Source organism: Streptomyces sp. 5-10 (assembly GCF_014712245.1).
Taxonomy (GTDB): domain Bacteria; phylum Actinomycetota; class Actinomycetes; order Streptomycetales; family Streptomycetaceae; genus Streptomyces; species Streptomyces violaceusniger.
The window spans coordinates 1-55,456 of record NZ_JACVYG010000027.1 but is presented as its reverse complement, the minus strand read 5'-3'; the positions used below and the strand labels follow the sequence as shown (position 1 = coordinate 55,456).

The window sequence follows — 55,456 nt, the reverse complement described above, 5'->3', positions numbered from 1 at the left end:
CCTGGCTGAGGACGTTGACGCCGAAGCGTCCAGTCGCGGTGATGCGAGACAGGACTCCGGACCTGCGGTCGAGTGACACGGTGACCATGGGAGGACGCAGTGACAGCGACGCGAACGAGCTGACCGTCGTGCCGTGCGGAAGTCCCTCCGCCGTGGCGGTGACGATCGTGACCGGGGCGCAGACGCCGGCCATGAGCTCTCGGAATACCTGCTCACCACAGACGGGGACCATGGGGATCTCCATTCGTTATGATGATTATGGTGATATTGCGCCTGCGTTTCGATCGGCGTCAAGAGATGCGAAAATATTCATCATGATGATTTGGCGAGTCGGGTCGTGGAGGAGCTGTGGCGGTGCGGCGTGAGGACGGATGGCATGGCGGATTCGCCGAGCGAGGCGCGGACCCTCCGGCGCTGCGCCGCTCCGACTGGGGCCAGGTCGGTGGCAGGTCGCGAGCGGAGGAGGCGGTCGACGTCGTTGCGGCACTCGCCGCCCGCGTGGCGCCGGGCACGCGGCTGGGGACCAAGGACGAGTTGCGGGCCCGGTGCGGGGTGTCGGTGGGCACCTTCAACGAGACGCTCCGGCTGCTCCAGGCGAGGGGAGTGGTCACCGTGCAGCGAGGTCCAGGCGGCGGCCTGTTCGCGGCGGAGCAGACGCCGATGACGCGGCTCGCCCACTCGGTCCTGGCGCTCGACGCGGCCCAGGCGGACGTTGCCGAGGCACTGCGGATTCGGGACGCCCTGGAGCCCCTGCTGTGGCAGGACGCGCTGTGGCATGCGTCGCCGGCCGACGTCAAGGACTTGCGCGACCTCCTCACGGCCATGGAGAGCGCCGCGGAGTCGGCCGATGCCGACGCGTTCGTGCGGGCCAACTGGCGCTTGCACGCCAGAGTCGCGGACATCACCCCGAGCATGCTTCTGCGGTCGCTGTACGTGAGTCTGCTCGACCTGGTCGAGCGGCACGCCCTCGGGGTCGGCTCCGAGGGCGCCGTCCCCCTCGCCGAGCACATCCGAGACCGGTGCGAGCTGCATGCCGCGCTCATCGATGCCCTCGACAGGCGTGATCAGGAGGCCGTCGCGCGACTCGTGGCGGAGCACGGCACGGCAGGCACATGAACGTGGAGTGGGCTGAGGAGCATCGCTTTTGGTCAAGAGAACTCCTTAAGGTGTCTTGCATGCGAGGACTATGGTCCTGTTATATCGGTCAGGTGGCCAGAGGGAGTGGCCGTTCCCGTCGTTTGGAGGCGTTGTGGCCCGCAAGGAACCGAGGCTTGAGCAGGTCGAGGACTCTCTCGTGGACCTGCTGCGTACCGAGGAGATCGCGACCCTGGCCGTGCTCGATGAGCACGGGTGGCCGTCCGCATCGACGATGCACATCGCTGCGGACGGGCTGCGGGTCTACATGCACACGTTCGCGCGCACCCGTAAGCGTTTGGAGATGGTGAAGGACGAGCGGGTGAGCTACGCCGTCAGCTACCTGCCGCCGGGCGGGTACGACGAGCGCTTCGAGACTCGTTCGCTGCAGGTCAAGGGCCGCGCCGCGCTCGTCGTAGAGCCGGACGAGATCGCTCTGGCCGCCAGGCTCAGCCGGGATCAGTTCCCCTGGGCGGCGTCCTCAGGGATGTTCGAGCACGTCAAGGGCCCCGACGAGGGTCAGCAGGCCTTCTTCCGCATCGATCCCACGGAGGCGCTGTGGGCGGATCACCGAGTGGGACTGATGTGGCGCACGGTGCTCGATTTCACCCCCGATGGGACGCACGTGGCCCGTATGAGGGCGTACCGAGATCTCTTCACTCGCGATTGAGACGGTCTCGCGCCACTTACTGGCTCCAAGACGAAGAAGACAAGGAGACGCGCGCGGCCCCATCCCCTGCGGCTCATCCACGCCGACGCCGATACCAGCAAGCAGCACGACGCCTCTATACGGGCGGAAAGTGTGACGCCGGCCGCCGGGGGCTTCGCCTTCAGGAGGGCCGGTCCACCTCGGGCGGAACCGGTGAAGGAAAGCTTGCGGACCTGCCGGTCGCGGAGCATCGTCGAATCGCTGCTTGATCACAGTCTGCAGGTCGAACGTCGCGCAGGCGTCGTGTCGCACGCTCCATGTGCGCACGCATCGCCTCCTGGGCTGCCTCCGCGTCCCGGTTCTCCACCGCCTTGAGGATCGGCTCGTGCATCGCCAGCGACGTGTGTGTCTCGCCGACGTGTATGTCTCGCCTGCGGTACGGATCACCCTGGTCGCCCACGCCTGGAGCAAGGACTGGATATTGGTCAGCACACTGGTCAGGACGGTGTTCCCGCTCGCCTCCGCGAGTTGGTGGTGGAACGCGATGTCGGCGGCCACGTAAGCGTCGAAATCATCGCCGGCATCCCGCATCCGTCCCGCCAGCTCCCGCAGCCGCTCCAACTGCTCGTTGCTGCGGCGCTCCGCGGCCCATCCGGCCAACTGCACTTCAAGGTGATGGCGCTGCCCTTGCCGAGAATTCGCCACCCATGAAGAGGTTGGGTGCGCGGTGGCGCCCAGGACCCGGATCCGTCGGCCGGCGTGCTCGATGACGGCAAGCACGTACATCCGAGCCCCTGACAGGGTGACCGTTTCGTAGAAGTCACAGGCCGGCATGGCGTCGGCCTGGGAGCGCAGGAAGTTCGCCCAGGTGCTGGCGGACCGCTCGGGTGCTGGATCGATGCCAGCCTCTTGCAGGATCTCCCAGACGGTTGAAGCGGCCACTTTGATCGATGAGCTGGTGGGCCGGGCCCAGGCCGAGGGTCTGCAACTGACCGGCGAGGGCGAGCTGCTGCAGCAGCTGACCAAGCCGCTGCTTGAGTCCGCGCTGGAGGGCGAGATCACCGACCACCTCGGCTATGACAAGCACGATCCGGCCGGCAAGAACGGTGGCAACTCCCGCAACGGCAAACGCTCCAAGACCGTCCGCCACGACCGCCTTGGCGGCATCCTCCACGAATACAGACATGCCGCGTGACCCGCACGGATGAGGTATTCGGCAAGCGCAGGGCCGCCGACGAGCCGCGGGTTGTGCTGGCGTTGCAGCGTCTCGGGCCCACCGAGTTTTGGCTTCGCAACGTCGGAGACCTCCGGCAGTGGCCGTGGACGTCCTGGACCAGCGGCTCGGTCGCGCGGCCGCGGCACGTTAGCCACACGGCAGCGAACGTTAGGTGCCGGTTAGTCAGTCATTACTGCCATCAGTCAAGGTGGGAATTGAGTTCACCAGGTCAGCAGCCGTTCTGGCCAGTGCCGCGGCGGCTACCGCCATCGGCATGGGTCGGCGCAGGCGGGTGCGGCTTCGGTGGCTGCCCACAACGGATACATCCGCTTTCCGACATGATGGAGATGCTGTGAGTAACCACTTCGCTCGGCGTATCGCTTTCGGTGCGATGAGTCTGGCCGGTATTGCCAGCGCGGTCGCCCTGACCGCTCCAGCCGCCTCGGCCGCGCCGGCGGCCGACGGTAAGGTGCGTGTCTGCAACCACGCGAGTGGCTACCGTTCGTTCGTCGCCTTCACCACAAGGAAGCACACGACCGCAGTCGCTCCTGGCCACTGCTCTGCTTGGCGGCCTTCGATCAAGGTCGGCGAATTGGCGTATGTCCAGGGCCTGAAGAAGGGCGACGTTTTCCAGATGGGATCGTACAAGGTGCCCACGGGTAGCTATCAGGTGGACACCCGCGGAACCCGCGGAACCGCGACGTTCCGCATCGTCCACAAGTAATCCACTGCTCGACAGTCGGAACACCGTCCTGCCGGGTACGTACCCGGCAGGACGTGGTGCTGCGTCTGGCGAAGGAGAATCCCGGTTGGGCTACCGGAGGGTGCACGGGGAACTTCTCGTCCTGGGCGTGAAGGTCGCTGCGTCCACCGTCTGGCAGATACGACGGCCGGGAGCGCCGGTGTCCGTGCGCATCCCCTCCGTCGGCACCCGGGACAGCAGCGGCCGGAACCACAGGCCTGGCCGGGCGCCACGGTCGGCGATGCCCGCGGCCAGGCCCGCCATGTCGTCGAACAGCCCGGGCAGGCCGGTGTCCCACGGCCCTCCCGGGGCGCTTCCCCCGCCCTCCGTCCAGCCGTCGTCGACGACACAGAACGGCCGCACTGGATGGTCCCCGGCGAACTCGGCGATGGTGGCCGCGTCGCGCAGTACGGCGTCCGGGCCGAAGTCCTGGCCGTAGGCGTAGTACCAGTTGTTGCAGCCGACCACCGGCTGCGCGGGCACCAGCGGATCGGGGGACATGGCGGCGCACAGCTCCTGGAGCGCCGCGTACGGGGTGGTGTCCGCACCCGTCGCCACCCCGACCACCGTGGCGGCGGCGATCTCCCGGTCGCCCGGCAGCACAGGCAGGCCGCCGGAGCGTACGTCCAGCCACAGCGTGGTGCCGTCCTCGTCCACCGTCCAGCAGCACAGCGCCCCGGCGCGGGTCCGTACGCCTAGCCCGGCGCAGCCACCGGTCGCCGGGTCGGTGCTCAGCCAGTACCAGGGCAGGGGGCGTTCCGGCTGGACGCTGCGCCACTGCAACTCACCGTACGAGCGCTCCCACGCATCGCCGAGTACCAGGACGGGGCGGTGACCGCCGGGGTGGTGGCGCCAGCGCAGCGCCACCGTCGACAGGCCCTCCGGACCCGGCGCGGCGAGCACCAGCCGCAGGGCGCCGTATGGATCGTGTCGCGCCGTCACCTCGGCGCCGGGCACGGTCCAGCGGCCCGCCCCCGCCGGTGCGGCGGTGCGCGGGTCCCCGGACGGACCGGTGATCACATGGACGGAGTCGGGCAGCGGAACGTCGATCGCGGCCATCGGCCTCACCCCTTCACGGCGCCGGAGGTGAGCCCCTGCACGATGTGGCGGCTCGCGAAGGCGAAGAGCACCATGGTTGGCAGGATCGTGAACACGGCCGCTGCGGACATCGAGCCCCAGTCGATGTTGAAGCTGGAGATGAATCCGTTGAGGGCCGTGGGGGTCGTCTTGTTGGCGTCGCTGTTCATCAGGGTCACCGACAGGAACAGCTCGTTCCAGCAGTTGACGAAGTTGAAGATGAACGCCGCCACGATCCCCGGACGCATCACCGGGAGCAGCACCCGGAACAGCGCCGCGAACCGGGAGAGGCCGTCGATCATCGCGGCCTCCTCCAGTGCGTCGGGGATGTTCTCGAAGAAGCCGCGGAGCATCACCGTGCAGAAGGGGATACACACGGCGATGTAGACGAGGATGAGCCCGAGCCGGTTGTCGACCAGTTTCAGGTCGGTCATCAGCAGATACAGCGGGCCCAGCGCGATGAAGGCCGGGATCATCTGGGTGACCAGGGCGGCCGTCAGCAACGCGGACTTGGTGCGGAACTCGAAGCGCGCCAGCACATACGCCGACAGCATCGAGATGGCGGTGGCGACCGCGCCCGCGACGGTCGCGACGATGAGGCTGTTGGTGAGATAGGTCCCGAAGTCGGCCTTGTTGAACAGCTCACTGTAGTTCTCCAGCGAGAAGTGCTCGGGCCAGTAGGCGAGGGGGAAGGAGAAGATGTCGCCCGGCGCCTTTAGCGAGGTGATGGCGATCCAGTACAGCGGGAACACGGTGAAGGCCAGCCACAGCACCAGGAAGACGATTCGGACGGCCCGGCCGACCGCGGTCTCTTTGCCGATCACGACCTCACCTCTCGCTTCTCACGCGTGGCCAGCAGGAAGAACACCGTGAAAAGCAGCAGCCCCGCGACCACGAGGAGACCGAGCGCCGAGGCCTTGCCGTAGTCGCCCTGCTGAGTGATCTTGATCATCCAGGTGGTCACGATGTGTGTCTGGTTGTTCGGCCCGCCACCGGTCATCCCGAAGATCAGATCGGGGAAGTTGAAGATCCAGATGACCCGCAGCAGCACCGTGAGCACCAGCGTGACCCGGATATAGGGGATGGTGATCTGGAAGAGCGTGCGTGCCTTCCCGGCCCCGTCCAGCGCCGCGGCCTCGTACAGCTCGTCGGGGACCGACTGGAGCGCGGCCAGGATCATGATGGCGAAGAAGGTGACGCCGTACCAGATGTTGGCGATCAGTACGGCGATCATCGCCTTGTGCGGATCGGCCAGCCACGCCACGGGCTCGTCGATCAGCCCCGCCTTCTGGAGCAGATCGTTCACGACGCCGAACTCGCTGTTGAACATCCAGCGGAACAGGATGCCGATGAGGAACCCGGAGATCGCCCAGGGGAAGAAGATCAGCGCCTGGTAGACGCCGCGGAAGCGGAACCGGCGGCGCAGCCACAGGGCGAGCGCGAAACCGATCACGAGCTGGGGCACGATCGATCCGATGACCCAGACACCCGTATTGCCCAGCACGGTGCCCCAGTTGGGGTCGGAGAAGACACGGTGGAAGTTGTCCAGGCCCACCCAGGAGGTGTCGGTGAGATCGTTCAGATCCCAGTGGCGGAAGGCCATCTGGCTGCCCGCGATCATGGGGTAGTACGTGAACACCGCCACGAAGATCGCGGCGGGCGCCATGAAGGCGGCGATGAGCAGGCCCCGGCGGGTCGTGAACTCCCGCTTCCGGCCGCCCCGCGGCCCGTTCCGGGCCCGCGGGGCGGCTTGCTTCCGGACGGGGCGCGACGTCTTCGGCCCGGTCGTCGTTGCGGACGTGGCGGGCATCCCTACTTCTCCTGCTCCCACTTCTTGGTCCAGTACGCGTCCCAGCCCGTCAGCAGCTCCTTGGGCGACATCTTGCCGGTCACCATCTTCTGCACGTCGGCGTCGGACTTCTGCTCCCACTCGCTCCACCAGGTCACGCCGCGCGGCTGGCTGACGTTGAGATAGGTGTCGGGGTGTTGGGTCATGGTGACGTAGGACGACCATGGGCCGGTCTTGTAGAACGGGTCCTCGGTCGCCGACTTGAGGATCGGCACCAGGCTGTTCTTCTTGGTGAAGTCCGTCGACGCCTTGCCCTGGGACAGGAACTTGATCAGCTTGACGGTCTCGGCCTTGTGTTTGCTGCCCTTCGCGATGCCCCACCCGGCGGTGGCCAGCGGCTGGACGGTCTTCCCGCTGGGTCCGGCCACCAGTGGAGCGGTGTCCCACTGCTCCTTCGAGATCGACTTGGACTCGGAGACCGTGGCGATGACTTCCGGATCCTGGAGCAGGAAGGCCGTGGAGCCGTTGGAGAACGCCTCGACCATCTCCGGATAGCCCCAGGACACGGATGACTTGGGCGACGCCTTCTTGAAGAGTGTGAGGTAGGTCTTGAGGGCGTCCAGGGCCTCGGGCGCGGAGAAGATCGTGCGCCCGTTCTTCAGCTTGTAGCCGTTGGCGAGGTCGACCTTGTCGGCCACGTACGCCTCGATGATGGCGGTGGCGTTGCTGTTGGCGTTGGCCCCGCCGCGGAACGCGTAGCCGTAACGGCGCTTCGCCGGGTCGTTGATGGCGGATGCCTGCTTCAGCAGCTGGTCCCAGGAGGCCGGGGGCTTGCTGAACCCGGCGTCCTTGATCAGGTCCTTGCGGTAGAAGAGGCTCAGCCCGTAGAAGCCGTAGGGGACGAAGAAGGTACGGCCCTTGGCGTCCTCGGACGCCTTGACGGCGTTCTCCGTCATGGCATTCCAGCCCTGCCAGCCCTTGAGGTGCTTCGCCATGTCGTACAGCCAGCCGTTGTTCGACCACGGGCCGACCGTGATGTCCCGTACCTCGAGCGCGTCCACGCCGCTGCCGGACTGGAGCATCTGCTGGATCTTCTGATCGGCCTGTTCGGTGGGCGGCGAGATCAGGTTGACCTTGATCTTGGGGTTCTGCTTCTCGAAGTCGGCTATGAGCCCCTTGAGCAGATCGGTGCGGGAGGGGTTGGTCAGGCTCTCGACCATGTTGAGCGTGACCGTGCCGTTCGCGTTCGGACTCATGGCGGAACAGCCGGTCAGGACCATCGCTGCGGCGGTACCGAGGGCGAGGGCTGCCGTCCTTCTCCTCATCGTGCTGACCTCTTTCTTGGGTGCGGGCCGCGCTCGGAGCGGCTTGGGGAGTCGGGGGTGGGGAGGGGAGTACGGTGTCGCGCCGCTATGGCGCGCCGTGCCGCCCGCGAGCCGCGCGGGCCCACTCGGCGAGGACGGGGACGCAGGTCTCGGCGAAGTACTCGTAGTCGGCGGCGGTGTTGTAGACGTGGGCGGACACCCGCAAATAGCCGATGCCGCCGAAGCTGGTGAAGGCCGCCTCGACACCCAGCTCCCCGGCGACCCGGTCGCGCAGCGCGTCGGCCTCGACGCGGGTGGTGCCGAGCCCCTCGGGCAGCCGCACCAGACGCATCCCGGGGACCGGCATGCCGACGTCGACGCTGCTGTCGGCGCCGGTCAGCTCGGTGAACGCGGCACCGATGACCTGCGCGGCGTAACCGGCCAGGTGGTCCATATAGCGGCGGGCGTGCCTCCAGCCCCAGGTGTGCTCGATGAAGCCGAGCGCCGTCGGTGCCGCGAGATAGCAGGTGGCATCCACCGTGCCCTGCTGGTCGAAGCGGTCGGGGTACGGGTCCTCTGCACCCCATGAGTCGATCGGTGGGTAGAGCCGCTCACGCAGCGGACCACGGGCGACGAGCGCTGCGGTGCCCCGGGGCGCGCATCCCCACTTGTGCAGGTTTCCGACCCAGAAATCACAGGTCAGCCCCGAGAGCGGGGCGGGGAGCAGACCAGGTGCGTGCGCACCGTCCACGAGCAGCGGGATCCCGCGCCGCCGAGCCTCCGCGCCGATCCGCTCCACCGGCAGCCGGCGGGCGGTCGCCGAGGTGATCTGGTCCACCACGATGAGGTCCGTCGCCTCGGACAGTTCGGCGAACACGGCCTCGCACGCTTGCTCCTCATCTGCGTCGAGGGGTATCCGCGCGGTGCGGACCCCGCCATCCCAGCGGTCGCGCGCCAGCCGCTCGGCGCCCATGGTCACGGCGCCGTAACCGTGGTCGGTGACGACGATCTCCCCGCCGCGGCGGCGGTCGAGGGCGGCGTACACGGTGCTGATGCCCGCGCTCGCGTTCGGCACCAGGGCCAGGTCGTCGGCGGCCACCGTCAAGAAGTCGGCGATCTCGACCCTGGTGTCGGCGATCCGCTGAGGCAGCGCCGGGAACCACACCACCGGGGAGCACTCCATCTCCACCCGCAGCTGCTTCTGCCGCTCCTGTGCCACCAGGGGAACCGCGCCGAAGGAACCGTGGTTCAGGTGTCTCATGGCGGGGTCCAGCGTCCACGCCCGGTGGGCGGGACGGCCGTCGGCCAGCAACAGGGGGCGTGGCGCCGCGATGACATCGGTCTCGCTCACATGAGTCCCGATCTGCCGGGGTCCGGGTGTTCCGAGGGGCGCCAGAAACGAGAGAGATCTGATCGCAACCGGAACACGTATGATGACTCGGCATCCTGCATGACGGATTCCCTGCAATCAAGGGGGATGGCAGCGTGGATCATCAGATGACTTCCGATCGATACCTCTGAGATATCTGATGAATCGGTACAGTGCGACGAAGGGCGCGGGACCGCGCCCCGCCCGTTCGGGAGGAATCGGATGTCCGCAGTCGACAAGGCGTTCCACGGCCTACGCCACATGATCGCCACTGGGCGCCTCAGCGCCGGAGGGCGCATTCCGCCCGAGGGCGAGCTGTGCGAGGAACTCGGCGTGTCCCGGGGGTCGTTGCGCGAGGCCGTACGGATGCTCGCGGCCCTGGGGGTGGTCGAGCCGCGGCACGGCTCCGGTACTTATGTCTCCCAGCTCAGGCCGGAGGACATCATAGGTAGCCTGTCGCTCACCCTGGAACTGCTGCCGCTCTCCGGTCTGCTGGAGGTGTACGAGATCCGGCGTGTCCTGGAGTCCCACGTCGCGGCGCAGGCTGCGGCCCGCAGCACCCCGGAGACGGTGCGGGAACTCTTCGCGCTCATCGAGGCCATGGACGCCACCGACGACCCCACCGAGGCATCGGACCTCGACCACCGCTTCCATGCCGAGATCGCCACCGCGGCCGGAAACCCCGCCCTCGGCTCCCTGCTCTCGGTCTTCCGCGCCCGCTCCCGCAAGTACCAGATTTTCACCCTCCCCGAGGGCGAGCAGATGCGGCGCAAGAGCGACGAGGATCACCGCGTGCTGGCCACCGCGATCGCCGACCGCGATCCGCGCGCCGCCGCCGGAGCGGCCGAGGCCCATGTCGCCCAGACGGAGCGATGGCTGCGCGCCTTCATGCCGCCCATGGAGGAGGACTCCCCGGCCTGACGCGTTGCGTTGCGTTGTCTAGGAATCGATGCGGTCGGTGTCTGTTGTAGTGCTCCGCGTGCTCGCTGACGACAAGGCGCGGGTGGCGCCCTCCGGTGATCAGGACGCGGCCGGTTGCCTCGCGTCGGCATGACGCGATCCAGCGTTCCGCGATGGCGTTCATTCGGGGCACCTGGGGTGGTGTCGGAATGACGTGCACGCCGATCGCCTGGAAGACGGCGTCGAAGCTGTCGGTGAAGTAGGCGCCGCGGTCCCGGATGAGGAGGCTGATCGACTCTGCGCGGTCACCGAGGTCCATGAGGTAGTTCCGTGCTTGCTGGGTGATCCCGGGGCCGGTCGGGTGCCGGGTGATGCCGGCGATGTGCACGCGGCGGGTGCCGTGGTCGATGAAGAACAGCACGAACCAGCGCCGCAGGAAGACCGTGTCGATGTGGAAGAGGTCGGTGGCCACGATGGCGGAGGCCTGGGCTTTGAGGAAGGCGGGCCAGGACTGGTTGGTGCGCTGGAGTGCGGGGTCGATCCCGGCCTTCTGCAAGATCTCCCAGACGGTCGAGGCGCCGAGTTTGCGTCCCAGGCCGAGCAGTTCGCCGTGGATCCGTTGATATCCCCACCCCCGGGTTCTCCCGCGCGAGGCGCAGGACCAGCTGCCGCAGTGCTTCCGGCGTCGGTGGTCGGCCCGGACGGCGGTGTGCATAGGCCCACTTCCGGGCCACGAGGCGTGGGTGCCGGCGCGGGACAGACCGTGGAGTGACCAGCAACGCCAGCCGTGCACGCTGCTGCTTGTTCACCATCCGGAGCAGCGCTGCCATGACAGCCCGATCGATCCAGGAAAGTTGAGGTCGTGGCTGGGTGCGTTGGGCGACACCGAGCTGGTGCCGGAGCATCAAGATCTCGACGTCTTTGCCGCACTCGACCGGGCCGGCAGCGCAAGCCGTCGGAAGAGCTGACACGCGAGCTGACAGATCAGGCGTATCGCCACGACCTCGTTGACGACCGGGGCGCACATCTCGTCGTCGAGGGTGTCCTCAGCGTCGATGGGCGGCATGCCGGCCATCATGCCGACACCCTCACGCGGCCACGACCTGGATCGGGCGTCCTGACGTTGGCCGTTCGCCCCCCTATCAGGTCTTGCTCCGCGCCCGCCGGCGCCGGCCTGGCGGCTGTCCAGACCGGCGGACGGGGCGAGGTCACGCGGGGACGCCGAGCGGCGGGTGCTCGAGCACGCGGGGCTTGTACTCGACCAGCTGGATGCGGCCGTCGAAGGTGCGGTGCTCGATCATCTCGAGGGCAACGTCCGGATAGCCGTCGTAGATGCGTTCTTCGCCCGTGGCCCCGGTGATCACCGGGAACATCACGACCCGGAAGCGGTCGACGAGTCCGGCTCGTAGCAGGGACCGGCACAGACTGAGGCTGCCGATCGTGCTGAGGAGTCCCGAGCCACTCGACTTCATGGCGCGGACCGCCTCGACGGCGTCGTCGCGGACGAGCGTGGAGTTGGCCCACTTCAGTGGCTCCTCGAGTGAGGAGGAGAACACCACCTTGGACGCTTGCGTGAGCTCGTCGACGGACGCCTCTTCCTCGGGCCTGAACTCGTCTTGGCCATTGGGGACCTCGCCTGCGGCGAAGCCGGACATCAGGCGGTAGGTGTTCGCTCCCATCAGGTAGGTGGCCCCGGGCTGCTCGCCGAGCCATGCGAGGTACTCCGGGCCCTCGAGGCCCCAGAACCCGGGCCATCCCTCTCCCGATGCGTGGCCGTCGAGGGAGGTGATGAAGTCGACGAGAAGCTCCGACATGGCGGTGTCCTTCACGGCCACCGCTCGATGTCGATCGTCGGATCGCATGCGATCCAGCCCTGGCGCTGCCACCAGCCAATTGCCTTGCGCGCGATGGGCAGCTCCCGGTAGATGGTGTGGGCGTCCATCTCGTCCGCGCGGGCTGCCGCGAGTTCGGCCAGCGCCTCCGGCAGTGCCGGATCGTCGATGACCGTGATGGGGACGGGAGGCGACTTCGTGCTGCGGCGGTCCGGTCCGGTCGGTGCTCGCTCGCCGGCGAACATCCATCCCACGTCGTCAGCGAGATCCGGTGGATCCGGGCGGAGGACTTCGCGATGCCCGCGCCGGTCGGATACCGCTCGACCGCCGCAGTGTATGTGGGCCGGAGGGGCGGAGGGCCTGTGTGTGGTTCTGATCAGCGGGTTGATTGCCTAGATGATCGATGCCAAGGGGTGGTGGTCGTAGCGATTCCGGACCGGAGGGGTGGCGCGGCCCCATAGGCTGAGCCCCCGTCCGCACTGTCTGGGGGAGTAATGACCAGTAGGTTCACCGAGTTGGTTGTCGACTGCCACGATCCGGAGCGGCTCGCGGCCTTCTGGTGCGCGGTCCTGGGCTTCAAGGTGATCGACCGGAGCGAGGGCAAGGTCGAGATCGGTTCCTGGGAGCCGACCGTCGAGGAGGTCCGGGCCCGCCAGATGCCGCCTACCCTGCTCTTTACCCAGGTGCCCGAGGGCAAGACCGTGAAGAACCGGCTCCACCTGGACGTCAGCCCGATCGACGGCAGTACGGACGACGAGGTGGCCAGGCTGGTTGGCCTTGGCGCGGCCAAGGTGGACGTGGGCCAGGGCCCTGGCCGGAGCTGGGTGGTCATGGCCGATCCCGAGGGCAACGAGTTCGACGTCGTGCGCTCCCTGGCACCGTCCAATGAGATGATCACTTCCAAGGGTTAGTGGTCGGAGGCGGTCAGTGAGCGCAGGACGGGCTGTCCGTTCTGGTCCGTTGTGCCAGATGGCGGTGGTCAGGGTGAGGATGTGCTGCATGATGCGGTGGTGCTCGAAGTCGCGGCGGAAGTAGTTCTTGTCGCCGATCAAGGTCTGTCCGGGCCGGGTGACAAGGAGTTCCGGTTCGGCGTCGAGCAGGTCCAGCAGCGTCTCGCGCTCGTCGGTTTTCGCTCCGGTCAGGGCGAAGGCGACGGGCAGTCCCTGGAGGGTGCACACCAGGTGCAGGCGCAGGCCCCCAAAGAAGCGGCTGTGGCTGGCGCAGTAGCCGTACTGGGCCCATCCGGCCAGCTCGGAGCGTTTGACGGTCTCGCGGGAGCGGCCGCATTCCACGGGCGTGGAGTCCACGATCCATACGTCGTCGCTCCGCACGGTTGTGTCGGTGGCCGGCAGCCGGGTGATTCGGCGGAGTAGATCGGTGGCCTTGCGCAGGCGCTTGTTGTAGCCGGGCTGCTGGGGCAGGTACAGGAACAGATGCCGCAGGTGAGCGCGGGCGTGGCGGAGCCACTTGGCCTCGGAGGTGAACCCGAGCATGGCCTGCATCACCGCGAGGGTGACCAGCTCGGCGTCGGTGAGTTCGGGGGTGATCCCGACCGCCGGTCGCCATGGCGCGAGATGCGGCGATGCCTTCAGCAGGTCGTCGGTTTTCACGTACAGTGCGGTGGCGAGGGAGCCCAGGTCTGGCGTCACAACCGCACTTTGGGCTCGCTCACCTCATGCGCGCAGCCGATCCCTTGGAATCGATCATCTAGTTCTCCGGGATGACCGCCCTGATCTTGCGTTTCCGTTCGACACAAGCTGCGCGGGAGCTCCTGCGGAGGGGTGGGAACCGCGCCGGTCCGGTGAGTGATGACCCGTAGGGAAGCCCACGAAACGCCGCGATCCGGCCCTGGCGGAGGCCACGCACCAGACCGCAGCGGGTGGCCGTGAAAGGCGCGTGTCCGGCGCGCTCGGTCATGCCCGTGCTTCGAAGACAAGGTTGGCGCCGCGGGTGTCGTCCAAGCGCGGCCTCGGAGTGCTGCGGCGCAGCACGGCTACCTCATGGCGGAGCACGAGTTGCTCGACGTCCTTGGATGCGGAGGAACGGCCGAGTAGCACGAACCAGCTGAGTAGCCGAGTGGCGAGCAGGTAGAGCAGGCGCGAGAACACGGACTACGATCCTGCCCGATCAATGACGCTCCATCGATCTTTGCTGGTCAAGAGGCTTGGCCCTCATTATGGAACCCCACACGCCATTCCCGGCATCGAGCGCACGACGACGGCCCTGGCCATGCGCGAACTGGTGCCGCACCGCCTCACCCCGCTGCTCCTTCGCCGAGCCGAGCGCAGGTAGAGCCGCGTCGCCGCCGGGGATCGTCTACCTGGGCAGGTCATCACCGATCTGTTCGATCAGGTGCGCGAGGAAGGCCCGCACCGCCGCGGGCAGCGCGCGCCGCGCCATCGACTGGATCTGCATGCTCCGGCGGCTCAGCTCCGGATTGCGGATGGGAACGATCGCCAGATGGTCGGCGCCGAGCCGCCGCACCGTCAGCGGACCGACCAGGGTGACCCCACCGCGTAGCTGCGCGAAACTCTGCAGCGCACCGGAGTAGTTGCTGACGAGCGCGGGTTCGAAGTTCAGCCCTTCCAGCGCGACGCAGACGTCGAACAGCTGCCGGATCGTGGTCCCCTCGTCCATCAGCGCGAGCGGGTACTCCAGCAGGTCCGCGAGCTCGACGTGCTCCCGGTGCGCCAGCGGGTGATCGTCGGGCATCAGCGCGTAGATCGGCTGCTGCTGCGAATACTCGACCTTGATTCCCCCTTCCGGCCCGAGGCTATACGTGACAGCCAGGTCCGCCGTGCCGTCTATCACCTGTCGCGTGGCCGCCGCCGGACCCGTGACATTCATCCGGAACCGCACCCCCGGATACTCTTCCCGAAATGCGGTGATAGCCGCCGGCAGGAAATCGCGCGCGAAACCCTCGCAGCTCGCGAGTTTGACGGTACTGCGGTGCAGGGCTTCGATGCCGTGCACATCGGCGAGCACCTGATCGGCCTCGAGCGCACTGCGCCGGACGTAGGCGGCGAGAATCTCGCCCGCCTCCGACAGCACCATCCCCCGGGGCCGTCGCTCGAACAGCGGCGCCCCGACGTCCTGCTCCAGCTTCGCGATCTGCCGGCTGATCGCCGACGTGGCCACGTGCAGGCGCTCCGAGGCCTCGCTGATCGAACCGGTGCGCGCGACCTCGAGGAAGTAGCGCAGCGACGTGGGCAGGAGAGGCATTCTGAGAATGTACTGCAGCGCGGAGCGGGGCCGTCGAGGGCGGTGACGGGGATGCGACCGACCGTTGCCGTTGCCGCCAGGGCAATACACCTTTCGAAAACGTGCAATTGCTCCCTCTATCGCCGCCCTCTCGTCGCTCCGTAAACTCTGCGCACCGGCCGGATGCATTGTAAATTGCACGTTTCCGATGTTAAGGGTAATGATGACCCGTGCTGTCGTGATCGATCGTGCCACCGAATACTACGATTCCGGAGAATTCCTCGCCGACCTCGGCCGCCGGGTCGCGTTCGCGACCGAAAGCCGGGACCGGGCGCGGGCGCGGGACTTGCGTTCCTACCTCACCGACGAGCTGGCCCCGGCGCTCACCGGACGACTGGGCTGCGAGGCGCGCGTCGTCGACAACCCCGCCGGTGACCACCCGCTGCTCGTGGCGACCCGGCACGAGGACGATGCGCTGCCCACGGTGCTGGTCTACGGCCACGGCGACGTCGTGCCCGGCGAGCCGGAGCGGTGGCGGACCGGCCTCGATCCGTGGCAGGTCGTGGTCGAGGGCGACCGCTGGTACGGCCGCGGCACCGCCGACAACAAGGGCCAGCACACCATCAACTTCGCGGCACTCGAGCAGGTGCTCCGCGTGCGCGGCCGGCTCGGCTTCAACCTCAAGGTGCTGGTCGAGACCGGGGAGGAGTCCGGCTCGCCGGGCCTGCGCGCGGTCTGCGCCCAGTTGCGGGACGAGCTCGCCGCCGACGTGCTGATCGCGTCCGACGGGCCGCGCGTGGCCGCGGAGCGTCCGACGCTGTTCCTCGGTTCACGCGGCTCCACCCCGTTCACACTGCGGGTCGACCTGCGCGAGGCCTCGTACCACTCCGGCAACTGGGGCGGTCTGCTGCGCAATCCGGCGACCGTGCTGGCGGGCGCGCTCGCCACCCTCGTCGACGGGCGGGGCCGCATCCTCGTGCCCGGTCTGCGGCCGCGGGAGATCCCCGGGAACGTCCGGGAAGCCCTGCGCGACATCGCGGTCGGCAGCGGACCGGACGATCCGCCCGTCGACGAGGGCTGGGGCGAACCCGGTCTCACCCCGGCCGAGCGCCTCGTCGGCTGGAACAGCGTCGAGGTGCTGTCGCTCGCCGCCGGCAACCCGGACAACCCGGTCAATGCCATTCCCGGCAGCGCACACGCGCACTGCCAGCTCCGGTCCGTGGTCGGCACCGAAGTCGACAAGCTCGGCGTCATCCTCCGCAAGCACCTGGACGAGCAGGGATTTCCCATGGTCGACGTCGAGGTCGGCCCGACCATGCCGCCGACCCGGACGGATCCGGACGACCCCTGGGTGCGCTGGGCACTCGGCTCGATCAGCCGGACCACCGGCACGGAACCCGCGCTGCTGCCGAACCTCGGCGGCAGCCTTCCCAACGACGCGTTCGCCAACGAGCTCGGGTTGTGCACACTCTGGATCCCGCACTCCTACCCCGCCTGCGCCCAGCACGCCCCGGACGAGCACCTGTTGGCCCCCGTGGCGCGGGAGAGCCTGCGCATCATGGCCGGCGTGTTCTGGGACCTCGGCGAGGACTCTCCCGTGAGGAGTCACCCATGACCGCACCCACACAGACAGTCGCCCCCGAAGCACCGGTGAAGGTGCACCGCGTCATCATCGCCGCGTCCATCGGGAACGCGCTGGAATGGTTCGACATCCTCGTCTACGGCTTCTTCGCCGCGACGATCTCGAAACAGTTCTTCCCCACCGCCGACGAGACCGTGTCGCTGCTGCTGACGCTCGGCACGTTCGCGGTGGCCTATGTGGTCCGTCCGCTGGGGGCACTCGTGCTCGGCGGGTATGCCGACCGTGCCGGGCGCAAGCGTGCGCTCATGGTGTCGATCCGGCTCATGATGGTCGCGACGCTGCTCATCGCGATCATGCCGCCGTACGCGAAGATCGGGCTCGTCGCGCCGATCGCGATCCTGCTCGCCCGGCTAGTCCAGGGCTTCTCCGCGGGCGGGGAGTTCGGCAGCGCCACCGCGTTCCTCGTCGAGCACATGCCCGAGAAGCGCGGCTTCATGGCCAGCTGGCAGTTCGCGAGCCAGGGCTTCGCGACGCTGCTCGCGTCGGCGTTCGGCACGGTGCTCACGGCCACGCTGTCCGACGCGCAGCTGGAGTCGTGGGGGTGGCGCATCCCCTTCTTCTTCGGTCTGCTGATCGGCCCGGTCGGCTACTACATCCGGCGTTACGTCGGCGAGGCCGGTGAGTTCGTCGAGACCGCGGACCAGGAGCGCGCGCCGGTGAAGGAGACGTTCCGTACTCAGAAGGACCGCATGTTCGTGGCCATGGGCGCGCTCGCCGTGTCCACCGCGATCAGCTACTTCATCACCTACATGCCCACCTTCGCGGTGAAGGAGCTGGACCTGCCGGCGTCGACCGGATTCGCGTCCACCCTGGTCACCGGGATCGTGCTGACCGGCCTGACGCCCGTGGTGGGTCACCTGTCGGACCGGTTCGGCCGCACCCGTACCATGCTGATCTTCGCGACGCTGATCCTCGCGCTGGTGTACCCGAGCCTCGCGTTCCTGGTCGCCGCCCCGGGCTTCGGGGTGATACTCGGCGTGATGTTCCTGATCGGCGTGTTGAAGGCCGGTTACTTCGCGCCACTGCCCGCGATGATGGCGGAGCTGTTCCCGGTTACCAACCGGGCCACCGGCCTGGCGGTGAGCTACAACATCGCCGTGATGCTGTTCGGCGGCACGACGCCGCTGATCATCGTCTGGCTCGTCGACGTGACCGGCAGCAAGCTCGCGCCGACCTTCTACCTGATGTTCCTGGCCGTACTCAGCCTGTCCTGCGTGGCGTTCGCGCGGCGCAGGCTCGACATCCACTGATCGGAGAGATCCCTTGTCCCTCAACGACTTCGACCGCTACCCGCTGCTGTTCGGCCCGTCGCCGGTGCACCGCCTGGAGCGCCTGACCACGCACCTGGGCGGCGCGGAGATCTGGGCCAAGCGCGAGGACTGCAACTCCGGCATCGCCTACGGCGGCAACAAGACCCGCAAGCTGGAATACCTCGTGGCCGATGCCCTGGCGCAGGGCTGCGACACGCTCGTGTCGATCGGCGGCGTGCAGTCCAACCACACCCGCCAGGTCGCGGCGGTCGCGGCCCGGGCGGGGCTCAAGTGCGTGCTGATCCAGGAGAGCTGGGTCGACTGGCCGGACGCGGTGTACGACAAGGTCGGCAACATCCTGCTGTCCCGGCTCGCCGGAGCGGACGTGCGGCTGGTGAAGGCCGGGTTCGGCATCGGGTTCAAGGAGAGCTGGGAGCAGGCGATCGCGGAGATCGAGGCGGCGGGCGGCAAGCCGTACGCGATCCCCGCCGGCGCCTCGGACCACCGGCTCGGCGGGCTGGGCTTCGCGAACTGGGCGTTCGAGGTGGCGGAGCAGGAAAAGCAGCTCGGGGTCTTCTTCGACACCATCGTGGTGTGCGCGGTCACCGGCAGCACCCAGGCCGGCATGATCGCCGGATTCGCCGCGCTGGGCGGGCGGCCGCGGCGGATCCTCGGCATCGACGCCTCGGCCAAGCCGAAGGAGACCTGGGACCAGGTGGCGCGGATCGCGCGCGGGACCGCGTCGCTCATCGGCCTGGACCGGGAGCTCACGCACGACGAGATCCTGCTCGACGAGCGCTACCACGCGGGCACCTACGGCATCCCGGACGAGTCCACCATGGACGCGATGCGGCTGGCCGCGCGGACCGAGGGCATGGTCACCGACCCGGTGTACGAGGGCAAGTCCATGGCGGCCCTCATCGACCTCGTCGCCCGGGGCGAGATCGCCAAGGACGCCAAGGTGCTCTACGCCCACCTCGGCGGGCAGCCGGCGCTGAACGGCTACAGCGCCCTGTTCGGGTAGAACCGGCGGCGCCGGGGCGGGCACCCCGCGCCCGGGCCGCCCGCCCTCGATCACGCGCTTCAGTCGGTGATATACCACTTGCCCTTGATGTACTGCTCGTACCGCCGGATCGCCCCCTCCTTCGGCCCGGGCGCGGTCTGGCCCACGTGTTCCTGCGAACCCCACCACCCGGCGTACCCCCACCAGGGCTCGCGGTCGGTGGGGCGGGCACGGTTCCACGTGTGCCACTAGACCGGCGCGTCGGAGCCTTCCCCCCTCCGCACCTCCTTCGGCGGGTCGAGGTAGAACCCGGCACCGACATCGGTCGTGGCGTGCTCCTGCCCTCCGTGTCCGGGGCAGGACACCGGCTTTGAGAGTGCGGGATGTGGCGTTCTACCGGTCTTGTCATCGCTCGATGGTGTGACGTTGGGGCATCGTCGCCGGTCAAGCGTTTCGGGGTTCGCTTGAGTTGTGGCATGAGCATGCATCAAGCCGTACCCGAGCGATCTCACCAACGAGCAGTGGGAGCTCCTCGACCCCGTGATCACGGCATGGAAGGCCCGGCATCCGTTCCATGACCTGCTGCGCTGGCAGCTGCGGGAGAAGCGGAAGCGATTAGCCGACCCGAGCCTGGTGGTCCTGGACACGCAGAGCATCCACGCCTCCGTCGGAGTCCCGGCCACGACGACGGGCCGGGACGCCGCGAAGAAGGTGCCGGGCAGGAAGAGATGCCTGGCCGTGGACGTGTTGGGCCTCGTCATCGACTGCGTCGTCCTGCCCGCCTCGGCGCACGAGAACACCTGAAGGGTGTCTTTATTGGCGTACGGTGGTTGACTTGGGGCTTTGCGATCGGCCAAGTATGGGCATGATCGGTGATCGTGGGCCTGCGACTGCTCTACTTGATCTTCTGCCGACTCTTGGGCTGCCTCCTCTTGCTGGGCCGTTCGACCGCCGCGAACAACGCCGAGATCCTCGCGCCTCGCCATGAGGTCGCCGTGCTTCGTCGGCAGATCGAGCGCCCGCGGCTGTCATGGGCTGATCGTGCCGTGCTCTCCGCTCTCGCCCGCCAGCTGCCACCCGTCTTACGCCGTCATCGGCTGGTCACCCCGGGGACGCTGCTGGCCTGGCACCGCCGTCTGGTGTGCTGGAAGTGGCGTCAGACAGCGGTCGGACCGGGTCGGCCACCGCTGGCAGAAGAGATTGCGGCGCTCATCCAGCGCCTGGCGCGAGAGAACCCGATCCGGTCGCGTTGCTGGTGGCGTCCCAGACCCCCTCGCCCTCGAGTTCCCGGCTGCTGGGAGTGAGGAAGCGGTCGTCGAGCACGGGCACATGAGTACCTGCCCCAGCAGCCGGGGCCGCCACGGTCGCGTGCCAGCAGGGCCACGCCGGCCGCGAGCCCGTTGCCGGCGCTCGCCCCGGCGACGACGATGCGCTCCGGCGACGACGATGCGCTCCGGGTCGCCGCCGATCTCGGCGGCATGCTCGTGAATCCACAGGAGCCCCGGGTAGCAGTCCCCGACCGGGCCTGGGTCGGGGTGTTCCGGTGCCAGGCGGTAGTTCACCGACACCACCACCGCCCCGGTGTCGACGGCCCAGTCCAGCACGCCCGCCACCCCGGTACGGTGATCACCGATGATCATGCCGCCACCGTGCATGTAAGAGAAGACGGGCGCGCCTGGCGCCTAGCCCACCGGCTTGAGGACGAGCAGCGAGATGTCGGGAGCACCCGGTGGGCCGGGTACGGACAGGTTCTGCAAGTGGACGGTTCCGTTGCGCGTGAGGGCCTCGTCCGGGACCGCGAACATGGGGTTGGCCCGCAGGTCCTCGATGTCCTCGGCGGTGATGGTCGGTGACAGGTGGTCGTGGACGACCGCCAGCACTGCGGCGAGCTCCGGGTCGAGCGGTGGGTGCGTCCTCGGCATCGGCGGTTCCTCGGTCTCAGGGGGAGCGATCTTGGCCATCGCGGCCGGACCGGGTCGGCGGGCCGGGGCGAGGTGACCGGTCACTTCGAGTCGATCTTCCCCAGCGGTTCGCCGGCCTCGGCCAGTGACCGTCGGGCGGTGGGCCAGGCGTCGTCGTCGAGGCCGAGCGCGGTGCGCAGGTACGCGAGGGTCGTCTGCTGGACGACCGCGACACGCTCGGGGCTTTCGTCGGTGGTCCGCGTGTCGTGGGATCCCTGGATGCCGCCGAGTCCGTGTTCCGCGCCGAACAGGGTCAGCAGATTGGTGACACCCGGGCCCAGACGGTAGCCGTCGGTGAACCAGTCCGGACCACGCACCGTCAGCGGGGACTGGTCCGCGTCGCCCGCGACCACGAGGCTCGGAGTCTTCAGCTCGGCGAAATCAGGGCTCATGAACGGGAAGTACTGGACGGCCAGCGGGCTCAGGTCGGCGCCGCCGGTACCGGGCAGGCACAGCAGCACCGCCGCCCTCACCCGCGAATCGGCCATGCTCTCACCGGGCGTGCCGTCAGCGTCGACCACCCGTGCGCCCGCAAGGGTGCTGGCGGTCTGTGCACCCCAGGAGTGTCCGGCGACCGCGATGCGGTCCGGGTCGATACGGCCGGCCAGTCCGGGTACGCCGGCTTCGACGGCGTCGAGCTGGTCCAGGATGCCGGTCAGATCGTCGGTGCGGATGCGCCAGATGAGCGGGGCGCGGGGGTCGTCGGGGGGCAGGCCCAGCGAGTCGAGGTGAGTGGGCTGGATGACGACGAACCCATGGGCGGCCCAGAAGTCGACCAGCGGTGCGTAGTCGTCCATGCCCAGGGTCATGCCGTGCGAGAAGATCACGACGGGCAGGTGGTGACCGGTTGTCGGCGCGGTGACCCGTACCCGCAGGTCCTCGCCACGGTCCGGGGCGGACAGCGTGATCGGCCGGACGGAGACGACCGGGACGGTGGAATCGCTGCCGCCGGCAGGTGTGGTGCTGGTCATGGGATGGCGCCTTTCAGGGGACATCGAGTGGCTCGAAGCGCGCGACATCTGCGAAGATGACAAATATGGAGCGCTGCTCCGATTCACAGTACGGAGCGTTGCTCCGTTTTACAAGCGGAGGCCCTCCCCGATGCCCACACCCCCGACCGACCCGTCCCCCGCCGGCCGCAAGCGAGCCGACGTCCGCCGCAACGAACAGGCCCTGCTGGACGCCGCGGCCGCCGTGTTCGTACGCGCCGGCGTCCACGCCCCCGTGCGGGAGATCGCCGCCGAGTCAGGACTCGGCATGGGCACCATCTACCGCCACTTCCCCACCCGGGCGGATCTGGTGGTCGCCGTCTTCAAACACCAGGTCGACGCCCTCGACACCACACCCACGGACCCCGCCACCGACTCGCCGTACCAGGCCCTGCGCACGTGGGTGCATCGATTCGCCGACTTCCTGGTCACCAAGCACGGCCTCGCCGAAGCCATGCGCTCCGACCAGGCCGGCTTCGAGACCCTGCACAACGAGTTCGTCGAACGCCTCCTGCCCGTCCTCGACCGGCTGCTGACGGCATCCGCCGCGGCGGGCTCGACACGCCCCGACGTCCGCGCGTACGACCTCATGCTCGCCATCGGCAACCTGTGCATCGGAGTCGAAGCGTTCCCCGACTACCACGCCCGCCAGATGATCGACCTACTGCTCGCCGGCCTCACCCGCACCGACCCGACCACGCAAGAACACGAAGAACACGAAGAACACGAAGAACGCTGAGCACACCCGCTCCGTTTTCACTCCCAGCACAAGCAGCTCGCCGTGCAGGCGTCGGTATCCCCAGCTGGGGTTCTCCTTTGCCAGGCGCAGTACCAGGGTGCGGATGGCGCGCACGGTGCGTGGCCGTCCCGGGCGTTCGGGTCGGCAGGAGGCGGCGTGGCGGCGCGCGATGAGGGTGCGGTGCCAACGCAGCACCGTGTCGTGGGCGGACGAGCAGCCGTAATCTTCAGGGTCAGCAACACCTACGAGTGGGGCACCCAGCGTCTGGCCACTGCCCGTGTGGACCGGCAGGACGTCGCGGGCGTCGCACGTACCGCTATGACGAGTCGGGCAACGTGCTGTCAGTGTCGGACTTCTCCCGCTCCGGCACGGACAACCAGTGCTTCACCTACGACTACCTGCGGCGCCTGACCGAGGCATGGACCCAGGACCAGAAAAGCTGCGCCACCACCCGCACGCTCGGCGGTGACACCCAGACCCTGTGCTGGGACGCCGAAGGTCGAGGAAGACGACGGCACCGTGTCCTTCACGATGGCCGACCACCACGGGACCGCCCAACTCGCCATCGATGCCACGACCCAGAAGCTCACACAGCGCCGCACTCTGCCCTTCGGCGGCGTGCGCGGCCAGCAGCCCACCACCTGGCCCGGCACCAAAGGCTTCGTAGGCGGCACCGACGACACCAAAACCACCGGCCTCACCCACCTCGGGGCCCGCGAATACGTGCGTTGGTTGGGCCGACGCGGCGCTGTACCGCCGGGATGCTGGTGAGGGTCCCGTCGATCTTCGCCTTCGTGATCGGGGTGGTCGGATGGTCGGCGAAGTACTGCTGGACTCCGTCGAACGAGGTGGTGCCGCCCAGGTCCGTGATCCGGCGCAGCACCGCGCGGGCCCCGGGTATCGGGGAGGCGATCACCCGGAAGAGCGCCTGCTCACTCCAGCCGTCCCCGATGTCATCGTCGCCCAGGTGTTGCGGGCCGGGAGTTCCCCTTCAGCAGTTCGGGATCCGCCGTCTAAGCTCTTCACGGCAGAGTCCCGCTCTCGACCCGAGGATCTTCTTGCCCACCCCTCACTCACCTCAGGACAATCCGTTCTCCGTGGCCCTGCGCCGGATCGCGGCGCGGGCCGCCGCTCCCGAGAGAGGACTGTCGGTCCGCCAGCTCGAGGCGGTCTCCGGACTCGGCCGGTCCACGATCAACGACTGGCTGACCGGGAGGAGCCTGCCGCGCAACTGGCACGACGGGGCGGCCCCGGTCGTCGAGGCCGTGATCCGCCTCGCCGAGCAGTACGGCAACGCGTTCGCCGACGCCGACGAGGTCCGCGCTCACTGCCGGGCGGCGTACGGCCGGGCGAAGGGCGAGGGACCCCCGGCACCTCGCACGCCCGGCGACGAACCCGCCGTACCACGCTCGGTGGTCGCACCCCCCGTCGGCCGCCTGCCCGTGGTCCATGGACGCGATGAACTTCTGGACGGGCTCGGCGAGCTCGCGTTCGCGGGGCCGGGCGAGGCGGTGGTGGTACTCGCCGGTATGGGAGGCGTCGGGAAGAGCACGGTCGCGCTGGAGCTGTCCCGCCGAGCCACCGAACACGGCCTCCGGGTGTGGTGGGTGGACGCCGCGACCCAGTCCGCCCTCCACAGCGGGATGATCTCGGTGGCCGCCGAACTCGGCGCGAGCGAACGGGAACAGCGCGGCGCCGCGGCTTCGGCGGCAGCCGCCCTGGAGCTCGTCTGGGGCCAGCTGCACGCCGCCACCAGGAAGTGGCTGCTCATCCTCGACAACGCGGACGATCCCGCGGTCCTGGCGCCGGCTGGCGACCTCACCGGCGGCACCGGCTGGGTGCGCCCGAGCGGCGCGGGCGTCACCGTGGTGACCAGCCGGATCATCGACTGGGCCAGGTGGGGGAACCACGCACACCTGCGGATACTCGACCCGCTTCCCGCCGCAGCCGGTGCCACGTTGCTGCTGGACCGCATGGGCCTACCGGGCGGCGGCGCCGAGCGGGCTCCGGCAGAGGACCTCTCCCGTGAGCTCGGCGGGCTTCCGCTCGCCCTGCACCTCGCCGGCAGCTACCTCGGCTCCGGCCTTGCGACGTTCGACCTTCCCGGCCTCGCGCGGCGCGTCTCCGCGGACGGCGGTCTCGACGTGCTCAGTCTCGGCGCCACACGCCACGGTGGGAGCGTACGGTCCGACATCACCCGGACCTGGGGCCTGTCTCTGCGTACGCTCGCGGACCAGGGCGTGCCGCAGGCCAGGGGAATCCTCGAGGTGCTGGCCCAATACGCCCCGAACAACCCCATCCGTACCGCCTGGCTGAACCCTCGGGTGCTGGCGGAGCACAAGCTGATCACGGGGCCCCCGGAGACCGCCCTGTTCGCAGGGCTCGACGGCCTCGCGGCGTTCGGCCTGATCATGATCGACGGCGCGGACGCCGGCGGCGACTCGGCCATCTTGCTGCACCCGCTCGTGGCGGAGGCGGCACGGGCCGACACGCAGGACAAACGGCGCGCCCAACGCGCGGCGGCGGCGCTCCTCGAGGCGGTGACCGCCGCGTACCCCGAGCGGGACTGGCACGCCTGGCCGACCTGGCTGGCGATCACCCCGCACCTTCGGCAACTGCTGCGTACCTCGTCGTACGCCATCACCGAGATCTGCGCCCTCGCGAACCGTATGGTCGACGAGCTCTCGGTCGCCAACACCGCGGACACGGCCGAGGACCTCATCGATGCCGTTCTCGCTCAGCGGTCGACGCTGGGCGAGGACCACCCGGAACTGCTGTCGGCCCGCGCGAACCGCGGGTATCTGCTGTGGCGCGGTGGCCGGGTGCGCGAGGCCGAGCGGCTGTTCGCCGAGCTCGCCGCCGCGCGGCGGCGCGTGCTGGGCCCCGAACACCCCGACACGCTGGTGGCCCTGAGCGATCAGGGTCTGATGGCGCTCGACTGCGGCCGTCCCGAGGAGTCGGCGCGGCTGCTCGGTGAGGTTCTCGCGGTGATGGAGCGGGTGCGTGAGCCCGAGCATCCGAGCACGCTGATCACCAAGCACAACCTGGCCAGTGCCCATCGGTGGTCGGGGTCGCTGGAGGAAGCCTGCCGGCTGGAGCGGGAGGTGCTGGAGACCCGCCGCCGTACGGACGGGCTCGAGCACATCGACACCCTTCAGTCCCAGCTCGCGCTCGGGCAGTTGCTCGCACTCGCGGGAGAGACGGACGAGGCCGAGACGCTCGCCACCGAGGCGCTGGCCGCCGTCGAACGGAACCTCGGTGAGGGCCACGCCGTACTGCTCAACAGCCGCGCCAAATGCGGGAGCATCCTGCTCCGCTGCGGCAGGACCGAACCGGCCTTGGACCACCTCGAAGCGGCCTTTGCCGGCCTCGTGAAGTCGCTGGGCCCCGAGCGTCCGCACACGCTGTTCGCGCGGCAATGGCTCGGCGCCGCGCTGGCGGCGGCGGGGCGGCCGGGCGAGGGCCGGCGTCACCTCGACGCCGCGCTCCTCGCCCGGGAGACCGTCCTCGGTCCCGATCATTTCCACACCCGGGAGATCCGCTCCCTCCTGAGCGGCCTTCCCGGGCCTGCCGGCTAGTAGGTGTTCCAGACCGCGATCGAGCTGACGCGATCGTTGAGGTCGCCGAGGTCGGACCGGTAGCCGTCGACCCGTGTCACCAGGCCGCCCCAGTTGGCGTGTTCGTGGAGGTTGGCCGTGTCGCAGGCCCCGTGCAGCCGGATCGACCGCGCGAAGTCGTTGTACGACCAGCCCAGCGTGGGGTACCGGTAGCCGGAGCCGTCGCAGTCACCCTCGTTGCCGTAGATGGTGTACGAGCTGCCACGGAAGTCGCTGTCGTCGTACAGGGTGAACAACGCTGCAGGGGCGAGCGCGGTGCCGGACCCCTTGACGTTGAGGGCCTCCGCGCTGCCGGCACACTGCTTCGAGACGACCTTCGACTCCGCCTGCCCCGGCTCGACCTTCTTGATGACGACGGCGCAGTGCTCCGGGCCGCTCACGGCACTGGCGGACGGTGCGGTGTACACGCCGCCGGCGATGAGCGCTCCCGCCAGCGCAGCGCCCCACATTGGCTTCTTCGACATGGTCGTTCTCCCTCGTTCATGGTCCGGCAGTTGCTGGATTGCAGGAGAGAATGCCGTCCACCGGCGTACCCGAGAAGGGCTTCCGGACGGCGCCGGACATAGCCGGACGGCCCTGCCCACGGGATACGGGATGAACCCCCGGACGCGCCACCGAGACCTGCGCCCCGCAGCCGGACCCGATCGATACTGAGAGCTGACGAGACGATCCCCAGGGCGACACGTGCCGCGCGACCTGGGCACTGGGTCTTGCCGTACGACGGCGTGACGGTCGGTGGCTCTGGTTCCGGTTGCGCCCGAGCTGCACGATCCAGTCCGCGGTGGGGTGTGCGGTGGCGCCGAGGATCCGGATGCGCCTGGTGGCATGCTCGGTGGTGCTCTGCCGTTCGGGTGCGGGTGGGATGCCGTGCTGGCGGAGGATTTCCCAGACGGTGGAGGCGGCGATCTTGATACCCAGGGCTGCGAGTTCGTCGTGGATCCGGCGATGGCCCCACGAGGCGTTCTCACTGGCCAGGCGCAGGACCAGGGCGCGGCACCCGCGGAGTTCGCCGTGGATGCGTCGGTAGCCCCAGCTGGAATTTTCTCGTGCCAGACGTAATACGAGGGCGCGGATGGATCGTACGGTGCGGGGTCTTCCCGGTCGTTTGGGGCGGGATGCCTTGGCGTGGCGGCGGCGCAGCAGGTCACGGTGCCAGCGCAGCACCGTGTCAGGTGTGACGAGCAGCACCGTGTCAGGTGTGACGAGCAGCACCGTGTCAGGTTTGACGATCAGTGGTAGTTGGCAAAGACGTACCCGGGGGAGGCGATGTAGGAAGGCGGCCAGCAGTGCACGGTCTGGCCAGGTCACCTTCGGTTTGTCGGTCTGTCGCTGCAGCATGGCGAGTTGGTGGCGTAGCGCCAGAATCCCGGCCTCTTTGTCGTGCCGCGTTGGCGCACGTGTCCCGGGCTGGGACGCGGTGGGTGAGGTGAGGGCCGAAGTGGGGGAGCGGGGGCCTTGAGTGAGCCGCGGTGCTGGTCGTAACTCCGCGCCCTTGACGGTCTGTCGGCGCAGAAGCACAGCCGGGATCGACAGGAGCTTCCGCGTACCCGACAAGTCAGTGGTCCGCTGTGCCCGCCTCCACGACCCACTTCATGGGCTGGCCTGTGATCGAGGCAATCATGTCGTAGTCCTGGTCGTAATGCAGCACCGTTGCCGCATGCCGTTCGGCCGCTGCGGCGATCAACAGGTCCGGCATGGACAGCGCGCGGTGGTTGCCCTTGGCGAGGGCCTGTCGCTGGACGTCTTTGGCACGGTCCCACACCTCGTCGGTCATCGGCAGGTAGTCGAAGCCGACCAGGAACCAATGCAGGCGCTTCGCGTCGTTCTCGTTGCGCGCGGAGTACATCACCTCCATCTCGACCGGTCCGCACACAGCCAGTACGCCACCCTCGTGGAGCGGGTCGAGGGCCTCCGCCACCTTTGGCTTACGCCATCGCTGGAGGGCGGAGTTGTCGATCAGGAAGCGCTCACTCACGCCACGTTCCTGCCGTCGGGCTCTGTCCGGCTGTCGTAGGTCAGGTCCAGGTCACCGGACTTGATCGCGTCGATGCCCTCCTGCCGCAGTCGACGCTTGACGGCCTCTTCCATGGCCATGCGCACGGCCTTGGCCTTCGTTTTCACGCCGTACAGGCGCATGGCCTGCTCTACCATCTCATCGTCGAGATCGATCATGGTGCGCGACATCAAGTTCCTCCTGCCGGGCGCAGTGACACCCGAAATGATAGCGGTATGAGGCGCTGAAGTGGTGTCGTTTTGACGTTGATGGCCGTGCGGGTATCGATGAGGGGGCTGGGGGGGGGGGGCTGTTTCGAGGCTGGTGATATCGAAGTGGGGTCGGTCGCAGTCTTGGGGGCCCGAGTTCCGCAGGCTCGGTGTTCGGGGCGAAGGGGGGCGGGCGATGGCGACGCCGAGCTGGTGAATGGTCGTGCCGTCGGCGTGGAGCGTTGCGTAGCAGGATTGGTGCGCTCGGGAGCCGGTTGCCGGTAGCGGCGTTCTCTTGCCCTGTACGGCGGTGTACGACCTCGAGTCGAGCGCTACGGTGCGGTACGGATCGTCGCGGAGAGTTGTCGCGCGGCTGGGGGTCAAGGGGTCGCAGGTTCACATCCTGTCGTCCCGACGGTGCGGAGGGTCTTCGCAGGTCAATACCTGTGAGGGTCCTCTTTTCGCGTTTCCGTTCCCCGCGTCGAGGTCGGGCACGCCGCTCACCGACACCTTGACTCGGAGGGTTTCTCTCCATGCCGCTTCTGGACCTGGACAAGATCACCGCAGGGCTCCCCAAAACCTGGGAGGGCTTCCTGCGCGACTGGGACCGCTCCCTGCGCGCGGCAACCACCCGGAGACCACCCGCAACTACCTCCTGTCCGCCGCCCAGCTCGCCCGCTACCTGAACCAGCACGCGACACCCGACCTCGAGGCGGAGGACGCCGCCACATCGACCTGGTCACCGACTCGGTGCACTACCACGGCAAGGGCGGCCGCGACCGCCGCGTGCGATTCGGACCGGAGACGGCGCGGGCGGTGAGCCGGTATCTGCGGGCTCGCACCAAGCGCAAGGGCGCAGAGCTGCCGGACCTGTGGCTGGCCGAGCGGGGCGGGAAGCGGCTGGCGCCGAACGCCATCAAGATCATGATCAAGCGGCGCGGCCTGTCCGCCGGGCTAACAGGTGTGCACGCGCACCGATGGCGGCACAACTTCGCCCACGAGTGGAAGCGGGCCGGCGGGGACTCCGGTGACCTGATGCTGCTGATGGGCTGGGTGTCGGAGGACATGCCCCGCCACTACGGCGCCAGCGCCGCCGCCGAGCGCGCCCAGGAGACCCACCAGCGGATGGGGATCGGCGAGAATGTCTGAACCCCCCACCCATACCAGCCCAGGACCTGATGGGACATCGGACAGCGCGACCACGGTGCCCAGCGGCCCATCTCCGCGGAAACACTCCGCAAACGACTGCACGTCGGCGCGGCACGGTCACGCATGCTGGTGACAATGATCCGCTCCGACACCTCCTCCCAGCGCACCGACGAGGTGCAGGGCACCGAGGAAGGACCTGGGCAGCGGGAAGCGTGAACGCCAGCTGGCGATGCCCTGTTCGGGCCGAGAACTGAGGGCGAGCCTCAGTTCTCGGCCTGCTTTGCTGACAAGTGGAGGAGGACGTCGTGGAAGACGGCTGTCTGAACCCTGGCGATCTCCTCGCCGAGCTGACCGGTAGCCAGCGTGACGCTGAACTCCCTCCTGATAGGGCGACTGCGCCCCTCGCCCGGGATCACAGAGGTGATGAAGGGCGCGCCGTCCCCAGCCCGGACGTGGTGATCACACCGCTTATGCGCTGTTCGCGAGGAAGGGTGGAATGGTCCTCCAGACGGTCGGCGAGGCGGGTGATCGTCTGCCAGGTGCGGGACACGGAATCCTAGGAAGTCCCATTGTCCCAGCTCAGAGGGCATCCACGCCTTCATGTCCAAGCCCTGGACCGGCTATTGCCCGCTGCATCGAGGCTTAGGTGCGGAGGGCCCGACGTAGGACGTCTTCCGTGTTCTCGACCGTTGCCAACAAGTCGGCGAGCAGCGGCGGCGGTGGGTGGGGAACGGCGCGCCCCAGTAGACGTTCAGCGCGGTGTCGAAGGGGCTTGGCGAGTTCGAGGTTGTCACTGTGGGTTGTGCTGTGAAGCAGTTGAGTGATGACGGCGAGTTCGGCATACCGGCCCTCAGGGGTGTTGAGCACATCCTCCAGCTCGCGGCGGACGCAGGCGGCGACGGATGGGGTGAGCAGGCTGTGGCTATGGAGCACTGCGGCGTCGTAGCCAGTCGGGGCGAGGCGCAGCATAGGAACAGTTCGGGTGTCTCACGGCCCGACCGCGAAGGCGTCATCGTCGCCCGTAGCCGAAGGTGGTCCGCCGCGGGGCGCTGTCCTGGAGCACTTCCAGCGCCAGGTCGTACACCGCGTCCTCCACACACTCGCCCGAGATGGGGCGGCCGTCGACGGCGGCTGGGCGGGGATCAATGGTTCTCCCCGGCCCGTGATGCGGCCGTCCAGCGGGCGGTGGCCGGATGCGACAGGCCCAAGGCGTCCAGGGCCCGGCCGACGGTCTGCGTGACCATCGCATCGAGCGAGTCCGGCCTGGCGTAGAACGCGGGCACCGGAGGCATGATCGTCGCCCCCGCCTCGGCCGCCTGCCCCATCAGGCGGATGTGCCCGAGGTGCAGGGGCGTCTCCCGCAGCATCAGCAGCAGCGGCCGCCGCTCCTTCAGCGTCACGTCGGCGGCGCGCACCAGCAGGTTGTCGTCGTAGCTGTGCGCGATGCCGGAGAGCGTCTTGACGCTACAGGGCGCGACGAGCATGCCGTCGGTTGGAAGGAGCCGCTGGAGATCGCCGCGCCCATGTCGTGCTCCGCGTACACCTGGTCGGCCAGTTCGCGGACCTCCCGAGCGCTCAGGTCCGTCTCCTGAGCCAGCGTCGCCCGCGCGGCCCGGGTGAGGACGAGATGGGTCTCGACCCCGAGCTGGGAGAGCAGTTCCAGGGACGGGGAAGAGGACGCGTCCATGACACCACCCCCAGCAGGCGGGGGTTGCGGCACGCGCGTCCGGCCGCGAGCGAGCGGGCCATCTTGCCGAAACCGTCTGGTTTGGCGATGTGGCCCGCCAGCCCCGGGAACTCGTGGTCGAGCGCCGTGATGAATCCGACTGACAGACCGCCGCCGCTGCAGTTCACTGCCATCGCGTCCGGTGCGCGGCCGCGGACCAGCCCGAACGCCACCCCCGCCGGAGTGGTGGAAAAGATACTGCCGGTGGCGGGCAGCCGGTCAGGCGCCGGTGCTGTGATCCGCTTCGTCCTCTCAGACCGGGATGATCATCAGGGCTGTCAGTGGATCGGTGACCCCTCGCTGAACGCGCTGCCAGACGCTCCTGGCTTGCTCAAGCCCGATGGTGCGCTCCACAGCGAGATGCTCAACGGCCCAGGCAGCGAGTGATTTGTGGGCGGCCCGCTCGCGTGTGAGCATCTCTTGCTCGCCGATGCGGCTGGCGACCTCGACCCGGCGAAGGCCGACGTTGAACCGCTCGACGGGCGGACCGGGCAGGGCGGCGGGCTCGGGATCCGGGCTCGGCGTGTGTGTGGCCCCGACCCGTAGGTTGCGAACGAGCGCGGAGCCGAGGACCTGGTGTACCTCGGCCGTGACTTCGGCACGGCCGGCTATGTCGACGTAGGCGGTGCCGGCGATGGCGGGGAGCCTCGCGATGTCGTCGTACGACAGGACATCATCGAATGCCCCGGCGCGGGCGGCGACATCGGTGCGGACTGCCGCGGTCAGCCCTATGACCCGCGTGCCCGCCTCCCGCAACACGATGGCGGTGGTCAGTGCGGTGCGGCTCGTGGCGCTGGAGAACACGACCTGCTCGGGACTGTGCTTTTGCAGCTCGTCGGTGAGGTGGGCTGCGGTAGGCGCCACTCCCGACATGACGGCGAGCGCGGCATCGTCAACGGTGTCGTCGATCCGGTCCAGGTCGCGGTAGAACGGGTACATGTCGGCCCGTTCCGGCGCGATGGCACGCAGGCCGGCCGGTCGTGGCTCTGCCTGGACGAGTACGTGGGTCGCCATCGGAAGGAAGCCGGCGAACAGCTCACCGGGTGCTGCCAGCGCCGGGTCTCCGTCGACGACGCGGGCAGCCCCCCACGCGGGCACTCGCCCCCAGCCCGGCTCTCGCGCTGGGAACGGCGCCCAGTATCCGAGCTGCTCGCCGATCCGGGCGTAAGTGACGTTGTTTGAGGTCAACACGAAGCGCTCGATGCGCAGCAGAACGCTTCCCGGTGCCGGATCGGGCAGCAAGTCCGGTGTGACTCGGGTGGTGTGCAGTGGGTCGTCGAGCAGGAACTCAAGAGCACTGAAGGTCGATCGCGGAGTCATTCCTCAATGATACTTGTTACCCGGCCAACAAGTATAGCTCTCATTGACGCGCTAATGCGCGTGCCATCGAGTTGGTGGGCGTGCCGGGTACGGTCGTGGGTCGTCACCTCGAGCGCCGAAGACCACCGGCTATGCGGCCACCGCTCTGCCCGCGCAGGTGGCGGCGCCCGCGTCGCTGACTGCCAGCAGCCTGGGCGCCGGCACCGACCGCGGAAGCAACGCAGGCGCCCCGGAGACGAGCGCGATCGCGAGCTTCCTGAACGCCTACCTGACCGGCAAGCGCGGGCTGGACTACTACACCTCGCCCGGCGTGACGCTGCGGCCGGTCACGCCGGCGCCCTACACCTCGGTGCGAATCACCGACATCGCCGACGACTCCGGAAACACCGGCAGCACCGCGGTCCCGGCCGACGGCACGGCGCGGCAGGCGCTGGTCCAGGTCACCGCCGCCGATTCCACAGGCACGACCTATCCGCTCACCTACGCGCGGGGCGGCCGCTGGGAGATCGCCGCCCTCGGCGAGGCCCCGGCGCTCCAGGCCGGCAGCACCCCCGCGGCGGTCGCGCCCCTCCCCGACTCCGACAGCACGGACAGCCTGGATGGCTCCTCCTCAGCTGCTCCGTCGCCGTCGGGCTCCTGACCCAGTCACGGAAAACAACTGCGCGCTATGCCGGTTCTGCTGTGCGCGCCGGTCCGGGACGGCCCGAGTGGGCGATGACGGACCGGGTCATGGCCCTCGCGCTGCCGAGGTAGGCGGCGGGGTCGCACAGCTGTCGTATCCGCTGTTCACCGAGGCTCGCGACGATGTCCCGGTTTTCCGACAGCGCATCGGCGAGGGGGGTCGAGTTCTCCGCGGCCCGGGCGCATACCGCGTAGACGAGGTGATGGGCGCGCTGCCGGCCGAGCCGAGGTGCGAGGGCCATCATGACGGCCTCGGCCAGGATGAGCCCTCCCGTCAGGTCGACGTTGGAGCGCATGCGCCCGGTGTCGACCCGCAGGCCGGTTACCGCGTGCACGGCCTGAGCGAGAGAAGAGGACAGGAGGAGGAACGCCTCGGGGACGACGGCCCATTCGATGTGCCAGGGCCCCGTGGCGCGCTCGAAGTCCTGTAGCGCCGCGTCCAGCATGGCCGAGGACTTGTCGCGCAGAAGCCTGGCAGCAGCGATCATCAACTCGCTGGAGATGGGGTTGCGTTTCTGAGGCATGGTGGAGCTCGCGCCCCGCCCGGGGGTGTAGGGCTCCGCCGCCTCCGCGAGCTCGGTCGAGCACATGAGGGCGATGTCTGTGCCGATCTTGCCGACGGACGCGCCGATGGCAGCCAGGAGTCCGACGATCGAGGTGAGGCCGTCGCGTGCGACATGCCAGGTGATCTCCGGGTTCCGCAGCCCCAGTTCCGCGGCGAGTTCGGCGCGTACGCGCAGAGCCTCGGGGCCGGGTCCGAGGGAGGCCAGGGTGCCGGCGGCGCCGCCGAACTGCACCATGAGGTCACGTCGGCACACCTCGGCAAGGCGTTCGGCGTGCCGGTCCAGCGCGGAGAGCCAGACCGCGGCACGGTAACCGAAGGTGATGGGCAGGGCGTGCTGGAGGTGGGTCCGTCCGGCGGCGACGGTGTCGATGTGTGTGGCGGCCAGCCGGCGCAGCCGTTCGCGGAGTTCGTCAAGTGCGGCGCCGATCAGCGACAGTCCGCGGGCGCACTGCACCATGGTCGCCGTGTCCATGATGTCCTGGGTGGTGGCGCCCCAGTGCAGGTACCCACCGTCGTCGCCGCACTGCTCGGAGAGCTGGGTGACGAGTGGAAGGATCGGGTACCCGACGTCGGCGGTCTCGCTACGCAGACGTTCACGGTCGAGCCGCTGTGGGTCGCAGGCCGTGGCGATGGCGTTCGCGGCGCTTCGGGGAATGACCCCGACGCGGGCCTGTGCCTGCGCCAGAGCCACCTCGACGCGGGTCACCGTCTCCAGGTACGTGTCATCGCTGAAGACGGTGCGCATCCGCGCTGTTCCGAACATGTCCCGGAACAGCGCGGAGTCGAAGACGGTGCTGCTCATCGGCTGTGCTCCGGCGGTCTCCGGTCCTCGATGACGCTGGTCGCCCGTGTGGTGGGCGTCATGTCGATGGCGAGGTATTTCTGCTCCAGGTACTCGTCGATGCCGGTGTTGCCGCCTTCCCGGCCGATGCCGGACTGCTTCATGCCGCCGAAGGGTGCGCTGGGATCGGAGACGTAGCCACGGTTGAGGCCGACCATGCCGGTCTCCAGCCGCTCGCTCATGCGCAGGGCCCGGTTCACGTCCTGGGTGTAGAGGTAGCCGACGAGGCCGAACTCGGTGTCGTTGGCCGCGCGGAGTGCCTCGTCGTCGGTGGTGAAGGTCTGAACCGCCGCGACGGGGCCGAAAATCTCCTCGCGGGTGATCCGCGCGCCGGCGGGGATGCCGGTGAGCACGGTGGGGGGATAGAAGTAACCGGGGCCGTCCGGCAGCACCGCTCCCGTCCGCACCCGGGCGCCGGCGGCGATCGTCTCGTCGACCAGGTCGGCGACACGGCGGCGCTGGCGTTCGTCGATCAATGGTCCGAGGTCGGTGGCCGGGTCGGTGCCCGGACCGAGGGTGAGCGCCTTCATACGTGCGGTCAGTCTCCGGGTGAACTCCTCGGCGACACCGGCGTGGACATGGAAGCGGTTGGCGGCGATGCACGCCTGTCCGATGTTGCGCAGCTTGGCGGTCATCGCGCCGTCGACCGCGGCATCGAGGTCGGCGTCCTCGCACACGAGGAACGGTGCGTTGCCGCCGAGCTCCATCGAGGTACGCAGCACGGTGCCGGCCGCCTGCGCGAGCAGGAGGCGCCCGACGGGGGTGGACCCGGTGAAGGACAGTTTGCGCAGTCTGCCGTCTCGGACAAGGAGTTCGGTGACCGCGGCGGCCTGAGTGGTGGGGACGACGTTGAGCACACCGTCGGGCAGGCCGGCCTCGGCGAGCACGCCGGCGAGCGCGGCCGTCGTGAGCGGTGTCTGCGGGGCGGGCTTGACGACCATGGTGCAGCCGGCTGCCACGGCCGGTCCGATCTTGCGGGCCGGCATCGCCAGCGGCGCGTTCCACGGCGTGATCAGCAGACAGGGGCCCACCGGCTGGCGGGTGACCAGGACGCGGGCGGTGCCGTCCTCGCTGACCTTCCAGGTGCCGTCGATCCGCACCGCTTCCTCACCGAACCAGCGCAGGTAGTCGGCGCCGTAGCGGACCTCCGCCCGGGACTCGGCCAGTGACTTGCCCATCTCCGCGGTGATCAGCAGCGCGAATTCCTCGATGCGCTCCAGCAGCAGGTCGTGGGCGCGGCGCAGGATCTCAGCCCGGCGGCGGGGAGGAACCGCTGCCCAGTCGGCCTGGGCCGCGTGTGCGGCGTCGAGGGCGGCTGCCCCGTCGGCGGGCGTGGCGTCGGCGACCTCGCACAGGGTCCGGCCCGTGGCCGGGTCGTACACCGCGTACGTGGCGCCCGCCGTCGCGGGCCGCCACCGGCCGGCGATGAGCAGCCCCTTCTCCACACGGCCGATGACGTCGTCCGGCGTGATTGTCTTCATGGAACTCTTCTTTCTGGGGTGTGCCGCATGGCTCGTTCACCGGTGGCGCACGAAGGGGGCCCCTCGTACGGAAGGAAGGGCCCGCCCTTCGTGCGCCGGGGGTGTGTCAGCGCAGCGCGGCGATCATGTCCTCGGCCAGCCTGGCGCTGGAGGCGGGGTTCTGGCCGGTGAAGAGGTTGCCGTCGATGATGTTGTGCTGCTGGTACGCCGCCCCTTCGACGAGGACACCACCCAGCTCCCGCAGACGGGAGGCCAGCAGCCACGGAGCGCCCTCGGCCGTGCCGAACATCTGCTCCTCCTCGTCGGTGAACGCCGTCATCCTGCGGCCGGAGAACAGCCAGTTGCCGCCCTCGTCCTTGGCGCTCAGCAGCGCGGCCGGACCGTGGCAGACCGCACCGATGGGCTTTCCGGCCTTGTCCGCCTTCACCAGCAGACGGCCCAGGTCGGCGTCCTGGAAGAGGTCGACGACCGGGCCGTGGCCACCTGGCAGCACCACCGCGACGTAGTCGTCGATGTCGATCTCGTCGAGCTTCAGCAGTGGGCCGAACTCCCGCAGCGCCTTCTGGGCGTGCGCCACGTAGTGACTGCATTCCTCCCCCGCAACCGCCGGGTCGGCGCTGTGCTCGTCCAGCGGCTGCAGCACTCCGCCCGGAGAAGCGAAGTCGACCGTGTAACCGGCCTTCACGAACTTCTCGTGTGGAGCGGCCAGTTCCTCCGCCCAGTAACCCGTCGGGTACTTCGATCCGTCGGTGCGCTCCCAGACGTCGGCAGCCGACATGACGATGAGAACCTTGCCTTTACTCATGAATGAGTTCCTTTTCCGTGTGGGGACGTTCGGAGCGAGCGACGGTTTGCTCCGGGCAAACCGTCGGCCAGGCATTACGCAATGGCGGCAGAGGACGAAGTGCGTTCTCTGTCACTCGCCCGGAGGACGTACATTCAGCATGGCCCGCCGCCGACCCTCGCAGACGCCCATAACAGGCCCTGCGCGACAGCGGACTCGGCAGACTAGGACTGAGAGGGCCACGCGGGAATCACCCGCGTCCGCGATACTGCTTTGCATGGGCAACAACAACCGCGAGCTGGGAAACTTCCTGCGGAAAGCACGCAGTCAAGTGGATCCCGAGCAGGCCGGTCTTCCGCCGGACAGCCGTACGCGGCGCGTTCCGGGCCTGCGCCGTGAAGAGGTCGCTCGTCTGGCCGGCATATCGACCGACTACTACGCCCGGCTCGAGCAAGGACGCCCGATCTCCCCTTCACCCGGTGTCGTGGACGCACTCTGCCGAGCCCTGGCCCTCGACGAGGCGGGGCGCACCTACCTGCACACCCTCGTCGGAGTGACGGCCGCGCCGTCACGGCGGCACAGCCGAAGCGTCCAAAGACTCCGCCCCGGTCTCCAGCAGTTCATCGACGCGCTCAACGGCGAACCGGTGCTGGTTCTCGGCCGCCGCAACGACGTCCTGGGGGCCAATCGGATGGCCAAGGCGCTGTTCACCGACTTCGACCAGTTGCCCCTCCGGCACCGCAACTACGCACGCTGGATGTTCCTCAGCGAGGAACCCCGGTCCTTGTTCGTCGACTGGGAGGACCAGGCACGGGCCGCGGTGGAAAGCCTGCGCCTGGAGGCGGGACGGGACCCGGACGATCAGGTCACGAACGATCTCGTCGCGGAACTGCGCGGAAAGAGCGCCGAATTCGATCACTGGTGGGAAAAGCATCGGGTCCACCAGCGCACCCACGGCTCCAAACGCCTCCACCACACCCTGGTCGGTGAGCTGACAGTGGAGTACGAGACGCTGATCCCGCCGGGAGACCCCGACACAACCGTCTACGTCTACACCGCGGAACCCGGCTCGTCGTCCAGACAGGCACTCGACCTCCTGGCCATGTGGACGCTCACCGGCACCGGAACACCCCACCCCGGCACAACCTAGTACTCCAGTTGTAGTTCGCTATTCTTGCTGGTCAGGGGTCTGTTTCTGAGTGTAGTGAACTGATGGGCCGTCATGTGGCGGAAGTTCGTGACCGGCGGTGCGTCGTTTGTAGTGGCAGAGCCTGGCGGTCGTCAGGTGTTGACGGCGCCATCTGGACCATCTCAGTGCCTGATCAATGTGGCGGTGGTGGCCCCCGTGCCCTGGGGCGGCAAGAAGGAAAGCGTGGGCCAGCATGGCGAGGTGATGTGCCGGTACCAGCTCGGGTAACGGCGGACTTCGTACTGGTCCAGGCCGCATTCGTTCTTCGCGCTCTGGAAACAGGCTTCGATGGCCCAGCGGCTTCCCGCAACCTCAACCAGCTCGCTGACGGAGGAGCCGGTGGGGGCATGAGAAACGGGACGGCAGCTCCCGGTCCACCAGCGTTCGGCCCCGGCGGGAAGCACCGGCAGCGAACACCGCGACCTGGCAGTTCTCGGTGCGTCCGGCAGTACCTGAGCACTGCCGTCGCACACCGGCCGAGGTATCACCTTTCTTCGAAAACCCTGTCTCGTCGATAACCAGGACACCGTCGGACTCGCCAAGCCGCTCGGCCACGTACGCCTGCACATCATCGCGGACCGCGTCCGCGTCCCACAGCGCACGGTTGAGAAGGTTCTGGAACCCATGAGGCGCGCTGTGACCCGCGCACTCGGCGAGCTGCCAGCTGTTCTTCCGTCCCACTGGCCCAAGCAGTGCCCGCACACAGTCCCGCATCCGCCGGCGAAGATCAGCCCGGCCGAACCGGTGGCCGACCCGCAGCAGCACCTCGTCCAGCTCTCCCGGGTCTCCCCGGCCCACTCGGCGATGGTCCAGCAGTTCTTGCGCGGCAGGTCCGACGGGAGCCCGAGCACCAATCGCCGAACCCGGCGTCGGGGCTCGACCCGCTTGAACCGGCCGGCGATCCGGCCCATCAGGCATTCGAACGCCTCTCGCCATTGAGCAGGGTCTAGGCTGTGACCTGCGGCCCGCCGAGGCCGGCCGGGTCTGCCGGGCCGACCGGGACGAACCCGGCCTTGGTCAGTATCTTCTGGGACGCGGCATTGGCGCGGGCGGTGGCTGCCCACAGTGTGCGCAGCCCGTGCCGCGCCGCCGTCAGCCGGCACAACTCCCGGACAGTCGCGGTCGCCACGCCGCGGCCGGCGATGTGCTGCGCGACCCGGTAGCCGAGGTTGGCAGTGCCGTCCTCGAAGTCGTACAGGCTGAACCGGCCCAGAACCGAGCCATCCTCGGCGACCAGCACGTAGAAGGCGCGGATGCCAGCCTCTTGCCCAGCCAGCAAGGCACTGTGCCGGTCGGTGAACTGGTCGTAGAACTCGTCGCCCCGGTCGGAGACCGAGGCAGCGAAGTAGACACGGTTCGCCAGCTCGAAGGCCAGGACCGCCGGGGCATGGCCAGCATGCAACTGCTTCAGCTCGGGCACTGCCCAGCCCTACCCAGATGGCGCGCTGAGACCACCTGAGTTATCGCCAGCGGCGACAGCCACAAGACCAGGACACACAACGATCTACGGGCTGGAGTACTAGCCGTATTGACCCGGAGCGTTGGCCACGCGCCTGATGGGTGGCTCGCCGCCGAGTGCGGTGTGGCTGATCCGTCAGCCGGTACCGGAGTCCAGCAATGCGAGGCCCGTGGAAGTGGGGCTGTGCAGCGCCATGTTCTTGAGCCGTATGGTGTCGATCAGTCCGGCGGTGCGAAGAACGGTGGCGTGTTCGCTGGCACTCGCCGGAGCGACACCGACCGTGATGGCCAATTCTCTCGTGGTGCACCCCGGCCGCTCGGCGATGGCGACGAGCACGGCGGCTCTGGTGCGGCCCAGTAACGTGGCCAGGGATGCTGCCGGGTTGTGGGATGTCCTGGCGTGAGGTGTGGCAGTTGGCAGGAATGGGCGCTGGTCGCTGTTGGCCGGATAGGTCAGCGTGGGTTGCGGCTTGGCGTCGGGATTGATCACCGGGGCCTCGCAGCCGAACACCGAGGGGACCAGCAGCAGCCCCCGGCCCTCCAGGCGCAGATCCGCGTCGAGCCCCGAGGCCATCGCGATGTGCAGTACCGGTGCCTCCCAGCGGACGCGCTGCGGGTTGAGGCCGGCGAACAGGCGCGCGATGCCACCCTCGAGCACGTCGCGCATGCGTTCGGCGCGTTCGACGGCGACACACTCGACGATGTGCGGCCAGTAGGAGCCCACCAGTTGCGCGTAGACGTGCTCCCACGTGTCCCAAAGTTGCTCCAGGAGCTCCTTGTCGTCGCCGAGCCGGCGCGCCCACGCCGGGAGTGCGCGGTGCTCGGCGATGCGGGCCAGGTCCCGCTGCACCTGTGATGACGGCGTGGAGCGCACCTGTTGGAGGAACTCTTCCGGACTGTCGGTCTGCGTCGCCCCCAGGAAATCCGGAGACGCGCCCATCGGGCGGATGAGGTCGAGAACCATGCGCGCCTGTGGTCTCAGGCGCCGGAGCGCCTGCTGCCGCCACGCGCCGAAGCGCACGGGATGGCTGCGCTCCTGCACCATGCGTACGGCGATGTCCAGTTCGACGGACGGCAGCGGAGCTGCAGCCACCCGGGTCCGCGCCAGGTCCTCAGCCGTGAAGTGAATGCGATAGACCACGATCCCCCCGCATGCTCGGCAGCCTGACGAGAGCCTTCCGGATGTGTCCTTATTCGGGCCAGACCGAATCAGGTCGAGGCACCCCCTGCCGGACACCGAGAGTGGGTTGAGCGCGAGGTGCCGGAGGTCACGGCGCACTCGCGTGTCGGACAGCCCGATGACCGATCCATCGAAAGGATCACATACGTGAAGCGCATCGATTCGGCCGCGTCGGCTCGCCGAAAGCACCGCACCAGCAGGGGACGGCTCATCGCCGCACTGACCGGTGCCTTCCTCGCGCTCGCCGCAGGGACCGCCGGTGCGGCCGGCGCCGCTCCCGCCCACCCGGACTTCACCGCGCAGGCCGTAGCCGCCCACCTCACCAGGACCCAGGCCACCACCCTGCAGGCGGAAGTCGACCGATACCTCACGGCGACGGGCGGGACGCAGGTGTCCCCCAACATGATCGACCTCAACGGTCGGGGCAAGGTGTACGTCGCCATCCCTGGGGAGGCTCACCCCCGCTCCTTCCCCTCCGCCTCCGGTAGTCAGGCCGCTGCGGCCCCCTGCGCGGGAGGGGGAGCGGACTACCGCCACTTCTGCGCCTACAGCGGCACCTACTGGACCGGCAGCTACATCGACATGTACTCGTGCGGCACCTACACCATCCCGTGGACCGGTGCGGGCTCGTGGGACAACAACCAGACCACCGGCACCCGCGCACGGATGTACAAGCCCGACGGCACTCTCCTCTACACCACCCCGCCGGCGCACAGCTATGACGCCAACGGTGACTGGACGCACGTCCACACTGTCCGCAACTGCTGACTCCAGACCATCCACCTGACGGGGGAGCGCGGCCGGCTGCTCAGTGCGGCCGGCCGCGCGATGGTGGGTGGCAGCCGCAATGGCGGGCCGAACCGGCCCAAGTGGGCCGTCACGTGGCGGAAGTTCGTGACCGGCGACCCTCGATCGCTGTTGTTCTGATCGTGCAAGATGATGTGTGCCCTGATGTGTGGGCGGGAGAGCTGGACGAGGTGCTGCTGCGGGTCGGGCACCGGTTCGGCCGGGCTGATCTTCGCCGGCGGATGCGGGACTATGTGCGGGCACTGCTTGGGCCAGTGGGACGGAAGAACAGCTGGCAGCTCGCCGAGCCGAGTACGCGGGTCACAGCGCGCCTCATGGGTTCCAGAACCTTCTCAACCGTGCGCTGTGGGACGCGAACGCGGTCCGCGATGATGTGCAGGCGTACGTGGCCGAGCGGCTTGGCGAGTCCGACGGTGTCCTGGTTATCGACGTGCCTCTGTGGTGCCTGTCGATGCGGCGGCCTCTATAAGCGCTGGGACGCGGCGCCCTGCTTCCTGTCGTTTAAAGCCGTGGCGGGGAGCGGTACGACGTGGTGCTGACGGCCGTCCATGTTCTGAGAAATGATATGGACGGTGTGGAAGCATTCGTCGCGTGAACCACGCAATGCATATGCCTGGAATGCCGGGCTTGGTGAAAGTGTTTTGCAGGGAAGCAACTGTCAGGGAGACGCGCAGGTCACGGAGTCTGCTTCCCGCACCCGCGGGGATGGTCCCAGCCCGGTACCGATCGTCAGCAGCGTGCCGGACTGCTTCCCGCACCCGCGGGGATGGCCCCCGGGTGAGGGGGAAGTTGCGGGGGGCCGGTGCCCTGCTCCCCGCACCCAGACGTGTGGCACCCCTGACGCAGCAAGGGACTCGCCGGGTCCTCACCGCTCGTCCACTACGCGAAGACGCATGCGCCTTCGGCCCTGAGGGGACGGTTTCAGAAGGCGAGCGTCACGTGGTCCCGAGCACGTGGCAGATGGCGGTGAGAACCCGTCTTTGAACCTCAGAGGTCGTTTCCTTTGGTGTGATCGTTCGTTGAGCCGTGCATGACCGATCTGATTGAGCGGTTGGGGCCGGATGAGTTATGGACGCTGTTCCGGCGGGTGGTTCCGCCGACGGAGGTGATACGTCCGCAGGGCGGCGGCCGACGGCGGTCGGGTGACCGTGAATGCCTGGCGGCGATCATCTTCGTGGCCACCTCAACAAGAGTCCCCCCGGGTGCCCGGTACAAACGGCCCGGTTCGCCCCCGAGGGATCGACCACCGCTGGCCGTGTGGGGCCCGATGCCGCGGGTACCGCGAACACCGTGCGGGCACGTGTCGGCCCGGGGAAGCCGGCACAGGCATTCCGCAGAGCGTGCGGGTGGTGCCGGTCCGGCCGGGCGGTGCTCGACAGCCGGCGCGCCGAGGTGCCGCCCGCCGCCCACCACATCTGCTGATACGGAGGAGAACCGACGATGACAGAAACACCAGAGGCGGCCCCGCCGGGACTCGTCGTCGTCACCGGCGGCAGCCGAGGCATCGGCGCCGCCGTGTGCCGCACCCTCGCCGCGTTCGGGCACCCGGTCGCCGTGAACTACGCCGGCAATGCGCAGGCGGCCGAGGCGGTCGTGGATTCCATCACCGCCGTCGGCGGACGCGCTCGGGCCATCGCTGCGGACGTCGCCGACGCGGGGCAGGTCGATGCGCTGTTCAGGACGGCGGAGGCCGAACTGGGCCCGCTGGCCGGGCTCGTCAACAACGCGGGCGTCTTCGGCGAGTCGAGGACGCTTGCGGAACAGGACGTACGCATGCTCGAGCGGCTGCTGGCCGTGAACGTGCTGGGCCCGCTCCTCCCGGCCTGGTCGACACCGACATGGCCCCGCCCGACCTGGCCGAACTCGCCGCGACCGGCGTACCGATGGGCCGCCCGGCCCAGCCTCAGGAAGTGGCCGAGGCGGTCGGCTGGCTGATGTCACCGGCGGCCTCCTACGTGACCGGCACGACAGTCACCGTGTCCGGCGGGCGGTAGGAGAAGGCCGTCGCGGGAAGTCGTGCGGGAGGAGCGCCACTGGGCGCCGGTGCGGGCCACGTACAGGATCGCGTTCATGATCTCGCGCAGGTCATGCTCGGGTGGCCGGCCGAAGTCCAGGGCCCTGCCGCGACGCTCGAAGCGCCAGGCGGACAGCACCGGCTCGATCAACGAACCCGGTGGCCGACCAGGGCCGGGACGGGATGTGCGTCGGCCTGGGCCGGTTCGCCCTGCGGCCCGCGGTGGAGGCGGCCCGTAAGAAGGGTGGCAACAAGCCCGTCCGCACTACGGCTGCTGCCGCTGAGCGACCGGGACAGGGACGTGGAGATCCTGGCGCTGCGGCACCAACTCGCCGTGCTGGAGCGGCAGCTCGGCGGAGTCCGCCCCCGGTCCGCGCCCGAGGACCGCACTTTCCTCGCTGCCTTGCTCCATCGCCTTCCCAAGCAGCGCCTCCGTCGGCTTCGACTGCTGGTGACGCCGGACGCCGGACGCCGGACGCCGGACGCCGGACGCCGGGCGCGACCGCGCACCCGACTGCGGCATGGGTTGCCCAGGCGGCGCGCAATCTGGTCATGGACCTGGAGGACGCCAGGTGCCGGGCACGGTTCCTGATCCGCGATCGGGACGGGAAGTACCCGCAGGTGTTCGACGCTATCCTCGCCGAGGCCGGGATCCAGACCGTGCTCACCGGCGTCATGATGCCGCGGATGAACGCGGTGATGGAACGCTGGGCAGCGACCTGCCGACGCGAACTCCTCGACCGGACGCTGATCTGGAACCAGCGCCATCTCATCAACGTGCTAAGCGAGTTCGAGATTCATGACAACACCCATCGCCCGCACCGTGCTCTCGGCCAGGGCTCACCTCTGGGATCACGGCCCACGCCGATCAACGATCCGGACCGGATCGTCCAACTGGACGTACGCCGACGCGACCGACTCCGCGGAACCCTCCACGAGTACCGACATGCAGCCTGACTAGCGTGGACATGCTTTCCGGCACCCACCAGCGCCACTGCGGCCGCGCCCGCCACGTCGGGGTCCTCGGTCAGCCAGCGGTGGAGGTCGTGTACGCCGGGGCAGCCCTCGGCGGTCGTGACTCGGACGCTCAACCGCACGGCACCTACCCCGATGTGATCCTGTGATGGGCGCCGATCGTAGCGCTCTTGCCGGGGTTTACTAAGGAGTTGGCGCTGTGCTCGATGGGCTCGCCGTGGAAGTGGCGGACACCGTGCCGTACACGCTCAGCGTCATGGACAGCCTGCCCCAGTCGTCGCGCATGATGACGTGTGCTTGGTACTGGGTACCCGGCTCAGCCGACTGAGGGGGATGGAAGAGGACGGTGTACCGGCAGGGGGCAGAGACCCGGATCTCCTGACCGGGATGGGCCGTCTTGGGGCAGGAGGTGGGAGTCACACCGAATGCGACGTGGCCGGGATCCGCCTTGTCGACGGTCAGGGTCCGTTCGTCGTCGCACTGCATGAAGTCCTGCCATGCGTAGTCGTCTGTGGCTTCGCCGCCTGCGGGCGCGCCCAAGGTGAGAGTGCCCAGTGAATCGAGCGGACAGCTGACGGGGCCCTGGCCGGGGTCCGTGGGCGGCGATGAGGCGATCCGGGTGGGCGACGGGGGTGTCGTGGCCTTGGTCGGGGGGTGGGGGGAGGTACGGCTCGGCGACGGGGGCCGGGTGGGGGTCCGGGGCGCGGTGGAGATCGGGCCCGGGGGCCGGGTGCCGGTCGCGGCCAGGGAGGTGACCTGCCCGCTGGGGGTCGGCCTCGCCCGCGGCTGACCGTCGCCCGCGGTGGCGAGCCCGGCGAAGACCCCGCCGACCGCCAAGGCGGCTACCGCCGCGGTGATCGCCGCCGGATGGGAGGCGGCAGCGGCGAACCCCGTCTTTCCGGCCGCCGCGCCGCCGTGGCCCGCGGTGCCCGCTATATGGCCGATCACTCCCCCGGCGGCCAGCGCCCCGCCGGCCGTCGCCAGAGCCACCACGCCCAGCGCCCGCTTGCGCACCTCCTCCTCCTGGCGGAAGTACGCCTCGTCCGCGGCCGAGCCCTGTGCGCGGGCCGCGGCCGCGCCCAGGCCGAGGACCTGGTGCCAGGCGCCCCAGCGCAGGGAGCGGGCCAGGGCGGGGGCCGTCGTACGGGCCAGGGCGCAGACGGCCGCATGGTCGCGGGCGCGTGCCGCAGCCGCGAGGACGTGGCAGACGACGGGGGCCTCGGCGGCGATGTCATGACGGGTGGCCGTTGTCGCGGCCGCCCAGGCTGTCAGGGCGGGCGCCAGCTTCGCCGCGTCCCGGGCCGGGCCGGTGCGCTCGGCGACCAGGTGGGCGACGCGGCCGGTGGTGCGGTAGCCCGTGCCGGAGGAGCCGATGAGGGCCAGCGAGGTCAGCTCCGTGATCGCGGCCGTGTCCACGCTCCCCGCCAGGATCGGCAGCAGCTTCGCGGACAGCGGCAGCGGGGACAGCGCGTCCAGCAGACGCAGGAGTACGGACGCGGCGTCGCTGAGCCCGTTCGCGAGCCCCGTCACCCGCGCGTCCTCGTCCACCTCGAAGGTCGTGTCCGCCGCCGCCTGCACCAGCGTCAGCGGATGGCCCCGGACGGCCGTGACCAGCCGTCTGGCCGCCTCGTACTCCTCGTCGCGCAGTGGCCGCCGTAACTCTTCCCCCAGCAGCGCGAGCGCGGGCTCCTCCTGGAGGCCCTCAAGGCGAAGCGCCCGCCCCTCGTCCCAGGTGTGGCGCTCGGCGGTGGCCAGCAGCACATCGCATCCGGGCGCGGCGTCCATCAGCTCGGCCAGCTCGGCGGTCGAGCCCTGGAAGTCGTCGATGACCAGCAGCGCCCGCACCGAGCCCATCAGGCGGCGCACCCTGGCCGGCTCCGGCTTGTAGTCCTCCGCCTCGTAGCAGGCGTGGAAGAGCTCCTGGACGAGGTCCTCGGCCGGCACACCCGCCGCCGGGAGATACACCACGTCTTGGCCGCTCGTCGCGGCGTTGGCGGCGTAACGGCGCAGTAGTACGGACTTCCCGGTCCCGGGTGGGCCGTAGACCTGCACCGGGTAGCCCTGCCCCAGCCACCGCCCCAGTGCGGCCAGCTCACGATCGCGCCCCAGTAGCCGGGGCGCGCGGTCGGGCAGTGCGCGGCCCGAGGGACGGGTGCGCCGCCGCGTGGGCGGCGGGCCCTCGCTCCGTACGCTGACGGACGAGCCCAGCGCGGCGTTGATGACGACGTTATGGTCGCCGACGACGACCTGGCTGCCCTCAACATCACCGTGGACATGGATGCCGTGCGTACCGGCCATAGGGCTGCCCTCCCCCGTAGCGCCCACCCAGGGAGGAAGTTATAGCAGCCAAATAGGCTATCCAGACCTTAACGTTCATTATTGCCCGAAATTGTCCGACGGGTTTCGCTCACCGCCGGCCGGGACCCGGACCCTTCCCCCCTGCTCGTCGCATGCCCCTGGCCGGGGCCCTCATCAGCCCTGGAGGGCTCGCAACCCGACATTGCCCTTGCCGGAAACCTCATCCGTGCAGGTCAAGCCGCATTCCGGTACTCGTGGAGGATGCCGCCGATGCGATCGCGCCGACGTATGTTGAGGCGGGCTAATGTGTCCGGGTCGTCGATCGGCGGGGGCAGGGGCTGTAGCGGTCTGGCGTTCGCGATGCCCTGGTGTGGTCGGTGTCCGTTGGAGAACTGCTCGAACTCGCGCAGGGTGTAGAGGAGGTGTCGCTGGTTCCAGATCAACGTCGCTGGTTCCAGATCAACGTCCAGGAGCTCGCGGCGACAGGTCTGTATCCACCTTTCAATGATCGAGTTCATCCTGGCATCTGGATGCCGCTGAGGACGACGTCGATCCCCGCGGCGTTGAGGTCGGCATCGAAGAGGGCGGGGAACTTCCGGTCTCTGTCCCGGATCATGAACCGTGCCCGGCAGCCGAGGTCTTCGAGGTCCATGACGAGGTTCTTCGCCGCTTGCGCTACCCAGGCTGCGCTCGGATGCGCGGTGGCGCCCAGGAACCGGATCCGGCGACTGCCGTGTTCGATCACCACGAGCACGTACATCCGTACCCCCGACGGAGTGACTGTTTCCAGGAAGTCGCAGGCCAGCAGGGCATCAGCCTGAGAGCGAAGAAAGGTGGCCCAGGTACTGGAGTTCCGCTCGGGCGCTGGGTCGATGCCAGCCTCCTTCAAGATCTCCCAGACGGTGGACGCGCCCACCTTCACCCCCAGTACAAGCGGCTCGCCGTGCAGACGCCTGTACCCCCAGCTCGGGTTCTCCTTCGCCAGCCGCAGCACCAAGACGCGGATCGAGCGCACCGTGCGCGGCCGTCCCGGACGCTTGGCCGGCAGGGGCGGCATGGCGGCGCGCGATGAGGGTGCGGTGCCAACGCAGTACCGTGTCAGGGCGTACGAGCAGCCGTAACTGTCGCAGGACGTGCAGTGGCAGCCGGTGCAGCAGCGCCGCCAGGTACGCTCGATCGCTCGGCGTGAACCGGATCTTCCTTGCCGAGTTGGCGTTCCAGCACGGTGATCTGGTGGCGTAGGGCGAGGATCTCAGCGTCCTTGTCCCGGTCTGTCATCGGCAGCAGGCGAAGCATCGCGAACGCGTTCGTCACACCCAGGTAAGCCAGTCGCAGCGGCACGATCGATCATCATGAGACGCTGACGGCAACTGCGCGAGAGCGCCAACTCAAGCGACCGCGGCCAGATTTCGGGAAGCCCGATGCACCGGCTCCCACCAGGACGGATGACGTTTCCGGCAAGGGCACAGTCGAAAAGGCCCAGTACCGCTCGACAGCGACGTCTCAATCCGCAAACCAGGCGGTGGCGCGGTAAGGAAGTCGGCGCAGGTGGCGGCGGTTTCGCCGGGCAGGTTATCGGTGTAAGCCGGGTAGGAGTGGTCGCCCAGAGCGGTGTGCAGGTAGGCGCAATCAGTGCCGGTGCGGCTCTTACGGCCGACTGCTTGGTCCGGAGTATTGTGGCCGCCGCTGTCGGGGATACGGTCGGCTTTCTTGACGTCGATGACCAGCTCGCCGGTGGCCCGCTCCAGGCGGCCAGGCGGCAAGCAGTGGCTTGGAGAAAGAGGTGTGCGAGGGGGCAACGGCGGTGCGGGTCGGCCAGCAGCGGGCCTATCTGGCGTTCGCGCCGCAGCGGCAGCACCTGTTCCTCTACGAGGGCGGATGCCCGGCGTGGTGTGTGGTGGGGGCGGCTGGAGCGGTTGTGTAGGACCGCTGCCCTGCGGTGGCGGCGTGTTTGAGGAATGCCATCCTCCGGTGGCTGTGTGATGCCTCAGCGCCCGTAATGGTACGTGCCGCAGGGACCGGATCGGGACCTGCAAGAGCTGTTCAAGAGCGAGCTATTTTTCGATGCGGTAGCGACCTTGTGTGATGACGGCCTGGCGGAGCTTGGTGGTGAAGTCGGTCATGCGTGCGATGCGGTCGACGCCGCCGGCTTTGCTGTGGCGCAGGGCGGTCTTGAAATTGTGCTCCAAAGTTCCCGCCATGCGGGTCATGAGTGCCTCGTTCAAGTGGCCCAGGTCGATGTTGAGCAGGTCGCGAGGGGATGGTTGACGCAGTCGGGTCAGAGTGTAGGACGACATTGAGGCCAAAGGGTAGAGCCAGTTCTCCAACGTCTCTCCCAGAAGGGGGCGGTCTTCGGCGTATTGGACGAGGAAGTCGCGAAGCCGAGTGTGGACGTCGAGACTGAGCCGATAGATGTCCAGGTCGTGTCGGGTGGAGAAGATCCGTGCGTAGTGCTGGTCGTCTAGTAACAGGGCATCTGAGTGCCGGAGTGCCATGTGTGGTTCCCGGAGGACGAAGGCGGTGAATTCCCGGGCCAAGCGGGCCATGCTTACCACGCGGTCGAGAGGGAAGCCGAGGTTGCGGTAGTAACTGGCGCGACGTTCATAGTAGTAGCCTCCGGCTTGGTGAAGGCTTTCCTCGATGTCTTTCTGGATGGACTCGGTGGCACGCAGCGCACCTGCGGGTAGTTGCGTCTGGCTGTTGGTGGCGCGGATGATGCGGTCGCGAGTAGTGCCGGACTCGGGTGCCACGACGATCTTTACCAGGAGTGATCGGTCGCGGTGCTGACCGCCGTTCTGAACGTAGCTGAAGATTTCGTGGCTGGTCTGCAGACCGTTGACGATCTGGGGCTCCCTGATCACGATTTTCTTGCCAGCAATCTGGGCGGCGTCGGCGACCACGGTGACGCCGTTGTTGAACCACCAGAAGTCCTCGCCAGTACCGGACTTGAGTGTCTCGCCGATCGCGTTGTTGACCGCGGTCGACCCCGCGTAGTCGCGCACGTTGGACTCGAACAGTTCGAGTCGCAGGGCTTCGTTGTCCGAAGTGATGAACCGGTAGTACTCGTCCAGGCGGGCCAGACACACGTAGCCCTCACCGAGGGAGGTGCTCATCGGCGTCTCAGTGAAAACGAGTTGGGCGACGGCCTTCGCGCCGCGTGCGGTGCGTTCACGGAGGTCTGCCGCGTTGAGATACTCAAGATCGGCGCTGGTGTCTGACGTGATCTTGGCAAGTTCCCTGCGGAGCCGGTCGCCCTTTGACTTGACGTTGGGGTGCGGGGATTCAGCTGCCTTGCTGGCGTAGATGACCTTGACGCGGACTTGGGGGAACGACGAGGCCAATTCCTCCAGCACGTGCAGGAATCGGCGAGTGCGGTCCAAGAGCTTGGCGTTGGTGTGGTCGATAAGATCGTCTTCCTCTCGCCCCATGTCCAGCAGGCTGGGGAGATGGAAGTGGAGTTTCTCGATCACCGTCTCCTGGTAACCCGAGGTGTTCTTCGCCTGCAGGATCACCAGGTCGATCTTGCCGACTCGTGACGGGAGGTACTGATGGGTGTCGGCGGTGATGTATCGCTCGTCGACGAACGTCCAGATACCGTCGATGCCGCAGTCGTGGGCGCCATCCACGATCCCGTCAGTGATCTCGTCGATGTCGAGGTCCCAGTCCTGCAGCGCTTTGTCGGCTGCGAAGAAGGTGAAGAAGTCGTCCCTGCTCTTGTCGGGTGCGAGCTTGCGGTGTTGGTCTTCCAGGATTCGGTCGAGCAGTCGCTGGTCGTTGTTCTGCGCTTGCGCCATGCAACACCCCACTGATGCGGAGGAACCCAGACAGAAGATGTTGGCAGGCGGTTGGCCTTTGTGGAAGCCCGGCGTACAGAGGCCAGTTGAAGCAGACAGCAGTTGACCACCTAGGCCAAGGCGGGGGAGGAGCCCAACAGAGAAACAAGGGCGCCACCAGTTGTGGCGGTCAGGCATGTGGCGGTATCCATCCCGCATGACGAGCGGGGTATCGAGCAGGGCTGGCGTCCGCTGCCTTCCGATGCCCACTTCGCCCGCCACGTGCGCGCTGAGGCACTCAGGCGCGGCATGGCCACCTCGCGTCGGCCGCGTTTCTCGCCTCCAGGGAAACGGTGGGGCGCCCGGCCGGGGAGCGCCTGACCGATGCCTCGACCGAGAGGCAGCTGACCTCGCTGCGTATGCGCTTCGGACAGCTCCGCAGCCTTTCGGCGTCCTACAGCACCCGCGCCGACGATCCCGTGAGCCTGATGATGGCCGGGCGGCCGGCCGAGGCGGAGCAGCTCCTGACGGAGCGTCCCGCCGACGCGGGTGACGCCCTCGCCTGGATCCTCCTGGGTAACGGAGCACTGTGCCAAGGGCATTTGGAGACTGCCGATAGGGCCGCACGGAAGGAGGTGCGACTGGCACCCGAGCTGGGTGAGAGCCGGCACGCGCTCGCCAAGGCGGAACTTGCCCGGAACCGTCCCGCCGACGCGCTCGCCGCAGCGGTCCGCGCCGCGGAACGGGCTCCGTCTTTCGTGCGGGCACACTGGGTGAAACTCGTCTGCGCCCGTGTGGTGGGCGACACCGGCAGAGCAGCAGAGGCCGAAGCGCACCTTCGCCACCTGGGCGTTACACCGGATGGTGCTGGATCGAAGGGCCCTGATCACTGATCATGCGGCCTCACGAGACCAACATGCGCCGCTCGAGAAGTTATCGCTGCACTTCAGACAGCACACAGGTACTCGTTGAGCATCCTCCGTCTCGCGCGCACCATGCGACCGCCCAGCCGCCGCGGTGTGGCTGACCTGGACTTTCCCCTTGAGTGGCGAGTGCGGCGTGGGCCAGTCGGCGTGTGCGCGGGCAGGGTGAATGTGACTGCCAGAATAGTGTGCCAAGCGCTCAGCCGATCGAGATGGCAGGACGGTCCTCAGGCGCGGCGCCGAGAACATGCTGGCCACGCGCGAATAGACCAGTCGCGCGGCGGACCGCCACGCCGCAGCGCTCACCAGTTCCGCCTGTGCTCCTACATGATCAAACACGTCGCCCGCCCGAAGAGATGTGGTGGCCAGCCGAAGGCTTCCCGCGTGGGTGCTGGGTAGCTTGAAATCGCTCCCAGGCGCCATGAGGCACACGGATCACTCTTGACGCTGTGCCTTTATGTTGGATCTACTTCGCCGCACATATGAAGATTCTGTGACTCCGGGGTGGGGACTGTGGGGTTGAGGTGGAGTCGTCGCGTGCGCGGCGGTGGGATGAGTGCGGCGCGTCGCGCCGTCGCGGGGGCGTCTGCCGCGGCGATCGTCGCCGTATCACTGGTCTTGTTACCGGTTGCACCTGCGGGTGCGTTACCCGGGGCGCAGGCGATGAGTGCGTCGGAGCGAGCAGCTGCGTCGGGCGAGCCCGTGGAGGTGACTGCCCAGCGAGCCGAGTACTCGCAGACGTTCGCAAACCCGGATGGGACGTTCACGCTGGAGCAGTCCTCGGTCCCGCAGCGAGTGAGAGCGGACGACGGATCATGGCGTGATGTCGACACCACGCTGGAGCGCCGCTCTGGCGGCAGTGTCGGGCCCAGGAGCGTGGTGGTCGACCTGGCGTTCTCCGGGGGTGGTGACGCCGAGCTCCTGCGTCTGGGAACGGCTGGTAAGACGATTCGCCTTTCATGGCCTGGGCAACTTCCGGCGCCGAGGCTGGACGGGTCCACTGCCACGTATCCGGATGTGCTGGACGGAGACTCACAAGAATTACCGAACCGCACTGGGGGACGGATACGACTATGAAGTGACGCTCCCAAGCGGGCGCAGGCCCGACGCGATCGACTGGGAGAACCGGGTGGTTCGCGAACTCAAATCCGACTCTCCTAGTAGCATGGCGACCGGACGTCGGCAATTGAAGGGCTACGTTGAAGAACTTGAGGAGATGACTGGCCAGTCTTGGACCGGGCATCTGGACATCTATAAGAGGTTCGATTGACCGTGCAGAGTACAGTAGTCCGAGTCATCGGTGAAGCGGTCAAACCGCTAGGATTCCAACGACATGGCCACAGTTGGTATCGAGTCACATTGAATCTGTATGCGGTGATCAGTGTCCAAAAGTCCAGGTGGGATGAGTCCTGCTACGTAAACATCGCCTTCTCACCCGCCAGTCAAGCCGAGAATTCGTGGCTGCCTGAATCAAAGTGTCAAGTTCGATTCAGGCTGGACTCTCTCAAATCCGTTACCTCCGAGGGGCTCTTCCTTCTGGGGGCGGATTCTGGGCGAGAGGTCTCTGAGGTTGAATTCCGATCTTCCATTGCGAGCAAGATCGGAACGCCTATCGCTCAATTCATGAGTGGAATTACCGGGCTGGGTGATTTGAAGGATGCCCTAGATTCTGCTGTGACCGAGAGAGTGTTCGTGCATCGGGAAATGCGCTCACTGCTGGACTCAGCTGATTAGCGTCCCTGATTAAGAGCTTGTCTCACGTGGTGTCAGGTTGATGCGGCATGATGTTGCGCTACGGGTGTTGGTCTGTCACAGCGGCTGGTTCCTGGCGAACTCTGGTCGCTCGTTGCGCCGTTGCTTCCTTCCTTCGCGTCCCGTCCGCAGGGTGGCGGAACGGCTCCGGTGGACGAGCGGGCCGTGTTCACGGCCGTGGTGTAGGTCCTGGCCAGTGGCTGTGCCTGGCGGCATTTGCCGGAGACGTTCGGCGTCTCGTCGGCCACCGCGCACCGCCGGTTCTCCGTGTGGACCGAGACCGGTCTGTGGCGGCGGCTGCACCAGGCCGTCCTGGACGAGCTCGGGACGCGAGGTGAGCTGGACTGGACCTCGGCCATCGTGGATGCGGCCTCGGTCCGTGCGAAAAAGGTGCCCCTAAGGTTTTCGTCAAGCGGTGGCCGGAGTGGGTGGCTGGTAGAAGGTCCCGTCTCGGAGCATGGCGAAGAGGACGTCGGTGCGGCGTCGAGCCAGGCAGACGATGGCTGCAACGTGGTGTTTCCCCTCGTGTCGTTTCCTGTCGTAGTAGGCACGTGAGTCCGGCTGGGACAGTGAGGCGAACGCGGCGAGGTAGAAGGCCCGCTTGAGCTGTTTATTGCCTCGTCGGGAGGGCTGTTCGCCACGGACGGAGGAGCCGGATCTGCGCGTTGCGGGTGCCAGGCCGGCGTAGGCGGCCAGGTGCCCTGCGGTGACGAAGCCGCAGCCGTCACCAACGTCGATAAGGATCCGGGCTGCGGTCCTGACCCCAATGCCGGGCATCGAGGTCAGGACCTGCGAAAGAGGGTGTGCCTCCAGCAGTTCCTCGATCCTTGCTGGCAAGGACTTTGCGCTGGTCAAGTACCGCGGAGAACGAGGCAGCCAGACTTGGGACGATCAGCGCGGAGGCCTCGGTGCCCGGAACGACGACAGTCTGTTCGCCGAGTGCGTCGAAGATGTCCGCAACGAGCCGTTCTGCCATTGCGGGTGCCGATACATCATCCGTGCAGTTCACGCCGCGTGCTGGTATTCGTGCAGGGTTCCGCTGAGTCGGTCTCGTCTGTGGACTGCCAGGTGGGCGAGTTGGGCTTGTTGGGTGATGGGCGTGGGTAGCGGGCGGCATGGGGCTGCCTGCTCCAGGGGCCTGTGCGGGCGGTGCTCGTTGTAGAAGGATTCGTACTCGCGCAGGGCGTGGAGAAGGTGGCTCTGGTTCCAGATCAGGGTCCGGTCCAGCAGCTCCCTGCGGCAGGTCTGTATCCAGCGCTCCACGAGCGGGTTCATCCGCGGTATCCGAATGCCGGTGGTGACGACCTTGAGACCGGCATCGGTCATGAGGGCGTCGAAGGCGGCTGTGAACTTCGAGTCGCGGTCGCGGATCAGGAACTGTGCCCTGCTGCCCGCGTCTTCGAGGTCCATGAGGAGGTTGCGTCCTAGCTGCACGATCCAGTCCCCGGTGGGGTGTGCCGTGACGTCGAGGACCCTGATACGACGGGTGGTGTGCTCGATGACGGCGAAGACGTACAGGCGCGCCCCCTTCAGCGTGCGGACTTCGAGAAGATCGCAGGCGAGTAGAGCCTTGGCCTGGCTGCGGAGAAAGTCGGCCCAGGTGGTGCTCTGCCGTTCGGGTGCGGGTGGGATGCCGTGCTGGCGGAGGATCTCCCAGACGGTGGAGGCGGCGACCTTGATCCCCAGCGCTGCGAGTTCGCCGTGGATCCGGCGATACGCCACGAGGCGTTCTCCCTGGCCAGGCGCAGGACCATGGCGCGGATTGACCGTAGGGTGCGCGGGCGTCCGCGTCGCCTAGTGCTCTGACCGGGAAGGTTCATCGGGTTGATCCGGCGGCGGGAGGGTGTACTCCCATCCGGGTTGCCAGTGCGCCGGGGCTTGGACGAGGTCTTCGAGGCGGGCGTCAGCAAGTAGGCAGTCCAGG

General features: G+C 68.2%; 46 protein-coding genes and 20 pseudogenes (1 of these 66 cut by a window edge). 28 read left to right on the top strand and 38 right to left on the bottom strand.

From position 1 onward, the window contains the following. Positions 1–232: the beginning of a flavin reductase family protein gene (locus IEJ02_RS26970; RefSeq protein ID WP_191067228.1), read on the bottom strand. It extends 299 nt beyond the left edge of the window; 232 of the gene's 531 nt are visible here — the first part of the coding sequence; its start codon is at positions 230–232; the stop codon falls past the left edge of the window. 122 nt (positions 233–354) lie between these two features. Here IEJ02_RS26970 and IEJ02_RS26965 point away from each other — a divergent pair, with 122 nt between their 5' ends. Both IEJ02_RS26965 and IEJ02_RS26960 read left to right on the top strand, forming a co-directional pair. After that, complete coding sequence (locus tag IEJ02_RS26965) at positions 355–1,116, top strand: FadR/GntR family transcriptional regulator (protein WP_191067227.1); 762 nt, start codon at positions 355–357, stop codon at positions 1,114–1,116. Between the two features lie 178 nt (positions 1,117–1,294). After that, a complete protein-coding gene (locus tag IEJ02_RS26960; protein ID WP_191067226.1) occupies positions 1,295–1,804 on the top strand; it encodes a pyridoxamine 5'-phosphate oxidase family protein in 510 nt (169 codons plus the stop codon). 160 nt (positions 1,805–1,964) lie between these two features. Here IEJ02_RS26960 and IEJ02_RS50850 read toward each other — a convergent pair whose 3' ends face one another. Then, on the bottom strand, positions 1,965–2,174 hold the full coding sequence (locus IEJ02_RS50850) for an FCD domain-containing protein (protein ID WP_369075655.1): 210 nt from the start codon (positions 2,172–2,174) through the stop codon (positions 1,965–1,967). Between IEJ02_RS50850 and IEJ02_RS49990 the strand changes: the two genes are divergently transcribed. Beyond that, positions 2,169–2,345, top strand: a complete 177-nt coding sequence (locus tag IEJ02_RS49990) for a hypothetical protein (RefSeq protein ID WP_263407984.1) — start codon at positions 2,169–2,171, stop codon at positions 2,343–2,345. The genes IEJ02_RS50850 and IEJ02_RS49990 overlap by 6 nt on opposite strands. On the opposite strand, the pseudogene IEJ02_RS50845 reads toward IEJ02_RS49990, so the two are convergent. Both IEJ02_RS50845 and IEJ02_RS49985 read right to left on the bottom strand, forming a co-directional pair. Continuing rightward, positions 2,303–2,449 (bottom strand): annotated as a pseudogene (locus IEJ02_RS50845) (FCD domain-containing protein); the annotation flags it as partial. The gene IEJ02_RS49990 and the pseudogene IEJ02_RS50845 overlap by 43 nt on opposite strands. A gap of 30 nt (positions 2,450–2,479) precedes the next feature. After that, positions 2,480–2,731 (bottom strand): annotated as a pseudogene (locus IEJ02_RS49985) (hypothetical protein); the annotation flags it as partial. Between IEJ02_RS49985 and IEJ02_RS26950 the strand changes: the two are divergent. The 3 genes and pseudogenes from IEJ02_RS26950 to IEJ02_RS51135 all read left to right on the top strand — a co-directional run. Then, a pseudogene (locus IEJ02_RS26950) lies at positions 2,682–2,936 on the top strand (transposase); the annotation flags it as partial. The pseudogenes IEJ02_RS49985 and IEJ02_RS26950 overlap by 50 nt on opposite strands. 415 nt (positions 2,937–3,351) lie before the next feature. Further along, positions 3,352–3,723, top strand: coding sequence for a hypothetical protein (locus IEJ02_RS26945; RefSeq protein WP_191067225.1), 372 nt, complete (start codon positions 3,352–3,354; stop codon positions 3,721–3,723). A 53-nt stretch (positions 3,724–3,776) separates the two neighbouring features. Next, positions 3,777–3,889 (top strand): annotated as a pseudogene (locus IEJ02_RS51135) (integrase); the annotation flags it as partial. 916 nt (positions 3,890–4,805) lie between these two features. Here the strand turns inward: IEJ02_RS51135 and IEJ02_RS26935 are convergent. The 4 genes from IEJ02_RS26935 to IEJ02_RS26920 form a co-directional block, all read right to left on the bottom strand. Further along, a complete protein-coding gene (locus IEJ02_RS26935) occupies positions 4,806–5,642 on the bottom strand; it encodes a carbohydrate ABC transporter permease (RefSeq protein ID WP_044580275.1) in 837 nt (278 codons plus the stop codon). Next, on the bottom strand, positions 5,639–6,628 hold the full coding sequence (locus tag IEJ02_RS26930) for a carbohydrate ABC transporter permease (protein ID WP_191067223.1): 990 nt from the start codon (positions 6,626–6,628) through the stop codon (positions 5,639–5,641). The genes IEJ02_RS26935 and IEJ02_RS26930 overlap by 4 nt, the downstream gene beginning before the upstream one ends. A gap of 2 nt (positions 6,629–6,630) precedes the next feature. Continuing rightward, on the bottom strand, positions 6,631–7,932 hold the full coding sequence (locus IEJ02_RS26925) for an ABC transporter substrate-binding protein (protein ID WP_191067222.1): 1,302 nt from the start codon (positions 7,930–7,932) through the stop codon (positions 6,631–6,633). Positions 7,933–8,017: 85 nt separating this feature from the next. Further along, a complete protein-coding gene (locus tag IEJ02_RS26920) occupies positions 8,018–9,262 on the bottom strand; it encodes an aminotransferase class V-fold PLP-dependent enzyme (RefSeq protein WP_191067221.1) in 1,245 nt (414 codons plus the stop codon). A gap of 240 nt (positions 9,263–9,502) precedes the next feature. On the opposite strand from IEJ02_RS26920, the gene IEJ02_RS26915 reads away from it, so the two are divergent. Further along, positions 9,503–10,201: a FadR/GntR family transcriptional regulator gene (locus tag IEJ02_RS26915; RefSeq protein WP_191067220.1), complete on the top strand. Its 699-nt coding sequence runs from the start codon at positions 9,503–9,505 to the stop codon at positions 10,199–10,201. On the opposite strand, the gene IEJ02_RS26910 is transcribed toward IEJ02_RS26915, so the two are convergent. The 4 genes from IEJ02_RS26910 to IEJ02_RS48885 all read right to left on the bottom strand — a co-directional run bounded on the left by IEJ02_RS26910 (position 10,167) and on the right by IEJ02_RS48885 (position 12,257). After that, entirely contained in the window at positions 10,167–10,895 is a 729-nt protein-coding gene (locus IEJ02_RS26910) for an integrase core domain-containing protein (protein ID WP_223864470.1), read from the bottom strand. The two genes, IEJ02_RS26915 and IEJ02_RS26910, sit on opposite strands and share 35 nt — an antisense overlap. Positions 10,896–11,084: 189 nt before the next feature. Then, on the bottom strand, positions 11,085–11,246 hold the full coding sequence (locus tag IEJ02_RS26905; RefSeq protein ID WP_191067219.1) for a hypothetical protein: 162 nt from the start codon (positions 11,244–11,246) through the stop codon (positions 11,085–11,087). Positions 11,247–11,388: 142 nt separating this feature from the next. Beyond that, on the bottom strand, positions 11,389–11,994 hold the full coding sequence (locus tag IEJ02_RS26900; protein ID WP_191067218.1) for a dihydrofolate reductase family protein: 606 nt from the start codon (positions 11,992–11,994) through the stop codon (positions 11,389–11,391). 11 nt (positions 11,995–12,005) lie between these two features. After that, positions 12,006–12,257 (bottom strand): hypothetical protein, encoded by a 252-nt coding sequence (locus IEJ02_RS48885; RefSeq protein ID WP_223864469.1) that lies wholly within the window; start codon positions 12,255–12,257, stop codon positions 12,006–12,008. 249 nt (positions 12,258–12,506) lie between these two features. Between IEJ02_RS48885 and IEJ02_RS26890 the strand changes: the two genes are divergently transcribed. Next, complete coding sequence (locus IEJ02_RS26890) at positions 12,507–12,923, top strand: VOC family protein (RefSeq protein WP_191067217.1); 417 nt, start codon at positions 12,507–12,509, stop codon at positions 12,921–12,923. Here the strand turns inward: IEJ02_RS26890 and IEJ02_RS26885 are convergent. Together IEJ02_RS26885 and IEJ02_RS26880 are read right to left on the bottom strand one after the other, a co-directional pair. Beyond that, a pseudogene (locus tag IEJ02_RS26885) lies at positions 12,920–13,661 on the bottom strand (transposase). The gene IEJ02_RS26890 and the pseudogene IEJ02_RS26885 sit on opposite strands and share 4 nt — an antisense overlap. Positions 13,662–14,328: 667 nt before the next feature. Beyond that, a complete protein-coding gene (locus tag IEJ02_RS26880) occupies positions 14,329–15,234 on the bottom strand; it encodes a LysR family transcriptional regulator (protein WP_191067216.1) in 906 nt (301 codons plus the stop codon). 187 nt (positions 15,235–15,421) lie between these two features. Here IEJ02_RS26880 and IEJ02_RS26875 point away from each other — a divergent pair, with 187 nt between their 5' ends. The 4 genes and pseudogenes from IEJ02_RS26875 to IEJ02_RS26860 form a co-directional block, all read left to right on the top strand. Beyond that, on the top strand, positions 15,422–16,828 hold the full coding sequence (locus IEJ02_RS26875) for a M20 family metallopeptidase (protein WP_317985928.1): 1,407 nt from the start codon (positions 15,422–15,424) through the stop codon (positions 16,826–16,828). Next, the gene (locus IEJ02_RS26870; protein ID WP_191067214.1) at positions 16,825–18,105 is read left to right on the top strand and encodes an MFS transporter; all 1,281 of its coding nucleotides are present in this window, start codon (positions 16,825–16,827) and stop codon (positions 18,103–18,105) included. Before IEJ02_RS26875 ends, IEJ02_RS26870 begins: the two co-directional genes overlap by 4 nt. Before the next feature lie 13 nt (positions 18,106–18,118). Continuing rightward, positions 18,119–19,129 (top strand): 1-aminocyclopropane-1-carboxylate deaminase, encoded by a 1,011-nt coding sequence (locus IEJ02_RS26865; protein WP_037963738.1) that lies wholly within the window; start codon positions 18,119–18,121, stop codon positions 19,127–19,129. A gap of 465 nt (positions 19,130–19,594) precedes the next feature. Continuing rightward, positions 19,595–19,906, top strand: a pseudogene (locus IEJ02_RS26860) (transposase); the annotation flags it as partial. A 284-nt stretch (positions 19,907–20,190) separates the two neighbouring features. On the opposite strand, the gene IEJ02_RS51430 reads toward IEJ02_RS26860, so the two are convergent. From IEJ02_RS51430 to IEJ02_RS26850, 3 genes are all read right to left on the bottom strand, one after another. Then, positions 20,191–20,748, bottom strand: a complete 558-nt coding sequence (locus IEJ02_RS51430) for an alpha/beta hydrolase (RefSeq protein ID WP_498067111.1) — start codon at positions 20,746–20,748, stop codon at positions 20,191–20,193. Positions 20,749–20,790: 42 nt separating this feature from the next. Continuing rightward, positions 20,791–21,030 carry a hypothetical protein gene (locus tag IEJ02_RS48870; RefSeq protein ID WP_223864467.1) on the bottom strand — a complete coding sequence of 80 codons (240 nt, stop codon included), beginning with the start codon at positions 21,028–21,030 and terminating at the stop codon, positions 20,791–20,793. A gap of 80 nt (positions 21,031–21,110) precedes the next feature. Then, positions 21,111–22,040 (bottom strand): alpha/beta hydrolase family protein, encoded by a 930-nt coding sequence (locus IEJ02_RS26850; RefSeq protein WP_191067212.1) that lies wholly within the window; start codon positions 22,038–22,040, stop codon positions 21,111–21,113. 130 nt (positions 22,041–22,170) lie between these two features. Between IEJ02_RS26850 and IEJ02_RS26845 the strand changes: the two genes are divergently transcribed. The 3 genes and pseudogenes from IEJ02_RS26845 to IEJ02_RS26835 all read left to right on the top strand — a co-directional run bounded on the left by IEJ02_RS26845 (position 22,171) and on the right by IEJ02_RS26835 (position 26,375). Then, complete coding sequence (locus tag IEJ02_RS26845) at positions 22,171–22,797, top strand: TetR/AcrR family transcriptional regulator (protein WP_191067211.1); 627 nt, start codon at positions 22,171–22,173, stop codon at positions 22,795–22,797. Between the two features lie 228 nt (positions 22,798–23,025). Then, positions 23,026–23,556, top strand: a pseudogene (locus tag IEJ02_RS51130) (hypothetical protein); the annotation flags it as partial. Between the two features lie 299 nt (positions 23,557–23,855). Continuing rightward, the gene (locus IEJ02_RS26835; RefSeq protein ID WP_191067210.1) at positions 23,856–26,375 is read left to right on the top strand and encodes a tetratricopeptide repeat protein; all 2,520 of its coding nucleotides are present in this window, start codon (positions 23,856–23,858) and stop codon (positions 26,373–26,375) included. Here the strand turns inward: IEJ02_RS26835 and IEJ02_RS26830 are convergent. The 4 genes and pseudogenes from IEJ02_RS26830 to IEJ02_RS26815 all read right to left on the bottom strand — a co-directional run bounded on the left by IEJ02_RS26830 (position 26,372) and on the right by IEJ02_RS26815 (position 28,598). Next, positions 26,372–26,878 carry a beta/gamma crystallin family protein gene (locus tag IEJ02_RS26830; RefSeq protein ID WP_191067209.1) on the bottom strand — a complete coding sequence of 169 codons (507 nt, stop codon included), beginning with the start codon at positions 26,876–26,878 and terminating at the stop codon, positions 26,372–26,374. The genes IEJ02_RS26835 and IEJ02_RS26830 overlap by 4 nt on opposite strands. A 286-nt stretch (positions 26,879–27,164) precedes the next feature. Further along, positions 27,165–27,752, bottom strand: a pseudogene (locus tag IEJ02_RS26825) (hypothetical protein); the annotation flags it as partial. A 217-nt stretch (positions 27,753–27,969) separates the two neighbouring features. Next, positions 27,970–28,389 carry a PIN domain nuclease gene (locus tag IEJ02_RS26820; protein ID WP_191067208.1) on the bottom strand — a complete coding sequence of 140 codons (420 nt, stop codon included), beginning with the start codon at positions 28,387–28,389 and terminating at the stop codon, positions 27,970–27,972. Continuing rightward, positions 28,386–28,598, bottom strand: a complete 213-nt coding sequence (locus tag IEJ02_RS26815; protein ID WP_191067207.1) for a type II toxin-antitoxin system VapB family antitoxin — start codon at positions 28,596–28,598, stop codon at positions 28,386–28,388. Before IEJ02_RS26815 ends, IEJ02_RS26820 begins: the two co-directional genes overlap by 4 nt. Positions 28,599–29,345: 747 nt before the next feature. Here IEJ02_RS26815 and IEJ02_RS26810 point away from each other — a divergent pair. Further along, positions 29,346–29,765, top strand: coding sequence for a tyrosine-type recombinase/integrase (locus IEJ02_RS26810; RefSeq protein ID WP_369075656.1), 420 nt, complete (start codon positions 29,346–29,348; stop codon positions 29,763–29,765). A 642-nt stretch (positions 29,766–30,407) separates the two neighbouring features. Here IEJ02_RS26810 and IEJ02_RS26805 read toward each other — a convergent pair. From IEJ02_RS26805 to IEJ02_RS26795, 3 genes are all read right to left on the bottom strand, one after another. Then, on the bottom strand, positions 30,408–30,734 hold the full coding sequence (locus IEJ02_RS26805) for a hypothetical protein (protein WP_223864465.1): 327 nt from the start codon (positions 30,732–30,734) through the stop codon (positions 30,408–30,410). A 173-nt stretch (positions 30,735–30,907) separates the two neighbouring features. Next, positions 30,908–31,249: a UbiX family flavin prenyltransferase gene (locus tag IEJ02_RS26800; protein ID WP_275562600.1), complete on the bottom strand. Its 342-nt coding sequence runs from the start codon at positions 31,247–31,249 to the stop codon at positions 30,908–30,910. A gap of 494 nt (positions 31,250–31,743) precedes the next feature. Next, positions 31,744–32,811, bottom strand: a complete 1,068-nt coding sequence (locus tag IEJ02_RS26795; protein WP_191067206.1) for a DUF2855 family protein — start codon at positions 32,809–32,811, stop codon at positions 31,744–31,746. Between the two features lie 157 nt (positions 32,812–32,968). On the opposite strand from IEJ02_RS26795, the gene IEJ02_RS26790 reads away from it, so the two are divergent. Further along, positions 32,969–33,451 carry a conjugal transfer protein gene (locus IEJ02_RS26790; protein ID WP_191067205.1) on the top strand — a complete coding sequence of 161 codons (483 nt, stop codon included), beginning with the start codon at positions 32,969–32,971 and terminating at the stop codon, positions 33,449–33,451. Between the two features lie 25 nt (positions 33,452–33,476). Here the strand turns inward: IEJ02_RS26790 and IEJ02_RS26785 are convergent, their stop codons facing one another. From IEJ02_RS26785 to IEJ02_RS26775, 3 genes are all read right to left on the bottom strand, one after another. After that, complete coding sequence (locus IEJ02_RS26785) at positions 33,477–34,859, bottom strand: class-II fumarase/aspartase family protein (protein WP_191067204.1); 1,383 nt, start codon at positions 34,857–34,859, stop codon at positions 33,477–33,479. After that, positions 34,856–36,379: an NAD-dependent succinate-semialdehyde dehydrogenase gene (locus tag IEJ02_RS26780; protein WP_191067203.1), complete on the bottom strand. Its 1,524-nt coding sequence runs from the start codon at positions 36,377–36,379 to the stop codon at positions 34,856–34,858. Before IEJ02_RS26780 ends, IEJ02_RS26785 begins: the two co-directional genes overlap by 4 nt. 106 nt (positions 36,380–36,485) lie before the next feature. Further along, on the bottom strand, positions 36,486–37,184 hold the full coding sequence (locus IEJ02_RS26775) for a type 1 glutamine amidotransferase domain-containing protein (RefSeq protein ID WP_191067202.1): 699 nt from the start codon (positions 37,182–37,184) through the stop codon (positions 36,486–36,488). Between the two features lie 256 nt (positions 37,185–37,440). On the opposite strand from IEJ02_RS26775, the gene IEJ02_RS26770 reads away from it, so the two are divergent. Next, positions 37,441–38,313, top strand: coding sequence for a helix-turn-helix transcriptional regulator (locus IEJ02_RS26770; RefSeq protein ID WP_191067201.1), 873 nt, complete (start codon positions 37,441–37,443; stop codon positions 38,311–38,313). A gap of 18 nt (positions 38,314–38,331) precedes the next feature. Here the strand turns inward: IEJ02_RS26770 and IEJ02_RS51425 are convergent. The 4 genes and pseudogenes from IEJ02_RS51425 to IEJ02_RS26750 all read right to left on the bottom strand — a co-directional run bounded on the left by IEJ02_RS51425 (position 38,332) and on the right by IEJ02_RS26750 (position 40,951). Then, positions 38,332–39,126: pseudogene (locus IEJ02_RS51425) on the bottom strand (IS701 family transposase). A 9-nt stretch (positions 39,127–39,135) separates the two neighbouring features. Further along, positions 39,136–39,263, bottom strand: a pseudogene (locus tag IEJ02_RS26760) (IS701 family transposase); the annotation flags it as partial. A 35-nt stretch (positions 39,264–39,298) separates the two neighbouring features. Further along, positions 39,299–39,772 (bottom strand): GNAT family N-acetyltransferase, encoded by a 474-nt coding sequence (locus IEJ02_RS26755; RefSeq protein WP_191067200.1) that lies wholly within the window; start codon positions 39,770–39,772, stop codon positions 39,299–39,301. 174 nt (positions 39,773–39,946) lie between these two features. Continuing rightward, a complete protein-coding gene (locus IEJ02_RS26750) occupies positions 39,947–40,951 on the bottom strand; it encodes a winged helix-turn-helix domain-containing protein (RefSeq protein WP_191067199.1) in 1,005 nt (334 codons plus the stop codon). Between the two features lie 186 nt (positions 40,952–41,137). Here IEJ02_RS26750 and IEJ02_RS26745 point away from each other — a divergent pair, with 186 nt between their 5' ends. From IEJ02_RS26745 to IEJ02_RS26735, 4 genes and pseudogenes are all read left to right on the top strand, one after another. Then, complete coding sequence (locus IEJ02_RS26745) at positions 41,138–41,758, top strand: hypothetical protein (protein ID WP_275563033.1); 621 nt, start codon at positions 41,138–41,140, stop codon at positions 41,756–41,758. A gap of 173 nt (positions 41,759–41,931) precedes the next feature. Next, positions 41,932–42,227: pseudogene (locus tag IEJ02_RS51420) on the top strand (transposase); the annotation flags it as partial. A 600-nt stretch (positions 42,228–42,827) separates the two neighbouring features. Further along, positions 42,828–43,001, top strand: a pseudogene (locus IEJ02_RS26740) (IS5/IS1182 family transposase); the annotation flags it as partial. Between the two features lie 236 nt (positions 43,002–43,237). Beyond that, a pseudogene (locus IEJ02_RS26735) lies at positions 43,238–43,791 on the top strand (SDR family oxidoreductase). A gap of 13 nt (positions 43,792–43,804) precedes the next feature. Here the strand turns inward: IEJ02_RS26735 and IEJ02_RS26730 are convergent. After that, positions 43,805–43,962 (bottom strand): annotated as a pseudogene (locus IEJ02_RS26730) (transposase); the annotation flags it as partial. A gap of 93 nt (positions 43,963–44,055) precedes the next feature. Here IEJ02_RS26730 and IEJ02_RS26725 point away from each other — a divergent pair. Both IEJ02_RS26725 and IEJ02_RS26720 read left to right on the top strand, forming a co-directional pair. Further along, a pseudogene (locus IEJ02_RS26725) lies at positions 44,056–44,768 on the top strand (integrase core domain-containing protein). A 5-nt stretch (positions 44,769–44,773) separates the two neighbouring features. Then, positions 44,774–44,935: a hypothetical protein gene (locus IEJ02_RS26720; protein WP_191067198.1), complete on the top strand. Its 162-nt coding sequence runs from the start codon at positions 44,774–44,776 to the stop codon at positions 44,933–44,935. Positions 44,936–44,969: 34 nt separating this feature from the next. Here the strand turns inward: IEJ02_RS26720 and IEJ02_RS26715 are convergent, their stop codons facing one another. The 4 genes and pseudogenes from IEJ02_RS26715 to IEJ02_RS26695 all read right to left on the bottom strand — a co-directional run bounded on the left by IEJ02_RS26715 (position 44,970) and on the right by IEJ02_RS26695 (position 50,878). Continuing rightward, the gene (locus IEJ02_RS26715; RefSeq protein WP_191067197.1) at positions 44,970–47,084 is read right to left on the bottom strand and encodes an ATP-binding protein; all 2,115 of its coding nucleotides are present in this window, start codon (positions 47,082–47,084) and stop codon (positions 44,970–44,972) included. Positions 47,085–47,317: 233 nt separating this feature from the next. After that, positions 47,318–48,425: pseudogene (locus IEJ02_RS26710) on the bottom strand (transposase family protein). A gap of 168 nt (positions 48,426–48,593) precedes the next feature. After that, positions 48,594–49,032 (bottom strand): annotated as a pseudogene (locus IEJ02_RS48860) (transposase family protein); the annotation flags it as partial. 106 nt (positions 49,033–49,138) lie between these two features. Then, positions 49,139–50,878, bottom strand: a complete 1,740-nt coding sequence (locus IEJ02_RS26695; RefSeq protein ID WP_191067195.1) for an AIPR family protein — start codon at positions 50,876–50,878, stop codon at positions 49,139–49,141. A 332-nt stretch (positions 50,879–51,210) separates the two neighbouring features. Between IEJ02_RS26695 and IEJ02_RS26690 the strand changes: the two genes are divergently transcribed. The 4 genes and pseudogenes from IEJ02_RS26690 to IEJ02_RS50830 form a co-directional block, all read left to right on the top strand. Continuing rightward, a complete protein-coding gene (locus IEJ02_RS26690; protein WP_191067194.1) occupies positions 51,211–51,750 on the top strand; it encodes a hypothetical protein in 540 nt (179 codons plus the stop codon). Between the two features lie 853 nt (positions 51,751–52,603). Beyond that, complete coding sequence (locus tag IEJ02_RS50840; RefSeq protein ID WP_369075654.1) at positions 52,604–53,050, top strand: hypothetical protein; 447 nt, start codon at positions 52,604–52,606, stop codon at positions 53,048–53,050. Between the two features lie 2 nt (positions 53,051–53,052). Then, on the top strand, positions 53,053–53,514 hold the full coding sequence (locus tag IEJ02_RS50835; protein ID WP_369075653.1) for a DUF4304 domain-containing protein: 462 nt from the start codon (positions 53,053–53,055) through the stop codon (positions 53,512–53,514). Positions 53,515–53,721: 207 nt separating this feature from the next. After that, a pseudogene (locus IEJ02_RS50830) lies at positions 53,722–53,823 on the top strand (transposase); the annotation flags it as partial. A 117-nt stretch (positions 53,824–53,940) separates the two neighbouring features. On the opposite strand, the pseudogene IEJ02_RS26675 reads toward IEJ02_RS50830, so the two are convergent. Together IEJ02_RS26675 and IEJ02_RS26670 are read right to left on the bottom strand one after the other, a co-directional pair. Beyond that, positions 53,941–54,517, bottom strand: a pseudogene (locus IEJ02_RS26675) (transposase); the annotation flags it as partial. A 20-nt stretch (positions 54,518–54,537) separates the two neighbouring features. After that, a pseudogene (locus IEJ02_RS26670) lies at positions 54,538–55,328 on the bottom strand (integrase core domain-containing protein); the annotation flags it as partial. Positions 55,329–55,456: the final 128 nt, after the last annotated feature.

Excerpts from the sequence above, each read along its gene's own strand:
- IEJ02_RS26695 (WP_191067195.1), bottom strand. The coding sequence starts at position 50,878 with ATGGCGCAAGCGCAGAACAACGACCAGCGACTGCTCGACCGAATCCTG.
- IEJ02_RS26845 (WP_191067211.1), top strand. The coding sequence starts at position 22,171 with ATGCCCACACCCCCGACCGACCCGTCCCCCGCCGGCCGCAAGCGAGCC.
- IEJ02_RS26795 (WP_191067206.1), bottom strand. The coding sequence starts at position 32,811 with ATGACTCCGCGATCGACCTTCAGTGCTCTTGAGTTCCTGCTCGACGAC.
- IEJ02_RS26905 (WP_191067219.1), bottom strand. The coding sequence starts at position 11,246 with ATGCCGCCCATCGACGCTGAGGACACCCTCGACGACGAGATGTGCGCC.
- IEJ02_RS26780 (WP_191067203.1), bottom strand. The coding sequence starts at position 36,379 with ATGAAGACAATCACGCCGGACGACGTCATCGGCCGTGTGGAGAAGGGG.
- IEJ02_RS26925 (WP_191067222.1), bottom strand. The coding sequence starts at position 7,932 with ATGAGGAGAAGGACGGCAGCCCTCGCCCTCGGTACCGCCGCAGCGATG.
- IEJ02_RS51430 (WP_498067111.1), bottom strand. The coding sequence starts at position 20,748 with ATGATCATCGGTGATCACCGTACCGGGGTGGCGGGCGTGCTGGACTGG.
- IEJ02_RS50840 (WP_369075654.1), top strand. The coding sequence starts at position 52,604 with ATGTCGACACCACGCTGGAGCGCCGCTCTGGCGGCAGTGTCGGGCCCA.
- IEJ02_RS26805 (WP_223864465.1), bottom strand. The coding sequence starts at position 30,734 with ATGCTGCGCCTCGCCCCGACTGGCTACGACGCCGCAGTGCTCCATAGC.
- IEJ02_RS26775 (WP_191067202.1), bottom strand. The coding sequence starts at position 37,184 with ATGAGTAAAGGCAAGGTTCTCATCGTCATGTCGGCTGCCGACGTCTGG.
- IEJ02_RS26870 (WP_191067214.1), top strand. The coding sequence starts at position 16,825 with ATGACCGCACCCACACAGACAGTCGCCCCCGAAGCACCGGTGAAGGTG.
- IEJ02_RS26830 (WP_191067209.1), bottom strand. The coding sequence starts at position 26,878 with ATGTCGAAGAAGCCAATGTGGGGCGCTGCGCTGGCGGGAGCGCTCATC.
- IEJ02_RS26850 (WP_191067212.1), bottom strand. The coding sequence starts at position 22,040 with ATGACCAGCACCACACCTGCCGGCGGCAGCGATTCCACCGTCCCGGTC.
- IEJ02_RS26880 (WP_191067216.1), bottom strand. The coding sequence starts at position 15,234 with ATGCCTCTCCTGCCCACGTCGCTGCGCTACTTCCTCGAGGTCGCGCGC.
- IEJ02_RS26875 (WP_317985928.1), top strand. The coding sequence starts at position 15,422 with ATGTTAAGGGTAATGATGACCCGTGCTGTCGTGATCGATCGTGCCACC.
- IEJ02_RS26800 (WP_275562600.1), bottom strand. The coding sequence starts at position 31,249 with ATGCTCGTCGCGCCCTGTAGCGTCAAGACGCTCTCCGGCATCGCGCAC.
- IEJ02_RS26910 (WP_223864470.1), bottom strand. The coding sequence starts at position 10,895 with ATGCACACCGCCGTCCGGGCCGACCACCGACGCCGGAAGCACTGCGGC.
- IEJ02_RS26915 (WP_191067220.1), top strand. The coding sequence starts at position 9,503 with ATGTCCGCAGTCGACAAGGCGTTCCACGGCCTACGCCACATGATCGCC.
- IEJ02_RS26890 (WP_191067217.1), top strand. The coding sequence starts at position 12,507 with ATGACCAGTAGGTTCACCGAGTTGGTTGTCGACTGCCACGATCCGGAG.
- IEJ02_RS48885 (WP_223864469.1), bottom strand. The coding sequence starts at position 12,257 with ATGTTCGCCGGCGAGCGAGCACCGACCGGACCGGACCGCCGCAGCACG.
- IEJ02_RS26770 (WP_191067201.1), top strand. The coding sequence starts at position 37,441 with ATGGGCAACAACAACCGCGAGCTGGGAAACTTCCTGCGGAAAGCACGC.
- IEJ02_RS26815 (WP_191067207.1), bottom strand. The coding sequence starts at position 28,598 with ATGTCGCGCACCATGATCGATCTCGACGATGAGATGGTAGAGCAGGCC.
- IEJ02_RS26930 (WP_191067223.1), bottom strand. The coding sequence starts at position 6,628 with ATGCCCGCCACGTCCGCAACGACGACCGGGCCGAAGACGTCGCGCCCC.
- IEJ02_RS26785 (WP_191067204.1), bottom strand. The coding sequence starts at position 34,859 with ATGAGCAGCACCGTCTTCGACTCCGCGCTGTTCCGGGACATGTTCGGA.
- IEJ02_RS50850 (WP_369075655.1), bottom strand. The coding sequence starts at position 2,174 with ATGCACGAGCCGATCCTCAAGGCGGTGGAGAACCGGGACGCGGAGGCA.
- IEJ02_RS26715 (WP_191067197.1), bottom strand. The coding sequence starts at position 47,084 with ATGGCCGGTACGCACGGCATCCATGTCCACGGTGATGTTGAGGGCAGC.
- IEJ02_RS48870 (WP_223864467.1), bottom strand. The coding sequence starts at position 21,030 with ATGCCGAGGACGCACCCACCGCTCGACCCGGAGCTCGCCGCAGTGCTG.
- IEJ02_RS26900 (WP_191067218.1), bottom strand. The coding sequence starts at position 11,994 with ATGTCGGAGCTTCTCGTCGACTTCATCACCTCCCTCGACGGCCACGCA.